Source organism: Thioalkalivibrio sp. ARh3 (genome assembly GCF_000377265.1).
GTDB lineage: Bacteria > Pseudomonadota > Gammaproteobacteria > Ectothiorhodospirales > Ectothiorhodospiraceae > Thioalkalivibrio > Thioalkalivibrio thiocyanoxidans.
Map to the genome: position 1 here is coordinate 1 of NZ_KB897948.1, position 57671 is coordinate 57671.

Annotated in this window: 52 protein-coding genes and 2 pseudogenes (1 of these 54 running past the window's edge); 19 read left to right on the forward strand and 35 right to left on the reverse strand. The window is 66.8% G+C overall.

Translation table 11 applies throughout. The features are described from left to right. Positions 1-170: pseudogene (locus tag C995_RS14375) on the forward strand (IS110 family transposase); the annotation flags it as partial. Positions 171-292: 122 nt separating this feature from the next. Here C995_RS14375 and C995_RS0104815 read toward each other — a convergent pair. The 9 genes from C995_RS0104815 to C995_RS0104855 form a co-directional block, all read right to left on the reverse strand. Continuing rightward, entirely contained in the window at positions 293-907 is a 615-nt protein-coding gene (locus tag C995_RS0104815; RefSeq protein WP_018863859.1) for a response regulator transcription factor, read from the reverse strand. A gap of 5 nt (positions 908-912) precedes the next feature. After that, positions 913-2337: an HlyD family type I secretion periplasmic adaptor subunit gene (locus C995_RS0104820; protein WP_018863860.1), complete on the reverse strand. Its 1425-nt coding sequence runs from the start codon at positions 2335-2337 to the stop codon at positions 913-915. Next, positions 2334-4469: a type I secretion system permease/ATPase gene (locus C995_RS0104825; protein WP_019624185.1), complete on the reverse strand. Its 2136-nt coding sequence runs from the start codon at positions 4467-4469 to the stop codon at positions 2334-2336. Before C995_RS0104825 ends, C995_RS0104820 begins: the two co-directional genes overlap by 4 nt. 239 nt (positions 4470-4708) lie before the next feature. Then, entirely contained in the window at positions 4709-5236 is a 528-nt protein-coding gene (tadA, locus tag C995_RS0104830) for a tRNA adenosine(34) deaminase TadA (RefSeq protein WP_026278950.1), read from the reverse strand. Next, positions 5226-5729, reverse strand: coding sequence for a glutathione peroxidase (locus tag C995_RS0104835; RefSeq protein WP_018863863.1), 504 nt, complete (start codon positions 5727-5729; stop codon positions 5226-5228). The genes tadA and C995_RS0104835 overlap by 11 nt, the downstream gene beginning before the upstream one ends. Further along, positions 5722-6375 (reverse strand): ABC-type transport auxiliary lipoprotein family protein, encoded by a 654-nt coding sequence (locus C995_RS0104840; protein WP_018863864.1) that lies wholly within the window; start codon positions 6373-6375, stop codon positions 5722-5724. Before C995_RS0104840 ends, C995_RS0104835 begins: the two co-directional genes overlap by 8 nt. A 2-nt stretch (positions 6376-6377) precedes the next feature. Beyond that, a complete protein-coding gene (locus C995_RS0104845; protein ID WP_018863865.1) occupies positions 6378-7391 on the reverse strand; it encodes an MlaD family protein in 1014 nt (337 codons plus the stop codon). Then, positions 7388-8167 (reverse strand): ABC transporter ATP-binding protein, encoded by a 780-nt coding sequence (locus C995_RS0104850; RefSeq protein WP_026278951.1) that lies wholly within the window; start codon positions 8165-8167, stop codon positions 7388-7390. Before C995_RS0104850 ends, C995_RS0104845 begins: the two co-directional genes overlap by 4 nt. Positions 8168-8170: 3 nt before the next feature. Beyond that, a complete protein-coding gene (locus C995_RS0104855) occupies positions 8171-9319 on the reverse strand; it encodes an ABC transporter permease (RefSeq protein ID WP_018863867.1) in 1149 nt (382 codons plus the stop codon). A 139-nt stretch (positions 9320-9458) separates the two neighbouring features. On the opposite strand from C995_RS0104855, the gene C995_RS0104860 reads away from it, so the two are divergent. Genes C995_RS0104860 through C995_RS0104870 form a run of 3 tightly spaced genes read left to right on the forward strand, consistent with a single transcriptional unit; the run spans position 9459 to position 13440 of the window. Then, positions 9459-10385 (forward strand): MoxR family ATPase, encoded by a 927-nt coding sequence (locus C995_RS0104860; protein ID WP_018863868.1) that lies wholly within the window; start codon positions 9459-9461, stop codon positions 10383-10385. Next, the gene (locus C995_RS0104865; protein WP_018863869.1) at positions 10367-11401 is read left to right on the forward strand and encodes a DUF58 domain-containing protein; all 1035 of its coding nucleotides are present in this window, start codon (positions 10367-10369) and stop codon (positions 11399-11401) included. The genes C995_RS0104860 and C995_RS0104865 overlap by 19 nt, the downstream gene beginning before the upstream one ends. Then, the gene (locus C995_RS0104870) at positions 11398-13440 is read left to right on the forward strand and encodes a DUF3488 and transglutaminase-like domain-containing protein (protein WP_018863870.1); all 2043 of its coding nucleotides are present in this window, start codon (positions 11398-11400) and stop codon (positions 13438-13440) included. Before C995_RS0104865 ends, C995_RS0104870 begins: the two co-directional genes overlap by 4 nt. Before the next feature lie 95 nt (positions 13441-13535). Here C995_RS0104870 and iscR read toward each other — a convergent pair whose 3' ends face one another. The 17 genes from iscR to leuC all read right to left on the reverse strand — a co-directional run bounded on the left by iscR (position 13536) and on the right by leuC (position 31457). Next, a complete protein-coding gene (gene iscR / locus C995_RS0104875) occupies positions 13536-14015 on the reverse strand; it encodes a Fe-S cluster assembly transcriptional regulator IscR (protein WP_018863871.1) in 480 nt (159 codons plus the stop codon). 313 nt (positions 14016-14328) lie between these two features. Continuing rightward, positions 14329-14922 (reverse strand): L,D-transpeptidase, encoded by a 594-nt coding sequence (locus C995_RS0104880; RefSeq protein ID WP_081618868.1) that lies wholly within the window; start codon positions 14920-14922, stop codon positions 14329-14331. A 10-nt stretch (positions 14923-14932) separates the two neighbouring features. Continuing rightward, positions 14933-16441 carry an amidophosphoribosyltransferase gene (gene purF, locus C995_RS0104885; protein WP_019624175.1) on the reverse strand — a complete coding sequence of 503 codons (1509 nt, stop codon included), beginning with the start codon at positions 16439-16441 and terminating at the stop codon, positions 14933-14935. Between the two features lie 29 nt (positions 16442-16470). Next, positions 16471-17049 (reverse strand): CvpA family protein, encoded by a 579-nt coding sequence (locus C995_RS0104890; RefSeq protein ID WP_018863874.1) that lies wholly within the window; start codon positions 17047-17049, stop codon positions 16471-16473. Between the two features lie 94 nt (positions 17050-17143). Beyond that, complete coding sequence (locus tag C995_RS0104895) at positions 17144-17725, reverse strand: SPOR domain-containing protein (protein WP_018863875.1); 582 nt, start codon at positions 17723-17725, stop codon at positions 17144-17146. 102 nt (positions 17726-17827) lie between these two features. Next, positions 17828-19150, reverse strand: a complete 1323-nt coding sequence (locus C995_RS0104900) for a folylpolyglutamate synthase/dihydrofolate synthase family protein (RefSeq protein ID WP_018863876.1) — start codon at positions 19148-19150, stop codon at positions 17828-17830. Positions 19151-19158: 8 nt separating this feature from the next. Further along, the gene (gene accD, locus C995_RS0104905; protein WP_018863877.1) at positions 19159-20115 is read right to left on the reverse strand and encodes an acetyl-CoA carboxylase, carboxyltransferase subunit beta; all 957 of its coding nucleotides are present in this window, start codon (positions 20113-20115) and stop codon (positions 19159-19161) included. 35 nt (positions 20116-20150) lie between these two features. Further along, positions 20151-20984 carry a tryptophan synthase subunit alpha gene (gene trpA, locus C995_RS0104910; RefSeq protein ID WP_018863878.1) on the reverse strand — a complete coding sequence of 278 codons (834 nt, stop codon included), beginning with the start codon at positions 20982-20984 and terminating at the stop codon, positions 20151-20153. After that, positions 20981-22189 carry a tryptophan synthase subunit beta gene (gene trpB / locus C995_RS0104915; RefSeq protein ID WP_018863879.1) on the reverse strand — a complete coding sequence of 403 codons (1209 nt, stop codon included), beginning with the start codon at positions 22187-22189 and terminating at the stop codon, positions 20981-20983. The genes trpA and trpB (C995_RS0104915) overlap by 4 nt, the downstream gene beginning before the upstream one ends. Further along, positions 22186-22815 carry a phosphoribosylanthranilate isomerase gene (locus tag C995_RS0104920; protein ID WP_018863880.1) on the reverse strand — a complete coding sequence of 210 codons (630 nt, stop codon included), beginning with the start codon at positions 22813-22815 and terminating at the stop codon, positions 22186-22188. The genes trpB (C995_RS0104915) and C995_RS0104920 overlap by 4 nt, the downstream gene beginning before the upstream one ends. A gap of 69 nt (positions 22816-22884) precedes the next feature. Continuing rightward, the gene (truA, locus tag C995_RS0104925; protein WP_026278952.1) at positions 22885-23673 is read right to left on the reverse strand and encodes a tRNA pseudouridine(38-40) synthase TruA; all 789 of its coding nucleotides are present in this window, start codon (positions 23671-23673) and stop codon (positions 22885-22887) included. 76 nt (positions 23674-23749) lie between these two features. Continuing rightward, positions 23750-24463, reverse strand: coding sequence for a hypothetical protein (locus C995_RS0104930; RefSeq protein ID WP_018863882.1), 714 nt, complete (start codon positions 24461-24463; stop codon positions 23750-23752). A 37-nt stretch (positions 24464-24500) separates the two neighbouring features. Next, complete coding sequence (locus C995_RS0104935; RefSeq protein WP_018863883.1) at positions 24501-26885, reverse strand: FimV/HubP family polar landmark protein; 2385 nt, start codon at positions 26883-26885, stop codon at positions 24501-24503. Between the two features lie 180 nt (positions 26886-27065). Next, a complete protein-coding gene (locus C995_RS0104940) occupies positions 27066-28091 on the reverse strand; it encodes an aspartate-semialdehyde dehydrogenase (RefSeq protein ID WP_018863884.1) in 1026 nt (341 codons plus the stop codon). A gap of 99 nt (positions 28092-28190) precedes the next feature. Continuing rightward, on the reverse strand, positions 28191-29264 hold the full coding sequence (gene leuB, locus C995_RS0104945; RefSeq protein ID WP_018863885.1) for a 3-isopropylmalate dehydrogenase: 1074 nt from the start codon (positions 29262-29264) through the stop codon (positions 28191-28193). Positions 29265-29390: 126 nt separating this feature from the next. Then, entirely contained in the window at positions 29391-30041 is a 651-nt protein-coding gene (gene leuD / locus C995_RS0104950; RefSeq protein ID WP_018863886.1) for a 3-isopropylmalate dehydratase small subunit, read from the reverse strand. A 3-nt stretch (positions 30042-30044) separates the two neighbouring features. Then, positions 30045-31457: a 3-isopropylmalate dehydratase large subunit gene (gene leuC, locus C995_RS0104955; RefSeq protein ID WP_018863887.1), complete on the reverse strand. Its 1413-nt coding sequence runs from the start codon at positions 31455-31457 to the stop codon at positions 30045-30047. A 285-nt stretch (positions 31458-31742) separates the two neighbouring features. Here leuC and C995_RS0104960 point away from each other — a divergent pair, with 285 nt between their 5' ends. Next, positions 31743-32615 (forward strand): LysR family transcriptional regulator, encoded by an 873-nt coding sequence (locus C995_RS0104960; protein ID WP_018863888.1) that lies wholly within the window; start codon positions 31743-31745, stop codon positions 32613-32615. Between the two features lie 27 nt (positions 32616-32642). Here C995_RS0104960 and arsJ read toward each other — a convergent pair whose 3' ends face one another. Both arsJ and C995_RS0104970 read right to left on the reverse strand, forming a co-directional pair. Beyond that, complete coding sequence (gene arsJ, locus C995_RS0104965) at positions 32643-33878, reverse strand: organoarsenical effux MFS transporter ArsJ (protein WP_018863889.1); 1236 nt, start codon at positions 33876-33878, stop codon at positions 32643-32645. Positions 33879-34002: 124 nt separating this feature from the next. Next, positions 34003-34479 carry a TspO/MBR family protein gene (locus C995_RS0104970; RefSeq protein WP_018863890.1) on the reverse strand — a complete coding sequence of 159 codons (477 nt, stop codon included), beginning with the start codon at positions 34477-34479 and terminating at the stop codon, positions 34003-34005. A 158-nt stretch (positions 34480-34637) separates the two neighbouring features. Between C995_RS0104970 and C995_RS0104975 the strand changes: the two genes are divergently transcribed. Genes C995_RS0104975 through C995_RS0104985 form a run of 3 tightly spaced genes read left to right on the forward strand, consistent with a single transcriptional unit; the run spans position 34638 to position 40517 of the window. Then, positions 34638-35867, forward strand: a complete 1230-nt coding sequence (locus tag C995_RS0104975; protein WP_018863891.1) for an efflux RND transporter periplasmic adaptor subunit — start codon at positions 34638-34640, stop codon at positions 35865-35867. Next, complete coding sequence (locus tag C995_RS0104980; RefSeq protein WP_018863892.1) at positions 35864-38938, forward strand: efflux RND transporter permease subunit; 3075 nt, start codon at positions 35864-35866, stop codon at positions 38936-38938. The genes C995_RS0104975 and C995_RS0104980 overlap by 4 nt, the downstream gene beginning before the upstream one ends. After that, a complete protein-coding gene (locus tag C995_RS0104985; protein ID WP_018863893.1) occupies positions 38931-40517 on the forward strand; it encodes a TolC family protein in 1587 nt (528 codons plus the stop codon). The genes C995_RS0104980 and C995_RS0104985 overlap by 8 nt, the downstream gene beginning before the upstream one ends. A 27-nt stretch (positions 40518-40544) precedes the next feature. On the opposite strand, the gene C995_RS0104990 is transcribed toward C995_RS0104985, so the two are convergent. Genes C995_RS0104990 through C995_RS0105000 form a run of 3 tightly spaced genes read right to left on the reverse strand, consistent with a single transcriptional unit; the run spans position 40545 to position 42784 of the window. Continuing rightward, positions 40545-41309 carry an ABC transporter permease gene (locus C995_RS0104990; protein ID WP_018863894.1) on the reverse strand — a complete coding sequence of 255 codons (765 nt, stop codon included), beginning with the start codon at positions 41307-41309 and terminating at the stop codon, positions 40545-40547. Beyond that, positions 41306-42268 (reverse strand): daunorubicin resistance protein DrrA family ABC transporter ATP-binding protein, encoded by a 963-nt coding sequence (locus C995_RS0104995; protein WP_019624160.1) that lies wholly within the window; start codon positions 42266-42268, stop codon positions 41306-41308. Before C995_RS0104995 ends, C995_RS0104990 begins: the two co-directional genes overlap by 4 nt. 45 nt (positions 42269-42313) lie before the next feature. After that, positions 42314-42784, reverse strand: coding sequence for an aminoacyl-tRNA deacylase (locus C995_RS0105000; protein ID WP_018139331.1), 471 nt, complete (start codon positions 42782-42784; stop codon positions 42314-42316). A 123-nt stretch (positions 42785-42907) separates the two neighbouring features. Between C995_RS0105000 and C995_RS0105005 the strand changes: the two genes are divergently transcribed. The 6 genes and pseudogenes from C995_RS0105005 to C995_RS14380 all read left to right on the forward strand — a co-directional run. Then, on the forward strand, positions 42908-43906 hold the full coding sequence (locus tag C995_RS0105005) for an LLM class flavin-dependent oxidoreductase (RefSeq protein ID WP_018863896.1): 999 nt from the start codon (positions 42908-42910) through the stop codon (positions 43904-43906). 83 nt (positions 43907-43989) lie between these two features. Beyond that, the gene (trpB, locus tag C995_RS0105010) at positions 43990-45189 is read left to right on the forward strand and encodes a tryptophan synthase subunit beta (protein ID WP_018863897.1); all 1200 of its coding nucleotides are present in this window, start codon (positions 43990-43992) and stop codon (positions 45187-45189) included. Positions 45190-45254: 65 nt separating this feature from the next. Continuing rightward, positions 45255-45521 (forward strand): DksA/TraR family C4-type zinc finger protein, encoded by a 267-nt coding sequence (locus C995_RS0105015; RefSeq protein ID WP_018863898.1) that lies wholly within the window; start codon positions 45255-45257, stop codon positions 45519-45521. Between the two features lie 42 nt (positions 45522-45563). Continuing rightward, positions 45564-46487, forward strand: coding sequence for a histone deacetylase family protein (locus C995_RS0105020; RefSeq protein ID WP_018863899.1), 924 nt, complete (start codon positions 45564-45566; stop codon positions 46485-46487). 33 nt (positions 46488-46520) lie between these two features. Continuing rightward, on the forward strand, positions 46521-47078 hold the full coding sequence (locus C995_RS0105025; protein WP_018863900.1) for a CPBP family intramembrane glutamic endopeptidase: 558 nt from the start codon (positions 46521-46523) through the stop codon (positions 47076-47078). Positions 47079-47171: 93 nt separating this feature from the next. After that, positions 47172-47306: pseudogene (locus tag C995_RS14380) on the forward strand (oxidoreductase); the annotation flags it as partial. Positions 47307-47342: 36 nt separating this feature from the next. Here C995_RS14380 and C995_RS0105030 read toward each other — a convergent pair. The 3 genes from C995_RS0105030 to C995_RS0105040 form a co-directional block, all read right to left on the reverse strand. After that, entirely contained in the window at positions 47343-49715 is a 2373-nt protein-coding gene (locus C995_RS0105030) for an HDOD domain-containing protein (protein ID WP_018863901.1), read from the reverse strand. Positions 49716-49844: 129 nt separating this feature from the next. After that, positions 49845-50870: a DUF2235 domain-containing protein gene (locus C995_RS0105035; RefSeq protein WP_026278954.1), complete on the reverse strand. Its 1026-nt coding sequence runs from the start codon at positions 50868-50870 to the stop codon at positions 49845-49847. Between the two features lie 96 nt (positions 50871-50966). Beyond that, a complete protein-coding gene (locus tag C995_RS0105040) occupies positions 50967-51497 on the reverse strand; it encodes an Hsp20/alpha crystallin family protein (RefSeq protein ID WP_018863903.1) in 531 nt (176 codons plus the stop codon). Positions 51498-51638: 141 nt separating this feature from the next. Here C995_RS0105040 and C995_RS0105045 point away from each other — a divergent pair, with 141 nt between their 5' ends. The 4 genes from C995_RS0105045 (at position 51639) to C995_RS0105060 (ending at position 55709) form a co-directional block, all read left to right on the forward strand. Next, positions 51639-52256 carry a rhomboid family intramembrane serine protease gene (locus C995_RS0105045; protein WP_018863904.1) on the forward strand — a complete coding sequence of 206 codons (618 nt, stop codon included), beginning with the start codon at positions 51639-51641 and terminating at the stop codon, positions 52254-52256. An 81-nt stretch (positions 52257-52337) separates the two neighbouring features. Next, positions 52338-53705: a glycoside hydrolase gene (locus tag C995_RS0105050; RefSeq protein WP_018863905.1), complete on the forward strand. Its 1368-nt coding sequence runs from the start codon at positions 52338-52340 to the stop codon at positions 53703-53705. Beyond that, positions 53705-54628 (forward strand): isoaspartyl peptidase/L-asparaginase family protein, encoded by a 924-nt coding sequence (locus C995_RS0105055; protein WP_018863906.1) that lies wholly within the window; start codon positions 53705-53707, stop codon positions 54626-54628. The genes C995_RS0105050 and C995_RS0105055 overlap by 1 nt, the downstream gene beginning before the upstream one ends. 73 nt (positions 54629-54701) lie before the next feature. After that, positions 54702-55709: an adenosine deaminase gene (locus C995_RS0105060; protein WP_018863907.1), complete on the forward strand. Its 1008-nt coding sequence runs from the start codon at positions 54702-54704 to the stop codon at positions 55707-55709. 26 nt (positions 55710-55735) lie between these two features. Here the strand turns inward: C995_RS0105060 and C995_RS0105065 are convergent, their stop codons facing one another. After that, a complete protein-coding gene (locus C995_RS0105065) occupies positions 55736-57265 on the reverse strand; it encodes an amidase (protein ID WP_018863908.1) in 1530 nt (509 codons plus the stop codon). Between the two features lie 218 nt (positions 57266-57483). On the opposite strand from C995_RS0105065, the gene C995_RS0105070 reads away from it, so the two are divergent. Next, positions 57484-57671 carry the 5' portion of a diguanylate cyclase gene (locus tag C995_RS0105070; RefSeq protein ID WP_018863909.1) on the forward strand. Its footprint extends 1123 nt past the window's final position, so only the first 188 of its 1311 coding nucleotides appear in the window; the start codon lies at positions 57484-57486; its stop codon lies off the right edge, out of view.

Here is a 57671-nt window from a genome sequence, read left to right on the forward strand (position 1 = left end):
CCCGCCACAACCCGGACGTACGGCACCAGTACCACCGTCTCCTGAGGCGGGGCAAGGCCAAGATGGCTGCCATCGGGGCAGCCATGCGCAAGCTCCTGCACATCGCCTTCGGCGTCCTCAAGTCGCAAACCCCGTATCAACCCCGAAATGACACGCCTTGCACCTCATAGGGCAAGACGGTATCTACGCCCCTCATCAAACGAGGGGGGGGTAGCGTCACGTAGGATGCGATGAGCGCAGCGAATCGCATCACCGCCGCTGGAGGGGAGTTACGCGCCTGGGGAGACGCTGATCAGACGGTCGGCTGGGACTCGCGCAAGCGAGTCAGGTGAAGGACCAGCTGCACGCGGTCGTCCACGTTGAGCTTCTTGAAGATCGAGCCCAAGTGCATCTTGACTGTGCGCTCGGTCATGCCGAGCTGGCGCGCGATCTCCTTGTTGTTCGCGCCCGTCGTAACGGAGAGCGCCACTTGGCGCTCGCGCGGGGTGAGATCCTCGAAACCCTCCGGGGGTGTTTCCGGGTCGCGGGGCTGCGCGCTGCGAACCGTACGAATCATGCGGGTCATCAGGTCTGGGCCGACCCACAGCCCGCCACCCGTTACGGTCGCGGCAATCGTGCGCAACTGGGCCACGTTGGCCAGCGTATGGCAGTACCCGTGGGCCCCCGCGTCGAAGGCTCGGATGCCCTCTTCGTCGTACGGGTGGCGCGAGTGCACGACCACCCGATGCACCAGCGTCCTTTGTTTGACGTACTCCTCCCAGTCGGCCAAGTCCGTACCGATCCAGCAGGCCTCGGTCCCCTCCGGCAGCGTTGGCGGAAACGGCGGACTCAGCACCCGGGCATCCGGGAAGGCCTCTGTCCAGCGCGGCGACGGCCGCGACCCACGTTCCATCATGAAGATCTGCATGTCGTTCAGCGCTCCGTAAAAGCCAGATCGCCCGCGCGGAGGATCGGCTTCAGCAGGTACTGAAGGATGGTGCGCCGCCCGGTCATAATGTCCACTTGGGCGACCATCCCGGTCATGATTGGATGCTCCTCGTCGAACCCGGTCTCCTCGGTTCGCACGCGGACCTTGTAGTAGGTGTTGCCGTCGTCGTCAGTGATGGTATCGGGGCTGATATGTTCCACGGTGGCATCCAGGCCTCCGTAGATGGCGAAGTCATAGGCGGTGAACTTCACTTTTGCGCTCAGCCCTGGGCGCAGATAGGCAATGTCGCGCGGGGACACCCGCGCCTCGATCAGCAGCTCGTCCTCCAGCGGGACGACCTCGGCCACCTCGCGCCCGGGCGAAATAACGCCCCCGCGCGTGGTAATGAACATGCGCTGCACGATCCCGGACATCGGCGAGCGCACCTCGGACAACCGGACGCGGTCCTCCAGTCCCTCGGCGCCCTCGGCCAGCTCCTGCAGCCGTCCCAGCGTATCCGCCAGCTCGGAACGCCACTGGTTGCGGAAATTCAGTCGTACCTCGCGGATCTTCTCCTCCGCCTCCTCGATCGCGGCCTCCAGCCGGGCGATCTGGGCCGTGGCCTGTTCGCGATCCCCGCGGGCATTGGAGACCTCACGGCGCAGTCTCAGCACCTCCACTTCGGATACCGCCCCGCTCTGCACCAGCGGCTCGGTCACCTCCAGTTCGCGACTGGCCAAGTCCAGCGCGCGGATGGCCTGGCTGCGGCGCGCCCGAACCTCGTTCAGTTCCTCGCGCCGCTGCCGCAACTGCTCTTCGGCGATCCGGATCCGCGAGCGCATCTCCTCCAGGCTCTCCTCGTAAAGCTCCTGTTCCTGCTCCACGATGGCCGAAGGCCCTTCCTGCAGGTCCGGGGTGATCAGGAACGGCGTCTCGGTCAACAGGGCCATCAAGCGTGCGCGGCGCGCCTTTAACGCAAACTCGCTGGCGCGTACCTCGCCGAGATCGGACAGGAAACGGGTCGGGTCGACGCGCACCAGCACATCGCCCTCTTGCACGATATCCCCCTCGCGCGCCAGGACCTCGGACACGACACCGCCATCCATCGACTGCAGCACCTGCAGGTTCTGCGAAGGAATCACCCGTCCGTCGCCCCGGGCCACCTCGTCGATCTCGGCGACCGAGGCCCAGTAAACCAGCAGGCCCAGCGTGATCAGGATCCCGTAGAGCAGCGCGCGAGCGCGAATCGGACGTTCCTGAATCTGTGTCCAGTCAGCGTCCGAGGCCCAGTCGCGATGATCGCCCCCTCCCCGGGTCAGCCAGGGGCGAAAGATCCGGTCGACCATCGGGGCGCCCACCTTCCCGGCCTGGTCCATGCCGCGGCCGAGCGCCTCGAAACCCTCGCCGTCCTTGCGCGTGCGCTTGCTCATGTCTGCGCCTTGCCTACCCGGCCTTCCCGCAGAGCCTGGATCACCTGCTCCTTCGGTCCGTCAGCCACCACACGGCCCTGGTCGAGCACGATGATCCGGTCGACCAGCTCCAGCAGCGAGGTCCGATGCGTGACGATCACGGTGGTGCGCCCCTGGGTGAACTCCGCCAGCCGGCGCTTCATCCCCTGCTCGGTGGAGTTATCCATGGAGCTGGTCGGCTCGTCCATCAGCAGCATGCTGGGCTCGTGCAGCACCGCTCGCGCCACGCCGACACTCTGCTTCTGCCCGCCCGACAGCCGGCCACCGCGCTCCCCGACCTGCAAATCAACACCTTCCGGATGAGTGTTGATCAGATCCTCGATGCCGGAGATCGCAATCGCCTTGCGGATGGCCTCGTCGCTGGCCAGCGGATCTGCGGCCACCAGGTTCTCGCGCAGGCTCCCGTAAAACAGCGTGACCTCCTGACCCACGTAGCCCAGTGACCGCCGCAGTTCGGCCGGGTCCAGCTGGCGCACGTCGATCCCGTCCACCAGCACCGCCCCGGAGCTGGGCTGATAAAGGCCCATGATCAGTTTGGCCAGCGTGCTTTTGCCCGAGCCCACGCGACCCAGAACGGCGACGTGTTCGCCCGGCTCGATCTTCAGGGAAACCCCCTGCAGCGCCGGCGTGGCGGATTCGGGATACGCGAAGCTGACATTGCGAAATTCGATGGCGCCCTCGAACCGGTCGCGGCTCAGGAAGTGCGAATCGGCCGGGCGCTCCACGGGCAGTGCCATGATGTCGTTCAGCGAGCCGAGCGCGGTCGAGGCCTGGTGATACTGCATCAGCAGCCCGGCCGTCTGACTGATGGGCGCCATCGCCCGTGAGGAGATCAGGTAGGCGGCAATCAGCCCGCCCATGGAGAGTTCCCCCTCCATCAGCAGGAACACGCCGAGCACGATGATCGCGACACCGACCGTGTGCTGTGCCCACATCGCCGTGTGGGTCACGCTCGCGGTCAGCAGGCGATTCTGTGCATTGGTTCGCGCGAGGTGCGTCGTGGCGCGTTCCCAGGTCGCCTGTACCCGCCCCTCCGCGCCCAGGGCCTTGAGCGTCTCGGCGCCTGTCAGGCTCTCGACCAGGGTCGAGTTGCGCTGCGCCGCCACCCGATAGCTCTCTTCCGCGAGTGCGTGCAGCTTGCGGTGGATCGCGGTCGCGTAGAGCAGGAGCAGCAGCGCGCCGATCGCCACGGGAATCGCCAGCGGCCAGGCGATCAACGCGATAATGGCGATGAACATCAGCGCAAACGGCAGATCCACAAAGGCGATGATCGTCGCCGACGATATAAAGCTGCGCACTGACTCGAACGCACCAATGTTGGATGCGAACGAGCCGACCGAGGCCGGACGGTTCTCCATACGGAGCCCGAGTACGCGTTCCATGATGTGCGAGGAGAGCTTGACGTCCGCGCGCATCGCCGCCTTGTCGACGAAGTGGCTGCGCATGGTGCGCAGGATCAGATCCGCGATCAGGACGATGACCACACCCGCCGCAAACATGAACAGCGTCTCGGTCGCGTGATTCGGGACCACGCGGTCGTAAACGTTCAGCACGAAAAGTGGCATCGCCAGCGCGAAGAGGTTGATCATCACCGCCGCGATCAGCACGTCGCGATACAGCGGACGGTTCTCGCGAATGACCCGCCAGAACCAGTGCCCCTTGCTCTCCTTCGAGACACGCGGCGCGCGCGCATCCATGCGGAACTCGGGCCGCACATAGATGGCCCGGCCTGCGTAGCGTTCCTTCAGCCGCTTTAGCGGGACGTCGATGACCGCCTCACCCAACTCGGGGTCGATCACCCTGGCCACGCTCTTGTCGTCGTTCCAGCCGACCAGCACCCACGCCTCGTTCTGGTCCAGCAGCAGCAACGCGGGCAGCAGATCGTCCTTCAGGCCGCGCGCATCGCGGGTGACCGTACGCGTCGTGAGACCGGCGCGCTGTGCCGCCCGCGGTACCAGAGAGGGGCAAAGTTGCCCGTCATCCAGCGGCAGGCCCGCACGTGCGGAGTCCGGGGTCAGGCGCAGCCCGTGCATCCGGGCTATCAGGATCAGTCCGCCGAGCAGCGTGTCGGCGCGACCCTCCGCATCGAACACCGGGACGCGTTCGCGCTCGTCCGTATCACCCGTCGGCCCGCTCTCGGGACCGGAATCCAGGACCGGATCCCCGCGATCATCATTGGAAGAAGGCTGGCTAATCGGTACACCCCGGCGGCTGGACACAGAATCCCGGCGCTCGCGTACAAGCCATCGACTCAAAACGTGAACGCCTTCTCATATTGATCTGATTCTGCGCCCCAACGTGCCGCCGGGCAACGCCCGGGCATCACGCAGATCTAACGCTTTCGACGGAGACGAAAGAAATCCTTCAACAGGGCGGCAGAACGCTCCGCTGCGACACCATCGATGCATTCCGGCCGGTGGTTATGGGCTGGATGATGCAGCAGGTCAATCGCGCCACCCACGGCCCCTGTGCGCGGGTCCGAAGCCGCGAATACCAGCCGCCCCACCCGCGCATGGATTATGGCTCCCGCGCACATCGAACACGGCTCGAGCGTGACATAAAGCGTGGTGCCTGTCAGTCGATAGTTGGAACACCGTTTTCCCGCCGCGCGCAGAACCCTGATCTCGGCATGTGCAGTGGCATCATGCTCGCTGATCGGGGCGTTGTGGGCGGCAGCGAGACAATAGCCCTCCGCATCCACCAGCACCGCGCCCACCGGCACCTCGCCTGCCTCGGCTGCCCGCTCGGCCTGTACGAGTGCGGCATCCATCCAGTACGCGTGCGCACCCGGTTCTGTGGGCACCGGGCCTCGATCGCCCGGTTCCACAGTCCGGGGCTCGCGCTCGAGCTCAGCCGGCATCGTCCGGGCGCGGTACGGCGAGCGCGCGTTCGATCGCGTCGACCAGGTCCTGCGGCTTGCGCCGGGGGGCGAATCGGTCGAGTACCGACCCGTCGCGGCCAACCAGGAACTTGGTGAAGTTCCACTTGATGCCCTGCGTACCCAGCGCACCGGGGGCTTTCTCCTTGAGGTGCTGGTACAGCGGATGCGCCCCCTCGCCGTTGACCTCGATCTTGGCGAACACCGGAAACGCCACCCCGAAGCGCGCGCCACAGGCCCGAATGGTCTCCGCGTCACCGGGTTCCTGCCCCCCAAACTGGTTGCAGGGGAATCCGAGGACGCGAAAACCACGCCCAGCGAACTGCTCATGGAGCGCCTGCAGCCCTTCGTACTGCGGCGTAAAGCCGCACTCGCTGGCCACATTGACGATCAGCAGGACATCTCCGCGATACGTGCCCAGAGGCTGTTCGCTGCCATCCGCCGCCGGTACTGCAAAGTCGAAGACATCAGTCATCACGCATGGCCTCCGCATCTTCCAGAATCGCGTCTTCCAGATCGGCCAGCACCTCGGCCGTGGCACGGGACAGCGCCGCCACCAGCTGGGACGCGGAGCGCCGCTCCAGGGCCTGGTCCGATTCCAGATGCACCAGGCGGCTGCGCTCGCCCTGAGTCAGCTGCGCGCGCAGGCCCATGTGCCCGACCCCGGACGCACCCGGGCCGTTGGACTCAATCCCCGTCACCGCTTCCAGATCCCCATACAGGGCGGTGATCAGTACATGCACGCGCACGGCGGGGCGACCCTGCTCGCGCACCGCGGACGCGTTGTCCACGAGTTCCAGCGCGGCCCCGCTTCGCGTCCAGCGCTCGCGCAGCAGCTGCTCCACCTGTTCCGACGGCTTCAGGAACCATTCGTTGTAGTAGTCCGACTCGTACTGGTGGTTGCCCAGCCGGTACACCAGGCCATTGCCGGCGTAGGCCGGGGCAACCCGCACCGAACCCAGTTCGACCGCCACGGGCTCTTCCGCCGTGCGTGCGGCGGGCTCGTCCGGCAGCTCCAGCAGGTACCAGGCGCGCTCCACCGGCTCGCGCTCCGGCAGCAACGTGCAGCCGCCCAGTAACAGGATTGCCAGAATCAGGGATGGGCCTTTCCACCAGTTCATGCTCATTCCTCGTCCATGCGACTGCGGGGTGGCGGGGCGCCGAACAGCGCGCCCCCCGGGTTGCGCCGTACATCATCCGACAGACTGCGCAGACCCGAGATGGCCCCTTGCAGCTCGTCCAGCGTCTCCAGCAGTTTCGACTCGCTGACATCCATGCCCCGATCGAGCCGTGCGACCATCGAGTCCATGCGCTCGATCAGTCCTTCGACATCGGCCGCCTCGGCCGTACGGCGAAGCTCCCGTATCGCCTGGCGGGTTTCGGTTGGAAGGGCCTGGGTATCGGGATGTTCTACGAGCGCCTCCACGGACTGCATCACCCGATCCGCGGTCCGCATCGTCTGTTCCAGTTCCGAGATGAGCTCGTCTGTCCGCCGGTTGAACCCCTCGGTATCAAGCGCCGAAACGGTGTCATCCACGGTCACCAGCAAGGTGTTCAAATTGTCGACGATCGCCTCTATGTCCAGCCCGTCGATCCGCTTGAGCAGGTTTTCCGCATACTCCATGAACTGCACCGCGATACTCGGGGCCGACGGGATGTAGAGCGAGCGCGGCTGCCAGTCATGCTCCAGCGGCGGGTGTTCCTCGGGGTCGGAGAAGTCGGCCTCCAGATAGTTCATGCCGGTGATGCCCTGTGCCGCGATACGCACACGCAGGCCGGCCTCCACCAGGTTCTTCAGGATCTCCGGTTCGAACTCCTGCTCGCGCGCCCCAGCGGCAAAGCGGTCTGGCCAGAGGCGCGCCTGGACCATGACGTAGCGCTTGCGTTCGCGCGGATCGACGTCCCTCTCGTACTCCACCGAGGTAAAGCCAAGGTGCGTAACCTCGCCGATCGTTACCCCTCGGAACTTCACGGGTGCGCCAACCTCCAGCCCCTGGACGGACGCGTCAATGTAGGTTTCGATGGGGATCGATGCGCGGAAGAGATTGCCCGCAGTCAGGATCATCAGCGCAACCACCAGCGCCACCAGGCCACCGACGATGAACAGCCCCAGGCGGAAATGTTGTCGGGCACTCATGTAGATCTCTCTTCGGAGTCGGCCGGATCGGCCCGCTGGAGGAAACGCTGCACCCACGGGTGATCGGATGTGTCACGCAGAGTCGCCGGGTTCCCTTCGGCAACGATGCCCTTGCTCTCCTTGTCGAGCATAATCACCCGGTCGGCAATCGCAAAAATACTGGCCAGTTCGTGGCTGACAATCACGATCGTCATGTCCAGGCTGCGCGCCAGGCGCAGGATCAGCCGGTCGAGTCCCGCCGAGGTGATCGGGTCGAGCCCGGCCGAGGGCTCGTCCAGAAACAGTACTTCCGGATCCAGCACCATCGCACGTGCGATCGCCGCGCGTTTCTGCATGCCGCCACTGATCTCCGAGGGCATGAACTCCACGAACTCGCCCAGCCCCACCAGCTGCAAGCGCGCCCTGGCGATCTCGTCCATGGCCTCGCGCGGCAGGTCCGTATGGACCTCCAGCGGCAATCTCACGTTCTCGAGCAGCGTCATGGACCCGAACAAGGCCCCCATCTGGTACATCACGCCCACCCGCCGGAGGATCGCCTCCCGCGCCTTGCCCTCGGCAGCCGTGATGTCCGCCCCGGCAATCCAGATGTTGCCCTCGATCGGCGCGTAGAGCCCGATCATGTGTTTGAGCAGTGTACTCTTGCCGCTCCCCGAGCCCCCCAGAATCACGAAGATCTCGCCTCGCCGGACATCAAAGTTGATCTCCCGCATCAGCACCATGTCACCGAACCCCAGGGTGAGGTCCCGTACCTTGATCACCGGCTCCACGCCTGTCACCCGTCACACCCCCATGTGGTAGAAGAGGACGGCAAACAGGCCGTCGAACACCACGATCAGGACGAGCGATGTGACCACGGCGCTGGTGGTCGAGACACCAACGGCGGCCGCACCGCTCGCCGTCTGCAACCCCCGCAGGCACCCTACGCCCGCGATCAGCAGGCCGAAGATCACGGCCTTGAACAACCCTGAAAAGAGATCGGACAGGCTGAGCGCCACCGTCACCTGGTTAAAGAACGCAGTCCAGGGGATCCCGAACCCCTGCATCACCACCGCAGCCCCCAGCAGGCCAATCATGTTCGCGTACAGGGCCAGCAGCGGCGCAACGACAATGCCGGCCAGCACCTTGGGCAGGACGAGGAAACGCACCGGGTCGAGCCCCATGGTCTTGAGGGCGTTGACCTCCTCGTTCACCTTCATCGTGCCGATCTCGGCGGCGAACGCGGCCCCGGAGCGCCCGGCCAGCAGTATTGCCATCATCAACGGCCCCAGCTCGCGGAACAGCGACACGGCCACCAGATTGGCGACAAATATCTCGCCGCCGAACTGGCGCATCGCGATCGCGGACTGGAACGCCAGGATCACGCCCAGGAGGAAGGCAATCAGGGACACGATGGGCAGCGCCTGGAAGCCAGCCGCCTCGGCGACCCGGAAGGTATCGCCCCACCGAACCTGTCGGGGATGCAACAGCGCCGAACCCAGGGCCCGCGTCAGTTCGCCAATGAACCCGAACTGCGAATAGGCCGCCTGCCCAACGCGCGACACGGCCTCGAGCGACTGGGCCAGCAGTCCCCCACGAGTCTCGTGACGCGCCGGCTCTACGGTTTCCAGCTCTCGGTACGGGGTCAGCTGCTCCTCCACCAGGCCCTGGACACCCACCAGCTCCACCTTGCGCCCCGCTCGCTCGATGTCGCGCTCCAGGGCATGGAGTAACGCCGCCCCGGCACCATCGCAATACTCGAGGTCACCGACATCCAGCGTCACCGCAGCCTGCGTACCCTCGGCCAGCTCACGGGCGCGGCGGCGCAGAGGCGACCAGACCCGCTCCACTGCATGCACGTCCAGCCGACCCGTCAGATGCAGGCGGGCATCCGGCGAGGCTGTGGCATCATAGCGAAACGTCTGGCCCGAATCGGCGGCCGGCTTGTCCATACTGTCGCTCGTGGGGCAATTGCGGCCATGGTAGCCGCAAACTCACCCGGCACGCGAAGCGGGGCTTAAATATCTCCCACGCATCACGCTGATCGGTCTGCCTCTTTTTCACCCGACACCATCCACCACGAGGAGCCCAATGCCCGCGGCCAACGAAGCTCTCCACCAGGTCGAAAGCGCACTGAACGACATCCTGCTGGGCAAACCGGATCGGGTCCGGCTGGCGCTGACCTGCCTGCTGGCCAATGGCCACCTGCTGATCGAGGATCAGCCGGGCGTTGGCAAGACAACCCTCGCGCACGCACTGGCCGCGGCAATGAACCTCGACTACCGCCGCGTGCAGTTCACCAGCGATCTCCTGCCCGGCGATGTCCTAGGCGTTTCGGTATTCGCGCAGGGTTCCGGCGAATTCCGCTTTCACCCCGGACCAATCTTTACCCAGGTGCTCCTGGCCGACGAGATCAATCGTGCGCCACCCAAGACCCAGAGCGCCCTGCTCGAGGCGATGGAGGAACGCCAGGCCAGTGTGGAGGGCGCAACCCGCCCGCTGCCCGAACCGTTTTTCGTGATCGCCACGCAGAACCCCGAAGAGCAGGTCGGTACGCATCCCCTGCCGGAATCGCAAATGGACCGCTTTCTGATGCGCATCGAGCTGGGCTATCCCGATGCCCGCGCCGAGCGCGCACTGCTCGAACGCGGTGGCGCCGCGCCAGCACCCGTCGCTCATCCCGCCCCGGACGCGATCGTGACACCCGAAGACCTTCAGGGCTGGCAATCCCGAATCGCCCAGGTCCACGCCGAACCAGTAGTACTGGACTATCTGCAGGACCTGATCCAGACAAGCCGCGACCGGGCACGCTTTGTCCACGGGCTTTCGCCACGCGCCGGCCTCGGCCTGCTGCGCGCCGCGCGCGCGTACGCCTTCCTGGACGGGCGTGACTACGTGACCCCGGACGACCTGGCGGACGTCCTGCCGGCCGTGGCCGGCCATCGGGTCCGAGCCCGCGAGCCGGACACCCCCGCACGCACGGTGGAACGGCTGCTGGAATGCGTGCCGGTTCGTTAGCCCTGCACAAGCGCTTCCGATCGCACGGGCATCGCCTGCGGGAAGGCGTGATCCGCTGGGTCACGCGACGCCACCGCGACGACGGCTCGGAGGTCACGCTCGGTCGCGACCGCATCTACATCCTGCCGACCCGGGCCGGTTACACCCTGCTGGCGATCCTCGGCGTGATGCTGCTGGGGGCGATCAACTACTCCAACAACATGGCGTTCCTGCTGACCTTTCTCCTGGTCGGGATCGGCCATAACGCCATCTGGTATACCCATCGCAACCTGCTCGGGCTCAAGGTTTCGGCGTTGCCCGCAACGCCGACGTTCGCGGGCCAGCCGCTGACGATTTCGCTGCGCCTGGCGGATACGCGGGGCCGCGACCGCGAGGCCCTGCACCTGCGTATCGGCGGATACACGAGCGAACCGGTTGCGGTCCCCGCCCGCGGACAACAAACGGCCAGCCTGACCCTTCCGGCACTCGGCCGCGGAATCTACCACCTGCCCCGCCAGCGGCTGGATACCCGATACCCGCTCGGCATCCTGAGTGCCTGGACCTGGCTTGGCCTGAACACCGAGATCCTTGTGTATCCACAGCCCGTCGACCCGGGCGCCGCCCATGCAGGGCCCGGGGACGAGGCCGACGCCCAGCGGCGTCAGGATGCCTCCACCCCCGATCACATCCGCCCGTACCGGCCCGGGGACCCGCCCGGCCGGATCCTTTGGAAGGCCCTGGCGCGCACCGGGAAGCTGCACATCCGCGAGACGGTCGCGGGAGGCCGTGACACGCTCTGGATCGACTGGTCCGCAATGCCGGCCAGCGACACCGAGACTCGCCTTTCCATGCTCTGCCATCAGATCCTGGCCGCCGAGGCCGAGGGCCGCGCATGGGGGCTGCGCCTGCCCGACCAGACGCTCCCGCCCGGGCAGGGCCCGGCACAAAGGGAACGGGGCCTGCGCGCCCTCGCCGAATTCCGCTTCGAGCCGATCCCCTTGCCAATCAAGGAATCAACCACGGGAACGAAGAAGTGAACCGCGCGGGCCGGACCCACTCACCGGAATTACGGGGCCTGGAACTCGCCCTGCTGGCCCTGCCGGTGGCCGCGCTGCCGCATGCCTGGCACCAGCCACCGTGGGTGACGCTGCTCGTGGCGGCCGCCGTCCTGCTGCGCACCTGGCTCCATCTGCGTGACCGCAATCCCCCTTCCCTTGGCGTGATGGCCCTTCTGGCCGCGTTCGCGGGGGGGCTGACCTTTCTGCAGTACGGGACCCTGTTCGGGCAGGAGGCAGGCACCGCGCTGCTGCTGGTCATGATGGCCCTCAAACTGCTCGAGACCCGCAACCGGCGGGATATCGTGATTGGGCTTTTCCTCGGCTACTTCGTAGTTGTCACCACCTATTTCTTCGATCAGTCGCTGCTGATCGCCGCATGGTCCCTGCTGTCGGCCTGGCTGCTCACCGCCGCTCTGATCCAGGTGCATGCCGGGCGTACCCTCCAGCGGCGGCACCTGGCAAGGCAGTCCGGCTGGATGATCGTCCACGCCCTCCCGTTCATGCTGATCCTGTTCGTCGCCTTCCCGCGCGTACAGGGACCACTGTGGGGCGACCCGCAGCGTGACGAAGTGGCCACCACGGCCCTCTCCGGCGAGCTGAATCCCGGCGACATCGCGGAGCTGCTGCAGGACCAAACCACCGCGATGCGCGTCCAGTTCCACGGCCCCGTGCCTCCATCTCGGGCCCAGTACTGGCGCGCGTTGGTGATGACCGATTTTGACGGCCGCCGCTGGCAGGCCGAGGGCGGAGAGTCCAGTATCGAGCTGCCCGAGCCCGGCGACCCGGACGAGGTAGTGGCCTACACCGCGACGCTGGAGCCCACCCGTGTGCGTTACCTCCCGGTGCTCGACTATCCGGTTTCGCTGCCGGACAACGCCGAGTACCGCGACAATCACCAGGTCGTGCGCGATCGACGCATCGTGAACCGCATCCAGTACGAGGCTGAGGCCGATCTCGCCCACCCCCCGGGCAGTGACGACGCCCTGAGCCGCACCGCCCGTGAACAGGCCCTCGAGCTACCGCCCAGTGCGGCTCCCCGGGCCCGTGCCGAGGTCGCCCTCTGGCGGGCCACGCATGGTGACGATGATCGCGCGATCATCCAGGCCGCCCTTGATCGCTTCGCCGCTGCCCCCTACCGCTATACGCTCCAGCCCCCGACCCTCGAGGGGGATGCCACCGACGAGTTCCTGTTCGAGACTCAGGCCGGGTACTGCGAGCACTATGCCTCCGCGTTCGCCGTGCTGATGCGCTCGGCGGGGATCCCGACCCGCGTCGTCACTGGCTACCAGGGAGGTGAATGGATGCAGCGGGGCGAATACCTGCGCCTGCGCAATGCCGACGCACACGCCTGGAACGAGGTCTGGCTGGATGGCGAGGGCTGGATTCGTGTCGATCCCACTGCGGCGATTGCGCCGGAGCGTATCGAGGCCGGCATCGGCGGCCTGACCGGTGGCGAGGGCGAATCGGTGCCCGATTTCCTGCGCCGCGACGGGCTGGGCTGGATGCAGCAACTCCGGTTCGGCCTGGAAGACTGGCGCGACTTCGCCCGGTTCCGCTGGGAGAGCTGGGTGCTGGCATTCGATCCCGAGCGCCAGCGTGAACTCTTCGCCCGTTTCGGGCTCGACGCAACGGACTGGCGCCACATCGTCACGGCACTGGGTGTCGGCTTTGGCCTGCTGGCGGTCGCGGCCGTGGCCTGGAGCGTTTGGCGCCGTCCTCGCCGCCCCCGCGATGTAGCCGATCGACTGCTAGTGCGCCTCTCCCGCCGTATCGAACGACAGCACGCGGGGCTTGGCCGGCAAGCGCACGAACCCGTCGTCACCTGGACCCGGCGGGTCAAGGCCGCACGGCCCGACCTCGCCCCCATCGTCGACACCTTCGCCGAACGCTACAACCAGGCCCGATTCGCTCCCGTCCGGGACGACGACCGGGCCGAACACCTGACGGCCCTGCGCCGCCTGGCTGCATCCGACCTTCGCAAGCCAGACGCCGACCCGCCCTTGCCGCGGACGAACTAACAAAAAAGGCCCGGCCGGATTCAGTATCCGGTCGGGCCTTCAGGCGTTGCGCAGCGGCACCGGGAGCCCCGGGCCGCTGGGACGTTCGGCCGCTATCAGGCCGCGTCGTTACGGAAGATGAAGTGGTGCCGCGCGCCGCGTCGCTCGTCCTGACGACGGGCGACCTTCTGCACTTCCGGACGGTTGGCAAACTGCGCCAGCGTAATGCCGTCGAGGAAGTCGTACAGCTGCTGACTCAGGTCATCCCACAGCTCGTGCGTCAGGCAGCGTTCGCCCTCCTGGCAGTCCTTGTGGCCCTTGCAGCGGGTCACGTCCACCGACTCGTCAACTGCCGTAATGATGTTGGCAATACTGATCTGGTCGGCACGCTTGGCCAGGCGGTAACCGCCGCCGGGACCCCGCACGCCTTCCACCAGGTCGGCCTTGCGCAGTTTTGCAAACAGTTGTTCCAGATAGGACAACGAGATGCCCTGGCACTGCGAGATGTCGGCCAGGGTCACCGGTCCCACCCGATCATGGATCGCGAGATCCATCATGGCGGTCACCGCGTAGCGGCCCTTGGTTGAGAGTTTCATGTCTTGATTCCTCCGAGAAACCGTGATCGTGCGTGTCGAGGTCGACATCCATTCACAGAATCGAATCCGTTCATCTTTCCTGACAATAAAGGTCAGGAATAATTCCCTTCTTACCTGACAACCTTTGTCAGGAATAATTCCCTGATTATATCAGGCGATTGGGCGGAATTCACGCACGCCAAACGCAGGTTATGGTAGGAACCGCGAAACGTTGACGGAGTTCCCCTGAAAAGGGTTCGAAAATTAGACCGTTCTGAAACTGCGGAGGTGGCGGACCGTATGGGCCGCCCGAGATGACGGGAGTCGACTCGCGCTATACGGGGAGAATACGGCCGGTCTCGTAATCCGGGCCGCTCAGGATGACCACAAGGGTCCCGGTCGGCAAACGCGGGAACAGTTCGATGACCTCGGCGTTACGCATACGCACGCAACCCTCGGAAGCGGGCTGCCCGATCCGCCCCTCTTCATCGGTGCCGTGGATGTAGATGTAACGCTGGTGGGAATCGATATTGCCTCCACGATTCAGGCCGGGCTCCAGGCCCTCCAGCCAGAGGATCCGCGAGGTAATGTTGTCGCGGCGGCTACGCTCCGCCTCCCCGGTGAGGATCTCGGCGATCTCGCCGGTATTCGCCCGCGCGCGGAAGACGGTCCCCGGCGCCACGCCATCGCCAAACCGTTCGGCGATGCGATGCAGCCCCAGCGGCGTCTTGTAGGTGCCATCCTGGTTGCCGATGCCCCGTTCCGAGGTCGAGACATCGAAGACATCGGTCACCTTGCCATCATCCCAGACGTACAGGCGCTGCTGGTCCACACGCACGACCACCACCGGAAAGCCCTCGCCGCTTCCCGCCTGTTTCCGTGCCGCCGCGACGACCGGCTCGATCCACTGCAGACTCGGCAATGTCACTACTCTCTCGTCACTTCTTGTTGGCCAGATCCAGCACCTCGCCCGCCACCGGCGTGTTCACGAGGCCCTCGCCCCGCAGCGAGGCCAGGTGTTCGAGGTAATCAGGGGGCAGTCCGGTCACGTACTCGCCAGTAAACACGGAACAGTCGAAGGTCTCGATGTTCCGGTTGCCCCGCCGCACGGCCTTTTGCAGGTCTTCCAGGTCCTGGTAGATCAGGCGGTCGGCGGCAATTGCCTCGCATACTTCCTGTTCGTCTCTGCCATGGGCGATGAGTTCATGCGCCGCGGGCATGTCAATGCCGTAGACATTCGGGAATCGCACCGGGGGGGCGGCTGACGCAAAGTAGACCTTCCTGGCCCCCGCCTCGCGCGCCATCATCACAATCTCGCGCGAGGTGGTGCCACGCACGATCGAGTCGTCGACCAGCATCACGTTCTTTCCGCGAAACTCCAGCGAGATCGCGTTCAGCTTCTGGCGCACGGATTTTCGCCGCTTGGTCTGGCCCGGCATGATGAACGTACGGCCGATGTAGCGGTTCTTGATGAACCCCTCGCGGTACTTGATGTTCAGCTCGTGCGCCATCTCCAGCGCTACCGTGCGCCCGGTGTCGGGGATCGGCACGATCACGTCGATGTCGTGATCCGGCCAGTCGCGGCGGATCTTCTCGCCCAGCGCAGTGCCCATGCGCATCCGCGCGCGATGCACAAACACGTTGTCGATCACCGAATCGGGGCGGGCAAAATACACGTGCTCGAAGATGCAGGGGTTGAGCTGGGTGTCCTCGGCGCAGACGCGTGTCGAGACCTCCCCCTCGGGCGTAATGAACAACGCCTCGCCGGGCGCCAGGTCGCGTTCCAGATCGAAGCCCTGGGACTCCAGCGCAGCGCTCTCGGAGGCGACCATCCACTCGCGCCCGCCTTCCTCGGCTTCACGCGAGCCATAGACGATCGGGCGGATCCCGTTCGGGTCGCGAAAGGCCAGCAGTCCGCGCCCCGCGATCATCGCGACCACGGCATACGCACCCTTGGCACGTTCGTGTACCCGCTCCACCGCATTGAACACCGAGTCGGCGGTGAGTCCGTTGTCCAGAAAGCGCAGCAATTCCTGCGCGAAGACGTTCAGCAGGATCTCGGAGTCGGAATCCGTGTTGATATGCCGACGATCGGTCGCAAACAGGGCCTGTTTCAGTTCGCGGGCATTGGTCAGGTTGCCGTTATGTCCCAGCGTAATACCGAACGGGGAGTTCACGTAGAACGGCTGGGCCTCGGCAGAACTGGAGCTCCCGGCGGTCGGATAGCGCACATGACCAATGCCCATGTTGCCGATCAGCCCCTGCATGTGCTGGTCGTTGAATACATCCCGCACCAGGCCGTTGTCCTTGCGCAGGTGCAACCGACCCTCGTCGTCGCAGGTCACGATCCCGGCGGCATCCTGCCCACGGTGCTGCAACACCAGCAAGGCATCATAAAGCGGCTGATTCACCGGGCCGCGCCCGACGATTCCGACTACTCCACACATACGGCTCAGGGCTCCATCAAGGCGATCGACTAGAGATCTTCAGCGGGGGGTTCGGGTTGCGGTGCCGGCGAATCATCGGCGGGGTCATCCGGAGGCGGTTCGACGGGATCGTCGGCCAGCAGCTCACCGATCTGCTCCTGCCAGCCCTCCGGCAATTGCGCGATCATCCAGTCGACCAGGCGCTCGAACTCGGGGATCAGGCGGCTGTTCTCCCACCAGCCTTCCTCGGGCATCAAGGTCAGGGAGGCAGCGAATACCAGCACGGCGACCAGTACCACCCCGCGCAGCAGACCAAAGATTACGCCGAGCGAGCGGTCGGTACCGGTCAGGCCACTCCCGCGTACGAGACGGTTGGCCAGCACTCCGAGAATGCCGCCCACAATGAGGACCCCGATGAAGATCAGCGCGAACCCCACACCCAGGCGCAAAGTGGCATCCGACAGCGCCTGCGGCAGGACTTCGGCGACTTCCGCCGCATGTCGAATCCCAAGCCAGATGCCCACGATCCACGTGGCGAGCGAGAACGACTCGCGCACGAAGCCGCGAAACAGACTGATAAGCCCCGATACGACGATCAGGGCAACAATGACCAGGTCGATCCAGTTCACGCGCGGCGGACTTCGGGTGCGAAAAGGCTGCGTAGTGTACCGCAGCGAATCGCGATTCGCAGGCGCTTGCCTGCCTCTCCACAGTCCCGGATGCTCACGGGAAGGTCACCACAATGCCGGTAATGTCGAATTCCTCTTTTAGCTGCTCCCCCAGTTCCTGCGCCTCGTCGCGCTGCGCCACCGGTCCAACCTTGACTCGATAGATGCTGCGCCCTTCAGCCTCCGACTCGTCGATGAACGCCGGCAAGCCGGCCTCGCGCAAGCGCCCCTCCTCCTCGCGCGCATTGTCTCCGTCCCGATAGCTTCCCACCTGGACCGCCCAGCCGGCCTCGATCGCCCTGGACTCCGGAGCGGTTTCCACTGGCTCGGGGGTCGGCCCGTTGTCCATGTCAGCTGCGGTCTCGCGACCCTCCTCGCGGTTCTCCAGCGCATGCAGGTCAGCAATTCGGCTCTCCCCTGCTCCCTCACGCTCGGGTCGCGGAGGCGTTGCCTCGCGTTCGGAAGGAAGCGCGATATCGGGTGCGGCGAAGGTAGGGGCATCGGGGACCGGGTCATCGATACCACTCATGTGTTCGTAGCCCGCGCCATCAAACAGCCACGGGAGAAAGATCACGGCGATCACGATCAGGATCACCGCGCCTGTGAGGCGAAAGCGAATGGGATTATCGGTGGTCATGCCATGTTCGCATTGGGGTCCCGTGCGTCGGGTCTTCCCAGCGACCTTACGCCGCACGCGCCCGCCCGGGCAAGGCGAATGATCCGCTTCAGCCTCGCCATGTCACACGCCTTCCGCTACCGCTGAGCCCGGAAGGGCCTCTAGCAAGGCCTCCGCAGCCAGCTCCGGTGCCTGTTCAAGGACCGCAGCCACCGTGTGAAACGAGCCGAATACGACGCAACGACCCTGTGAACCTGCCAATTCGGCGGCCTGTTTCAAGGCCTGCTGGATATCGCCAGCCGGACGGACCCCGGACTGACCCGCCTGTTCCAGCTCCACGGCCAGATCGGAGGCAGGAAGCGCCCGCGGGAGATCGAGCGGTACGGGGATCCAGATATCGACCAGCCCGTTCAGTTCGCCCCACATCGCGCTGCGATCCTTGTCGGCCATCACCGCCACCAGCGCAACGGTCGGCCCTGTCGACGGATTCGCGCGCAGCCAGCGGGCGAGTTCGGCGACCGCCTGGGCGTTGTGCGCCACATCCAGCAGCCATTCGGGCGGGCCACTCAGGCGCTGCAGACGGCCCGGTGGGCGCACCTTCAGGGCCCGCTCCATCGTGGCTGCACTCAACCCGGGGCCCATGCCAAGCGACTCGACCACCGCCAGCGCGGTGGCGGTATTCGCCAGCGCCGCACCACTCAGCCCGCGCGCCAGCGGGACATTCCACTCGACCTGAGCGCCATTCCAGCGCCACACCAGCCGTTGCTGTTCGACCAGCAGGTCAAAATCGCATCCCAGGCGGACAGTACGGCAACCAAGCGCTCGAGCCTGGTCCAGCACGCTCTGCGGAGGCGACAGCTCCCCGAGCACCACGGGGCGGCCCGCGCGCATGATGCCGGCCTTCTCGCGGCCGATCACCTCGCGCGAATCGCCGAGCCAGGCCTGGTGATCGAGATCCACCGCGGTAATCGCCGCCACATCCGCGTCCCAGATGTTCACGGCATCCAGCCGCCCCCCGAGCCCGACCTCCAGCACCTGAACCTCGACCTGGGCCTCGCGGAAGAGCCAGGCCGCCGCCAGGGCCGCGAACTCGAAATAGGTCAGCGAATCGTCACCCCGGGCCCGGTCGATCGCCTCGAATGCCCGGCACAGGTCCGCGTCCGCCGCCGGCGTGCCGTTCAGGCGAATGCGTTCGTTGTACTGGAGCAAATGGGGAGAGGTGAACAGTCCGACCTTCAGACCCTGCGCCTGCAACAGCGCCGCCGTACGCGTGGTGACCGTGCCCTTGCCGTTGGTGCCGGCGACAATGACGGTACGGGGCGTCCCCGGCCCGCGCAGCCCCAGCCGGTCGGCGACCAGGGCGATCCGCTCCAGGGTGAGGTCCATCCCCACCGGGTGCAATCGCTCCTGGAAGGCCAGCCATTCAGCCAGTGTGGCGTAGCGCACGGACGGAATCAGGTAGAGCGCGGGGCGTCCGCCGATTCGCCGGTGTCCTCCGCCCGAATCACTTCCACCTCCGGCTCTCCTTCCTCGACCGGAGGCGCCTCGGGGGCGGGGGCCGGCCCGTGGGTCAGCATGCCCAGCACGGAGGCCAGACGACGGCGCATCTCGCCGCGTTCGATGATCATGTCGACCGCACCGTGCTCGAGCAGGAACTCGGACCGCTGGAACCCCTCCGGCAGCGTCTCGCGCACGGTCTGCTGGATCACGCGCGGGCCGGCGAAACCAATCAGGGCGTTGGGCTCCGCCACGTTGATGTCGCCCAGCATCGCCAGGCTGGCCGAAACGCCGCCCATGGTCGGGTCGGTCATCACCGAGACGAACGGGATACGCTCCTCGCGCATCCGCGCCAGCACCGCGCTGGTCTTGGACATCTGCAGCAGCGAGAACAACGCCTCCTGCATCCGCGCCCCGCCGGATGCGCTGAAGCACACCAGCGCGATACGCTGCTCCAGCGCACGGTTGGCGCCACGGACAAAACGCTCGCCCACGGCCGAGCCCATGGACCCGCCCATGAAGCGGAAATCAAAGGCGGAGGCGACCAGCGGACGGCCAATCAGCTGGCCCTGCATGACGACCAGCGCATCGCGTTCGCCGGTCGACTTCTGCGCGGCGACCAGACGGTCCTTGTATTTCTTGGAGTCGCGGAACTTCAGGACATCGGAAGATTCGATCTGGGCAGCGATTTCCTCGCGCCCCTCCTCGTCGAGGAAGGTCTCCAGTCGCCGCCGCGCACTCATCCGGCGGTGATGCCCGCATTTCGGGCAGACATCGAGATTGCGTTCCACCTCGGGGCGATACAGCGTGGCGTCGCAGCCCTCGCAGCGCACCCACAGCCCCTCGGGCACGCCCCGCTTGTTGCTGCTGTCGGTGCGGATGCGCGAAGGCATCAGTCTTTCGAACCAGCTCATCCTCAATCCCTCAGTCCTGCGAGCGCCGCATTCTACTACACCGACGCCTCGACGCCGGACGCGCGCACGCGGTCCATTTCCACGCGCATCCCCGCCACGACCTCGGACGCAGCATGGGCAAATCCGGCCGGGTCGCCGTCGAATTCCTCGGCGAGACGCACGATGGCGCTGCCCACCACCACGGCATCGGCCACGCGCGCGACCCGCCCGGCCGTTTCGGCGTCGCGGATACCAAAACCCACACCCAGCGGCAGATCCGTATGACGCCGAATGGCCTCAAGCCGCTCGGCGATCACCGACGTGTCCAGGGTCTGCGAACCGGTCACGCCCTTGAGCGACACGTAGTAGATGAACCCCCGCGCCGCGCGCGCCACATGGGCGATGCGCTCGTCGGAGGTCGTGGGCGCCACCAGGAAGATCGGCGCGATCTGCGCGTTCTCCAGCAGCCCCGCGACTTCGTCGCATTCCTCGGGCGGCAGATCCACCGTCAGCAGGCCGTCCAGTCCCGCCTCGCGGGCCTTTTCGGCGAAGGTCTCGTAGCCCATCCGCTCGACCGGGTTCAGATAGCCCATCAGTACGACCGGCGTCTCGGTGTCGGTCTTGCGGAACTCGGCCACCATGTCCAGCACATCCCGCAGGCTCGTGCCGTAGCGCAGCGCCCGTTCGCAGGCCTTCTGGATCACCGGCCCATCCGCCATCGGATCGGAGAACGGGACCCCCAGCTCGATCAGGTCCGCACCCGCCTTCACCAGCGCATGCATCAGCGGCACGGTGGCGGCCGGCTCCGGGTCACCCGCGGTCACATAGGGCACCAGGGCGGCGCGGTTCTCCGTTCGCAGCCTGGCAAAACGTTGCTCGATACGGGTCATAGCGTGATTCCTTCGCGTTCCGCCACGGTGTTGAGGTCCTTGTCACCCCGACCGGACAGGTTGACCACAATGCTCTGGTCCGGACGCATGGTCGGGGCCAGCTCCAGGACATGCGCGATGGCGTGGGAGGTCTCGAGTGCCGGAATGATGCCCTCGGTACGGGTCAGCCGATGAAAGCCCTCCAGCGCCTGGTCGTCGGTCACGGCGACATAACGCGCACGGCCGGTGTCCTTCAGCCAGGCGTGTTCCGGCCCCACCCCCGGATAGTCGAGCCCGGCGGAGACCGAGTGGGTCCCGACGATCTGCCCGTGTTCGTCTTCCATCAGGTAGGTGCGATTGCCATGCAGCACGCCCGGCTGCCCGGCACAAAGCGGTGCCGAATGCCGGCCCGACTCGATCCCGGCCCCCGCGGCCTCGACGCCGATCATTTCCACGGACTCGTCATCCAGGAACGGATGGAACAGGCCGATGGCATTGGAACCCCCGCCGACGCAGGCCACCAGCGTATCCGGCAGCTTGCCGGTCATCTCCAGGTGCTGCGCCCGCGCCTCGCGGCCAATCACGGCCTGGAAGTCCCGCACCATGGCCGGATACGGATGCGGACCCGCGACGGTACCGATGATGTAGAAGGTGTCGTCGACGTTGGTGACCCAGTCGCGCATGGCCTCGTTCAGGGCATCCTTCAGCGTGCGTGTGCCGGATTTCACCGCCACGACCTCGGCGCCCAGCAGACGCATGCGGAAGACGTTCGGAGTCTGGCGGCGCGTGTCCTCCTCGCCCATGTAGATCACGCACTCCAGTCCCAGGCGAGCGGCCACGGTCGCGGTCGCCACGCCGTGCTGGCCGGCGCCGGTCTCCGCGATGATCCGGGTCTTGCCCAGGCGCTTGGCCAGCAGGGCCTGGCCGATCGTGTTGTTCACCTTGTGCGCGCCGGTGTGGTTCAGGTCTTCACGCTTGAAGTACACCTGAGCCCCGCCCAGTTCCCTGGACAGGCGCTCGGCGTGATACAGCGGATTGGGGCGACCGACGAACTGCTGCAGGTCATGGTCCAGCTCCGCCATGAAATCGGCATCGCCCATGTACTGCTCGTACGCCTTTTGCAGTTCGTCCAGCGCGCCCATCAGCGTCTCGGAGACAAAGCGTCCGCCATAGGGGCCGAAATGTCCGCGGGCATCCGGGAACGCCGCCCAGTCGATCTTGCTCATTCGTTCACCTCGCATTGGCGCACGGCCTTCACGAAGGCCTCCATGCGCCGTGCATCCTTGATCCCCGGGGCCGATTCCACCCCGGAGCTTACGTCGACCCCGTACGGGCGCAGGTGTCCCAGCGCCTCGCGTATCGAATCCTCGTCCAGTCCCCCGGCCAGCAGCCAGGGCCGGTCCAGCCCCTCGGGCACCGCGCCCCAGTCGAACCGGTGGCCGGACCCGCCGCTGCGCCCGGCGCCGTGGCTGTCCAGCAGAAAGCCCTGCGCCTGGGGGTGGGCGTCCATCACCGGCCGCGGATCACCCGCCTCGCTCATCGAAACCGCCTTGAGATAGGGGTACCCGAAACGCGAACATTCCGCTGCCGATTCCTGACCGTGAAACTGCAGGCAGTCCAGGCGCACACGGGCCAGGACCTGCTCGGCGCGCACCGGCTCCGGGTCCACGAACAGCCCGACCGTCGTCACGAACGGGGGCAGCGCCGCCGCGATCTCCGCCGCCTGGCCGGGCTCGACACAACGGCGGCTGGGCGGATGGAACACCAGGCCGATCGCGTCGGCCCCGGCACGCGCCGCGGCCACCGCCTGTTCGGGCGTCGTAATCCCGCAAATCTTTACCCGATAGCGCATCCCGCTCCGGCCTCATTCATCAAGCGACAAAGCCTACCAGAAGCGCAGCCCGCGCCCCCTTTCCCGCAATCAGATCGCCCCATTGCCGGGGATCCCCTCCAGCACCGGCCCCTCGGCACTGGGGAGAGCGAACTCGGGCGGGTAGTCGACGTGCACGAAATAAAGCCCCCCGGCCGGGGCCGTGATGCCCGAGACGCGCCGATCGCGGGCGGCAAGAATTCGCGCGGCCCAGCCCGGCGCCTCGCGCCCGTCCCCGATCGCCAGGAGAACCCCGGCGATGTTGCGCACCATGTGATGCAGGAAGGCATTGGCATGGATATCCAGGATCACGTACGACCCCCGCCGCTGGACTGCAATCGAATGCACTTCCCGGATCGGCGATTTGGCCTGGCATCCGGCAGCCCGCAGGCTGGAAAAGTCGTGCTCGCCCACAAAGGTCTGCGCCGCGTCATGCATCCGCGCAGCATCCAGCGGGCGGCGCCACCAGGCCACCCGGCCCGCCTCCAGTGCGGGACGTACCGGGCGATTCGCGATCACATAGCGATAGCGGCGGCCAAACGCCTTGAAGCGCGCATGGAAGGCGTCATCGACCGGCTCGGCCCAGCGCAGGGCAATCCCGTCCGGCAGGCGACTGTTCACCCCCAGCACCCAGGAATGCCGCTCCCGCACCGCCAAGGTATCAAAGTGCGCCACCTGAGCCGTGGCATGGACCCCCGCATCCGTGCGTCCCGCGCACGTGAGCTCGACCCGCTGATTGGCCACGAAGCTCAACGCTGCTTCCAGCTGCCCCTGGACACTGGGCCCGTCCTTCTGCCGCTGCCACCCCAGCAACCCCCGCCCGTCGTATTCGATGCCCAGCGCCCAGCGCTGACAAACCGCTTCAGGCACCTGGTCTGTGCCCCGCGTTCTGGACGTCTTGCTTGTCATTACCCGTTCACCACCACCAGGCCATCGCGCCGACGGCAACGGCCACCATCCACAACCACACCACCGCTCCCGCACCGCCATGGGGGGGCATACGCCGGCGCCCGGCGGACGCGTCGATCGCTGGTGCCCGAACGTCGCCACTGAGGGCGCGGTCCAGACGCACGATCAACCAGTCACGCGCGCCCTGCAATCGTTCGCGCCACCCGCCACGAAGCATCCCGCGTTCCCGTTCAATGTCGACCCGATCCGACTCGAACAGCGCAAGGGCCAGAAACAGCCGCTGCGCGAACCGCTCGCCCCACGTGCCAAAGCAGCCACCAGGGCCCGCCAGAAACGAAGACAGCGCCCGCACAAGCTCCCCTCGCGAGAAGCGCTCCGTCAGCCAGACCACTAGGACCACCACCAGCGCCAGCGCACCGATGCGCCAGAGCGCCTCGACCAGACTGGACAACGCCGAATCTACTTGTGCGTCGACCGGCCAGACCCCGAAGAACACCAGCAAAGAGAGGTAGAACCATTTCAGGCGCCAGAGCAGGCGCCCGCAGCGCCGCCAGGCAAACGGCCCCACCCAGATCAGCCCGGCGGCCCCCACCAGCACTGCCAGCACCACGACCGGCTTCGCGGTAGCAAGCGAAACCGACACCAGCAAAACGGCCGGGAGCGCCCAGAGGGACGCCGGCCCGGCCGCTTCGCTCTCTATGTCGAACCCCTGCCGCATCATCGCGACAGCATACTGCTTCAGAACACGCGATGGCGGGTCAGGAACCGTCCAGCTGCTGGCGAATCGCCTCCGCCTTCGCCTTCTGCTCGTCAGTGCCGGAGGCCGCGACCTCGTCGATCAACTCGCGCGCGCCTTCCTCGTCACCCATATCCGCATAGGCCTGGGCGAGGCTCAGACGCGTCTCGTTATCCTCGTCCGCCCCGACTGGTGCTGCTTCGTCCGCTTCCATCGGCAACTCTTCCGAACCCGGGGCAGACGTGTCGTCTTCACCCAGATCCAGCCCCGGAATGTCGCTGCCCGCTAGCGTCTCTTCGCCACGATCGTCGAGACCTGGCAGATCGCTGTCGTCGATATCGAATGACAGATCGTTCAAATCGTCGACAGTCTCGTCCGCTTTCGCCGGGTCCTCCGGCTCCGCGGCAGCCTGATCGAACGTCTCGTCGATATCGAAGGCCAGACCGGAATCCGACTCATTCTTCGGCCCGGAGGGCTCGTCGATCTCCTCCGCCCCGACTTCTGCGTCCGGAAGATCCAGACCCGAGAAGTCGATCTCGTTCGGAGTCTCGGTCCTGGCTTCGGACTGCGGCTCGGCTGCCGCACCCAGACCTTCGACACCACCCGGGGAACCCACCGGCCCCGAGCTGTCATCCCCGGCCCCTCCAATACGCGACTCCAGCTCGGCCAGCTGGTTGCGGGTTTCCAGATCATCGGCCGGCAGACGGTCGCGCAGGCCGGATGCAGCCTCGCGTGCACCTTCCTCGTTGCCCAGTGCCACGCGCGCCTCGACCAGCTTCAGTCGATACTGGGTGTTGTCCGGATCCCGTTCGATTGCCTGCGTCAGCGTCTCCTCCGCCTGGTCGTTCATTCCGTAGGCCAGGCATACATCCACTTCGGCCAGCACATCGTCCACCGAGGCCTCGCCACTGGAACTGACGACCACGGGCCCGCTCACCGACTCCTCCGGCTCATCGGTGGCCTGCGTGCCCTGATCATCATCCTTGCTCGCTGCGCCCCCGGTCGCCACCCCGGCTGCGGCGCCACCGGCGGCTGCCGCCGTGCCGGCACCGGCCACCCCTGAGCGAGCCGCGGCGACTTCACGCGTCTCGTACCCGCTCCGATCAGCGCCCGCGGCGCGCACACCGCTGTTGTCCGCGCGCGGTGGCATCCCGGGGCCACGCTCCTCCACCACGACCTCGCGGCGGCCGCCACGCGCGAACGCCAGCAGGACCAGCAACAGCAGGATCGCCAGCGCAATCGCCATCATCATCAGCAGCGGATCGTTCATGATCCGCTCGTGCAACGGAGCGTTGCGCTCGGCGTCCGCCCGGTCGAGCCGAGCCATCAGTTCATTGCGTTCCGCACGCAGCTGGCTCAGCTGCTCCTCCAGCTCGGCCATGTTCTCGCTCGAAACCTCCGCGAGACGGCCGCGCTCGCCCAGCTCCTCGCGAAGCTCGGAGATCTCGTCGCGCATCCCCTCCATCTCGGCCCGCTGGGACAGCATGGCCTCCTGGAGCAGATCGGGGGACTCGGCGGCAGCCGCCGCGCCCTCATCTGTCTCAGGCAGGAGTTCGGTCACGATCTCCAGCCGGTCGTCGGCCACTGCCGCCTCGTCGTCCTCGTCCGTCGCGGCCAATTCGTCGTCCTCGGGAACGGCTTCATCGTCTTCCGCGACAACCTCGTCTTCTTCCGGGACCGGTTCGACTTCCGGCTCGGCCTCGGCGGTTTCGTCCGGTTCCGGCTCTTCGCGAGCAGCGGTCACCGTGCCGTCACGCCAGGCCTGCGTCTGCCGCTGGACCTCTTCGCGCGCCTCCGATGCACTGCGCTGTTCGAGTTCGGAACGCGACGGGACCGTCAGTTCGGCACCAGCGCGCAGGCTGTTGATGTTCTGATCGGCAAAGGCGTCCGGGTTGGCCTCGAGGAAGGCGATCATGGCCTGATCGGCCATGCCGGCAAGACCCGCACGCTCGACAATGCGATAGAGCGTATCGCCGCTACGCACGGTATAGGACTCGCCCTCGCGCGGCATAGGCGCGTCGCGACGCGCCGGGGCGTCGCGTTCGGTGTCACGCGGGACAGGCGCGGCAGCCTCCGCAGGCATGGTGTCGGGCGGGTCCAGCAACAGGGACACTTCGCGCATCGAACGACCGCCGTCCCAGCGCGCCTCGAGAAGGATGCCTACATACGGTTCGCGCACCGGCTGCCGGGTCGTCAGCACGACCCGGCGATCGGCACCCTCGCCCTGCACCTGGATGTTCAGGTCACTCGGCACACCGCCACGGCTCATGCCGGCGCGACGGTATTCACTTTCCGAAGCCTGCCGCACCTGCAGCGAGTCACTGGCCGCGGCACCCCCCCGCAGCGGAATCTCCGCACGCAGGGCCTGATTCAGATGAGATTGCAGGCTGACCTCACCGAAGCTCACCGAGTTCGATGACGCCGGTGCAACCAGCAACAAAAGCAGTAGCCCGAATAGTAACTTGCGCACGCATCCCCCCTGAATGTGCCGCGCGGCCCGTCATCGCCTGGGGCCCTATGACAGCCCCCGCGCCCCCTGGCCACGGTTTGCCGGGTATGAATTTTCCCGGACTTTTACCGGATTAAATCACAGGTAATCCCGGATCAAAACCTCGGCAATCTGGATCGTGTTCAACGCGGCCCCTTTACGCACGTTGTCGGAGACCACCCAGAGATCCAGCCCGCGGGGATGAGAGATGTCCTCACGGATCCGCCCGACGAACACCGCGTCCTTGCCGGAGCCCTCGGTGACGGCGGTCGGGTAGCCCCCGTCCTCGTGCTTGTCCAGCACCGTGATGCCCGGCGCCGCGGAGAGGATCTCGCGCGCTTTCTCGGCGCTGATCTTCTCGCGGGTCTCGATGTGCAGCGCCTCGGAGTGGCCGTAGAACACCGGGATGCGCACGGCGGTCGGGTTCACCAGTATGGACTCGTCGCCCATGATCTTGCGGGTCTCCCAGACCATCTTCATCTCTTCCTTGGTGTAGCCGTTTTCCTGGAAGACGTCGATGTGCGGCAGCGCGTTGAACGCGATCTGCTTGGGATACACATTGCACTCGACCGGGCGGCCGTTCAGCAGCGCGGCCGTCTGGTGGGCCAGTTCCTCGATCGCATCCTTGCCGGTCCCGGAGACGGCCTGGTACGTCGCGACGTTGATGCGCTCGATACCGACCGCGTCGTGCAGCGGCTTCAACGCCACCAGCATCTGGATGGTGGAGCAGTTCGGGTTCGCGATGATCCCGTGGCGGGTGTAGTCCCCCACCGCGTCCGGGTTGACCTCCGGCACCACCAGCGGGATTTCCGGGTCGTAGCGAAACTGCGAGGTATTGTCGATCACCACGCAGCCGGCCGCGGCCGCCTTCGGCGCGTACTCCGCAGACACCGAGGCCCCCGGCGAGAACAGTCCGATCTGCACAGTGGAGAAATCGAAGGTGGCCAGGTCCTCGACCTCCAGCTCGCGATTGCCAAAGGCGACCGTCTTGCCCGCCGAGCGTGCACTGGCCAGCGCATGCACCTTGCCCAGCGGCAGGTCGCGCTCCGCCAGGATGGAGAGCAGGGTCTCGCCGACGGCGCCGGTTGCACCCACCACGGCCACGTCAAACTTGCGGTCACTCATCGTTCATTCCCGGTTTAAGTTCTAGCTTCACGCTATTGTTTATTCGTGATATTCGTAGGATGCGTTGAGCGCAGCGAAACGCATCATTTGCTACAACGCCTAGCTCTCCAGCGCGGCCACCAGGGAATCGCCCATGCCCTGGGTGCCCACCAGCGTCATGCCTTCACCGAAGATGTCCGGCGTGCGCAGGCCCTGATCCAGCACCCGCCCCACGGCCTGCTCGATGCGCTCGGCCAGGTCATTGCGGTTCAGGCTGTGGCGCAGCAGCATCGCGACCGACAGCACGGTCGCCATCGGATTGGCCTTGCCCTGCCCGGCGATATCCGGCGCGGAGCCGTGGATCGGCTCGTACAGACCGACCCCCTCGCTGTTCAGCGAGGCCGAGGGCAGCATGCCGATGGAGCCCGTCAGCATGGCCGCGGCGTCGGACAGGATGTCGCCGAACATGTTGCCGGTGACCATCACGTCGAACTGCTTGGGATCACGCACCAGCTGCATCGCCGCGTTGTCCACATACATGTGAGACAGCTCGACCTCCGGGAATTCCTTCCCGACGCGCTCGACCACCTCGCGCCACAGCTCCGAGACCTCCAGCACGTTGGCCTTGTCCACCGAGCACAGGCGCTTGCCGCGCTTCATCGCGGCCTCGAAGCCGACCCGCGCGATGCGTTCGATCTCCGATTCGCTGTAGGCGGCGGTATTGAAGCCATAGCGCTCGCCATTGCGCTCCTCGATCCCGCGCGGCTGGCCGAAGTAGATCCCGCCGGTCAGCTCGCGCACGATCAGGATATCCAGCCCGCTGACGATCTCCGGCTTCAGTGTGGAGGCCGAGGCCAGCTGCGGATACAGGATCGCCGGGCGCAGGTTTGCGAACAGCCCCAGGTCCGAACGGATGCCCAGCAGTCCGCGCTCCGGGCGCAGGTCACGCTCCAGCGACTCGTACTGCGGGCCGCCGACCGCGCCGAGCAGGATTGCGTCGGCGCGGCGGGCCGCCTCGCGGGTGGCCTCCGGATACGGGTGTCCGGCCGCATCGTGCGCCGCGCCCCCGATCAGCCCCTGCTCGATCTCCAGATCCAGCCCGCCGATCTCGCCCACACGCTCCAGCACCTTCAGCGCCTCGGCCACGATCTCGGGCCCGATCCCGTCGCCAGGCAATACCAGAATTCGGCTCACAAACCTCTCCTAACCATCAGATCAATCGGATTTCTTTTCTACCTGTAGGAGGCCAGCCCTCTGGCCGATTGGGCCTATCGTGGCGCCCGATCGCCGAGAGGGCTCGGCTCCTACAAGGGGCACCATTCAGCCCTGCGAGTGCTCCGCCATCCACGGCCATTCGCGGCGCTGACGCTCTTCGTAGGCGCGAATGTCATCGGCGTACTGCAGCGTCAGGGCGATATCATCCAGGCCGTTCAGCAGGCGGTGGCGCCGGTCCTCGTCGAGCGTGAAACGGAACACGGTACCGTCCGGTGCCGCTACGGTCATCTCTTCCAGGTTCACCTCGACCTGCGCGCCCGGGTCCGCCTCTACCTGATGGAACAGCGCCTGCACCTCATCCTCGTCCAGCACCACCGGCAGCAGCCCGTTCTTGCAGCTGTTGGAGAAAAAGATGTCCGCGAACGACGGCGCGATCACCGCACGAAAACCGAAGTCGGTCAGTGCCCATACCGCGTGCTCGCGCGAGGACCCGCAGCCGAAGTTCTTGCGCGCCAGCAGGATGCTCGCCTGGTCGAACGGCGCCTGGTTGAGCACGAAATCCGGATTGATCCGGCGCTGCGAGCTGTCCATGCCGGGTTCGCCCGGATCCAGGTAGCGCCAGTCGTCGAAGGCGTTGGGCCCGAAGCCCGTGCGCTTGACCGACTTCAGGTACTGCTTCGGGATAATCGCGTCGGTATCGACATTGGAGCGGTCCAGCGGCGCGACAATCCCCTTGTGTACGGTAAAGGCCTGCATCGCTTACGCCTCCTTCAGTGCCGACGGTTCGACAAAGTGCCCGGCCACGGCGGCCGCGGCGGCCAGCGCCGGACTGACCAGATGGGTACGCCCGCCCTGTCCCTGACGGCCCTCGAAGTTGCGGTTCGAGGTCGAGGCGCAGCGCTCGCCCGGCTCCAGCCGGTCCGCGTTCATCGCCAGGCACATGGAACACCCCGGCTCGCGCCACTCGAAGCCGGCATCCAGAAAGATCCGGTCCAGCCCTTCCTGCTCCGCCTGCTGCTTCACCAGCCCGGAGCCCGGCACCACCATCGCCAGCTTGATGTTGTCGGCCTTCTTGCGGCCCTTGACCACCTCGGCGGCCGCACGCAGGTCCTCGATCCGCGAGTTCGTGCAGGAGCCGATGAACACCTTGTCTGGCCGGATCTCGGTCATCGGCGTGTTCGGCTGCAGATCCATGTACTCCAGCGCCCGCTTCATGCCCTCGGCGCGCACCGGATCGGACTCGGCCGCCGGGTCCGGCACGCGGCCGTCGATCGGCGCCACCATCTCCGGCGAGGTGCCCCAGCTCACCTGCGGGGCGATCTCGGCGGCATCCATCTCCACCACCGCGTCGAACTCGGCGTCGGGGTCGGAGACCAGCGTGCGCCAGTATTCTGCGGCCTGTTCGAACAACTCGCCGCTCGGCGCCTGCGGCTTGCCGCGCACGTACTCGATGGTCTTCTCGTCCACCGCGACCATGCCCGCGCGGGCCCCGGCCTCGATGGACATGTTGCAGATGCTCATGCGGCCCTCGATCGACAGGCTGCGGATCGCCGAGCCGGCGAACTCGATCGCATAGCCGGTGCCGCCAGCGGTACCGATGCGGCCGATGATCGCCAGCACCACATCCTTGGCGGTCACGCCCGGGCGCAGCTCGCCCTCCACGCGGATCTGCATGGCCTTGGTCTTTTTCTGCCACAGGCACTGCGTGGCCAGCACGTGTTCGACCTCGGAGGTGCCGATGCCGAAGGCCAGCGCGCCCAGCGCGCCGTGGGTGGAGGTATGCGAGTCGCCGCAGACGACCGTCATGCCCGGCAGGGTGGCCCCCTGCTCGGGGCCGATCACATGCACGATGCCCTGGCGCACATCCGCCATCGGGAAGAACTTCAGCCCCAGGCTCGTGACGTTGGTCTCCAGCGTCTCCACCTGGGTGCGCGAGACCGGATCCTCGATCCCGCGGTCTCGATTGGCGGTGGGCACATTGTGGTCCGGCACCGCCAGCACGGAATCCCCGCGCCAGGGCTTGCGCCCGGCCAGACGCAGACCCTCGAAGGCCTGCGGGCTGGTCACCTCGTGCACCAGGTGGCGGTCGATGTAGAGCAGCGTCGAGCCATCCGGCTCCTCGCGCACCACATGCGCCTCCCACAGCTTGTCGTACAGTGTCTTGCCTGCCATCACCTGCTCCCGCGGCCACTCCGCGATATTCCAGCCATGTTTTCGATACGCCACCGCGGGCGCTAAAGCCCCTGTAGGAGGCCAGCCCTCTGGCCGATTCGACGTCGGGGCCAATCGGCCAGAGGGCTGGCCTCCTACAGACGAGCGGTACCACCGCATTGCCAGTCTGCGGCCGCCCTTATATTCTTTCAAATCCGATTTATTATCTTTACCATTCCCTCTGGTTATGGGTTGACGATTCGGCACCGCATCAGTCAGCCGGTCATTATCCCACGGAGGCGGCGGATGCGCCCGGAACAGCTCAGCATCGAGTCCCTGCAGGCCTTCGTGGCGGTGGTCGATACCGGCGCCTTCTCCGCCGCGGCCGAGCGGCTGCACCTGACCCAGCCGGCGATCAGCAAGCGCATCCAGTCGCTGGAGGCCACCTTGCAACGCCCCCTGTTCGAACGTCAGGGGCGCCGCGTGCGGCCCACAGAGGTCGCCGAACGCCTGCTGCCCGAGGCACGCGAGATCCTGGCCCGCCTGCACGCGATCGAGCAGCAGGTGGCGGACCTCGACCAGGTCGTTCGCGGACGCATCCGCCTGGCCACCTCGCACCACATCGCCCTGCACCGCCTGCCCGCGCCGCTGGCCGCTCTGCGCATCCGTTACCCCGAGCTGGAGCTGGAACTCGCGTTCATGGATTCCGAGGCCGGCATCGAAGCGGTCATGCACGGTGACGCCGATCTGGCCCTGGCCACACTGCCCGGCGACCTGCCAAAGGACGCCGAGGCGCACACCGTCTGGACCGACGAACTGGTCCCGATGATCGCCCGTGGCCGCGCCCAGGATGCCCCGCTGGAAACACTGCAACGGCTGCACGACTGGCCGGCGATCCTGCCACCGGTGGACTCCACCACCCGTCGCCAGATCGATCAGGCCCTGGCCGCACAGGGCCTGCACCCCACCGCGGCGCAGGAGAGCCCGTACCTGGAGGTCATCCGCATGATGATCGCCGCCGGCCTCGGGATCGGCTTCCTCCCCCGCACCATGGCCACCGACGAACTGGCCATCCTCGAATGGCCCGCCCCACCCATCACCCGCCAGCTCGGCTGGGTGCGCCACGCGGACCGCTACCGTTCCCGCACCCTCGAGGCAGTCATCGACGGATTACAGTGATTTGAAGACTGAAAGTGAACCCTCTTCTCAAGCCCGGGCGGGCTCCCGAGGGAGCAGGGAGGAGATCATCCAGGTGGCGAAGATGAACAGTGTGGATGCGATCAGCGTGCCCTCCAGGCCCCAGAACATGAAGATGGCACCGGAGGCGATGGTGCCGACGAGACGCCCACCGGCGTTGGCCATGTAATAGAAGCCGACCTTCATCGCGACCCGATCGCTCTCCGCATAGTCGAGGATCAGGAACGAATGCACGGCGGAGTTGATCGCAAATACCACCCCGAACACGCCCAGTCCGACCATCAGCACCCAGCCCGGGTCCAGTCCCGTCTCCAGGCCGATCACGATCCCGATGGGCAGCAGCATCAGGATGAAGGCCCACAGGCGTGCGGTCAGACCGGTCGGGTGCAGCCCGCCGCGCCCCAGCAGCCGCGGCACCGAGGCCTGCACGATGCCGTAGCCGATCACCCACAGCGCCAGAAACGCCCCCACCTGCATGTGGTTCCAGTCCAGCGTCGCGCTCAGGAACACCGGCAGGGCCACCACGAACCAGACATCGCGCGCGCCGAACAGGAAGAACCGCGCGGCCGAGAGCACGTTGATCGCGGCGGAATTGGAAAACATCTGGGTGAATTTCGGCTTGCCGCCCATCTTCCCCAGCCCGCGTGGCAGGCCGACGATGGAGAACAGCATCACCACGGCCAGCATCCCGGCCAGGATCACCAGCGCCATCTGGAACCCGACCGAGTACAGCAGCGCCCCGCCGACGAAGAAGCCGACCCCCTTCAGCGCATTCTTCGAGCCGGTGAGTACCGCCACCCAGCGAAACAGCCGCCCCTCCCCGTCGCCGGCGACCAGCTTCACCCCGGACTTCGCACTCATCTTGTTCAGGTCCTTGGCGATGCCCGAAACGGCCTGCGCGAACATCACGTAGGCCACGCCCAGCCAGGCCTCCGGCACCGTGAGCATCAACAGGGCCGCGACCTGTAGCAGGGTCCCGGCGATCATGGTCGTGTTCACCCCCAGCCGTGCCGCCAGCCAGCCGCCGGTCAGGTTGGTGATCACCCCGAACAGCTCGTAGAACAGGAACAGGAACGCGATTTCTAGCGGGCTGTAGCCCAGCTGGTGGAAGAACAGCACGACCAGCATTCGGATCGCGCCGTCGGTGACGGTAAACGCCCAGTAGTTCGCGGTGATGCGCGCATACGCGCTCAGTCCCAGCGTGGGCGGGCTGCCCGGGTCTGGCTGTCCGGATACGCTGCTCATCCTGCTCTCGGACACATCGTTACCATTTGCCGATAGGGGTGGTGCCCTCGCGGCCGAACCACACCCCCATGGCGCGGTCCCGCGAAAGCGCGCGTCAGGATACCGGGTCCATGTGACGCTCGCGTTAATTGAGGACAACGATCGCCGCGTTCAGGTAGATCGCAAAGCCCACCCACAGCAGGTACGGCAGCAACAGCGCGCTCGCGATCCGGTCGTGACGCCAGAAGGCGATCAGAGTCGCCAGGATCAGCGGCCAGAGAATCAGGATCTCGATCAATGCCAGATCGGGCCTTTGCATACCGAAGAACAGCACGGACCAGCCCAGATTCAGCACCAGCTGGGCGAGGAACAGTCCTATCGCGACCGGCGCCCCCGCGAAGCCGACGCGACGCCATACCCGCCAGACGGCCACGGCCATCAGCGCAAACAGTATCGTCCAGACCGGACCGAATACGGCGTCGGGTGGATTAAGTGCCGGACGCTCCAGCGTCTGGTACCAGTCCTGCACCGACAGGCTGGTGGCATACCCGCCCGCGGAGGCCACCAGGAACACCAGGGCCACCCAGCCCACCAGCCCGACCCCATCCCTTGTATTGATCATCGGTCCTCCTCTCACGCCTCGCGCACCGCTGCTTGTTGACACCTGCCCGAGTATTTTGAACCGAAATAGGCAAAATGAACGAGGTTCATGCGGGATTCAGCGGCTTGGGGCACACTCGCAGCATATCGTGATCCCGCTCACCAATTCTGAGCCCCCGCATGCCCAAAGCCTCCACCGTAATCACGCTGATCCTGTTTCTCCTGGCGGGCGGCGTACTGGCCTGGCTCGTCTGGGGCACCGATGACGATCAGGCCACCTCCACGCGAGCTGGCGGCGGCGAAACGCGGCCCGTGGCCGTCGCCGTGGCTACCGTTCAGCCGCAGGACCTGGTGGAACGTCGCCGCTTCACCGGCAGTATCGAGGGTGCCGATCGCATCGTGATTACACCGCGCGTCGGGGGCCGCGTGGCCGAGGTCTTCGTGAACCTGGGCGACCGAGTGGAACCGGGTGACCCCCTGCTACAGCTGGATACCGAGGAATTCGAGCAGGACGTCACGCAGGCCGAGGCCGAGCTGGAAGTGGCCGAAGCCAGCCTGGCGGAGGCCGTCGCCAGCCGTAACGCCGCCCAGCGCGACCTGCAGCGCACCCGCGAATTGCGCGACCAGGGGATCGCCTCGCGCTCGGAGCTGGAGGCCGCCGAGACCGAACTCGCCTTGGCACAGACCCGCGTGGCGCTTGCCGAGTCCCAGATTCGACAACGCCGCTCTGCCCTGCGCACCCGCGAGATCCAGCTGGGCTACACGCGTATCGACGCCGACCCGGGCAGCACCACCCGCTGGGTGGCCGAACGCCTGGTTGACCCCGGCTCGGTGATCAGCGCCAACGAACCCGCGCTGGCACTCGTCACACTGCAGCCGGTCCGCGCGATTCTGGCAGTCACCGAAGCGGACTATTCGCGGATCTCGCGCGGCCAGGAAGTGACCGTGCGCACCTCCTCGTACCCCGACGAGTTATTCGAAGGCACCATCACACGGATCTCCCCGGAGTTTCGCCCGGGTTCGCGCCAGGCACGAATCGAGGTCGAAGTACCGAACGACGATGAACGCCTGCGGCCCGGGATGTTTGTCGAAACCGCGATCACTCTCGGCCAGCGCTCGGACACGCTGGCGATACCGCGGGACGCCATCATCCAGCGCGAGGCGGGTCCCACCCTGTTCAGCGTAGACCGTAGCGGCGAACGGCCAGAGGCTCGCCGCCACATGGCCGTTACCGGCGTGCGTGACGGCAACTGGATCGAGCTGCTGGAACCCGAGTTGCCCGAGGGCAGCGAGGTGGTGGTGCTGGGGCAACACCTGCTCGCCGATGGCACCCCGCTGCGCCTGACCGATCCGCTCAGCGTTCCCGGCGCGGACTTCGCCCCGGACCTGTCGGAGACCGAAGAGCCGTGAATCCGGCTCGACTTACCGTCCACCGCCCCGTGCTGACCAGCATGGTGGCCCTGATCGTGGTGATCCTGGGCCTGACCGCGCTGACCCGCCTCCCGGTCGACCTCCTGCCCGACATCACCTATCCGGTGGTCACGGTGATGACCTCCTACCCCAACGCCGGGGCCGAGGAGGTCGAGCAACTGGTGACCCGCCCGGTGGAACAGGCAGCGGCCGCGATCACCGGGGCCCAGGAGATCCGGTCCACTTCGGCCGAAGGCAACAGCAATGTACGCGTCAACTTTGCATGGGGCACGGATATCCGCCAGGCCGTTGATGACCTGCGCGATCGTCTGGCGCGTATTGAAGGTCAGCTGCCGGATGGGGCGGATCGGCCCCTGGTGCGCCAGTTCGACACCCAGGACTCGCCCATCATGCGCCTGGGCGTCGGGTCGCAGCTCGATGCCATTCACCTGCGCACCCTGATCGACAACCGCATTGCGCCGCGCCTGGAGCGCATCCCCGGCGTAGCCGCGGTGGACACGTTTGGCGGGCTGGAAAGAGAAGTGCGCGTGGAGGTCGATCCAGACCGGATACAGGCGATCGACCTGGGGCTGGATGACCTGCGCAACCGCATCCGCGATGCCAACGTGATCACCCCCGGCGGCCCGATCATGGACGGTCGCCGTGAGTACCGCCTGCGCACGCCGGCCGAGTTCCGCTCGGTGGGCGAGATACGCGATACCGTGGTCCAGCGCAGCGAGGATGGCGTGACCTACCTGCACCAGGTCGCCGAGGTCCGTGATACGCACCAGCGCGTCACCCGCCGTTTCCGGGTCAACCAGGAAGAAGGCGTCCAGCTGGCCGTGCGCAAACTGGCGGACGCCAATACGGTCGAGGTCTCCGAGGCGGTGCATGCCGAACTGGTCCGGCTCAACCGCGATTTCCCACAGATCGACATCCGTGCCGTGACCGACGAGGCCGGATTCATCCGCAGCTCCATCACCAATGTCGGGCAGGCGATCCTGTACGGGAGCGCGCTGGCCGTTCTGGTACTGCTCGTCTTTCTGCGCAACATCCGCTACACGCTGGTGGCGGCCACCGCGATCCCGCTCGCGGTCATATCGACGTTCGGGCTGGTCTACTTCGGCGGACAGTCGCTCAACCTGATGACCATGGGCGGCATCGCACTGGGCGTGGGCCTGATGGTCGACAACGCGATCGTGGTGATCGAGAGCATCGCCCGAAGGCGGGAGGAGCACGCGGAGCAAGGAGCTATCGGGGCCGCCATCAGCGGTACCGGCCGCGTGGCGCCCGCGATCATCGCCAGCACGTTGACCACCGTGGCCATCTTCCTGCCGCTGTTCTTCGCCCAGGAACTGGCCGGGCAGCTCTTCAAGCCGCTCGCCGCCGTCGTGGCCTTTGCCCTCGCCGCCTCGCTGATCGTGGCCCTGACGGTGGTGCCGATGCTGATGGCGCGCGCCCCGATGCCCAGGGGCGACACCAGTGCCCTCGCCCGCATGGAGCTGCGTTACCAAGGCCTGCTGCGCGGCACACTGGCCCATCCCTGGATGGTGATCGGCATGAGTGCCTTGCTGATGGTCATCGCACTCGCCGGCCTGCGCGGCGTTGGTACCGAATTCCTGCCCGCCACCGACGAGGGCGAGCTGCGCGTCCATGTCTCCATGGAGCCCGGGACGCCGCTGGACGAACTGTACTCCACGATGGCCGGCCTGGAAGAGGTCATCCGCGACGAGGTGCCGGAGCTCCAGAACCTGGTGTCCAGCTCCGGCGCCTCCGCCTTCCGTGCGTCGTCGCCCGCCTCCGGCAACATGCGCGTGATGGTCGGCTCGCGCGACAGTCGCAGCCGTTCTTCCGAGGAGATTGCCGTTGCCCTGCGCGAGGCCCTGGGCAGCCCGCCCGGAACCGAGATCCGGGTGCGCGCCTCCAGCAGCATCTTCTTCCGCGGGTTCGGGCGCGGCGATGACGAGGAGCGCCTGTCGGTCGAGGTACGCGGTTTCGAGCTGTCGACCATGAATGCGGTGCTGGAGCGCTTCGAGGAGGCGCTGGCCGATGTCCCCGGCATTACCGACACGCGGGTGGGGGCCGATGGCGGCCAGCCCGAATTCGCCACCCGCATCCATCGTGACCGCGCCGCCGACCTCGGCGTAGATGTGCGCACCATTGCCCAGACGCTGGAGACTGCGCTGGGGGGCTCCAGTGCCGGACAGCTGCGCGCGGGGGGCGACGAGACCCGCATATGGGTGCAGCTTCGCGACGCGGACCAGAGCTCGCTGGACGACCTGCTCAACCTGACCGTGCGTAGCGAGGACGGCGAACGCGTCGCCTTGCGCAGCCTGATTTCATTCGACACCGAGATCGGGCCCGACAGCATCGAACGACGTGAACAGGCCCGCGTACGGACGCTGTTCATCAATCTGGGGGACCGTTCGCTGGGCGAAGTCGCGGCCTCGGTCCGCGAGGCCCTGGCAGACATCCCGCTGCCCGAGGAGATCGACTACTCCGTCACGGGCGATATCGAAGAACAGGAAGCCGCATTCTCGGAACTGCTGCTGGGTACGATGCTGGCCACCCTGCTGGTGTACATGGTCATGGCCAGCCTGTACGAATCCCTGCGCGACCCCCTGATTGTGATGTTCTCGATCCCGCTGGCGATCATCGGGGTCACCGGCGCGCTGATCGTCACCGACACCACGCTCAACGTGCAGTCGCTGATCGGCGTGCTGCTGCTGGTCGGCATTGTGGTGAACAATGCGATCCTGCTGGTGGACCGCATGGCCCGACGACACCGTGACGACGGCATGGACCTGCGCGAGGCAGTCGTGGCTGCAGCCGGCGAGCGCCTGCGCCCCATCCTGATGACCACGCTCACCACGATACTGGCCCTCTCGCCCCTGGCCATCGGCATGGGCGACGGCGGTGAGGCCCAAGCGCCGATGGCACGGGTAGTGATCGGCGGGCTGCTGTCGTCTACCCTGATCACCCTGGTGCTGATCCCGACGCTCTACCTGCTGTTCCACCGTCGCGGCGAGCGGCCACAGCCCGTCTACCGAGTCGGAACCGAAGATGCCTAGCCTGTACCGAGTCGCGCTGCCACTGCTGGCTTCGCTGGCCCTGGCCATTCCCGCCACGGCAGACGAAGACGAGCCGACAGGCAACGGGTTGCGCCTTTCACTGCCGGCCGAGCAGCTGATGGCGATCGATCCGTTCGCCCGCGAGCCGGTCGGTGAGGAGACGCTCTCGCTGGAAGAAGCCGTGGCGCGGGCACTGGAAGGCAACCGTGGCCTGCGCGCCGAACGCCTGCAGACCGCGATCGCGGGTACCTTCGAGGCACAGGAGCGCGCCGTGTTCGACCCCGAGCTGTTCGCCGAGGTCGAGGTCAGCCGGGACCAGAGCGTGCGCCTGCTGGAAGAGGCCGAAGAAGATACCGACGAGGTCACCTCGACCCAGCGCTTCGGCGAGGCGGGCGTTCGTCAGTCGCTCCCGACGGGTACCGACCTGAGCCTGTCCGTACGCAGCCAGCGCGCCAGCAGTTCGCGGGTCGACCAGACTCAGTTTTCCTCGCGCGCCGGCCTGACGCTGACTCAGGCCCTTCTGCGCGGGGGCCGGATCGAGTCCAATCTCGTGCGCCTGCAGCAGGCCGGGCTGGACGTCGAGGCCACCGAGTACGAGGTGCGCGCCTTCGTCGAGCAGCTGATCACCGACGTCGAGACGGCCTACTGGGACCTGGTGCTCGCCGGCGAGCAGATCGAAATCTTCGAGGAGGCCCTGGCGGTCGCCAGCCAGCAACTGGACGAGACGCAACGCCGCATCGATGCCGGTGATCGGCCGGAGACCGAGGCCGTATCCGCACGCGCCGAGGTCGCTCTGCGTCGCCAGGGGCTGATCGATGCCCGCAGCGAGCGCGCCCGCGCCCAGGACACCCTGGCGCGCCTGCTCCAGGGCGACGGGGGCCTGTGGGACACGCGGCTGCTGACCAGCTCCGAACCGGCGCTGGACCGGTACGAGATCGAGCCGCTCGATACCTACGTGGCGCTGGCGCGCGATCACCGCGCGGACTTGAACGAGACCCGCCTGCGAGTTCAGCGCGACGAGCTGGAGGTCATCCGCACCCGCAACGGACTCCTCCCCCGGCTGGACTTCTTCGTCACGCTGGGGCAATCGGGCTATGCGGACAGCTTCGGGCGTACCTTCCGCGACACCCAGGGCGACGGCTACGACCTCGCCGCGGGGCTGCGCTTCGAGATGCCGATCGGCAACCGTGCCGCCGAGGCGGAGCACACGCGCGCCCGCCTTACACGGCAGCAGATCGCCGAGACCCTGGCCAATCTGGAACAGCTGGCGATCGAAGACGTGCGCTCGGTCTGGTTCGACGCCGCCCGCGTGCGCGAGCAGATCCGCGCGCAGGAAGAGACCATCGAGCTGCAGGAGGAACTCCTGCGAGTCGAACAGACCCGATTCCGGGTCGGAGCCGGCACAGCACTGGCCGTGGCGCAGGCCCAGCGCGACCTGCTGGAAAGCCGCCTGCGCCTGACCGAGACGGTTGTGCGGTTTCGCCAGCTGAGCACCGAACTGCTGAACGCGAGCGGGACGCTACTGCTGCACCGCGGGATCGACGCACCGGGCTCTGAACGCGTGGACCTGCGCATGTAATTTCGGAGGGGCGCCTCTCCCGGGCCTCTATCCCCGCGCCAGACGCCGATTCAGGGCCCAGACGGACAGCGGTGCAAAGATCACCGCAATCGCGGCAGCCCAGACGAGGGTCCACAAGGCGGGCTCCAGCGCATTGCCCCCGCCCAACAGGGCGCGCGAGGCGTCCGCGAGCAACGAGACGGGGTTGGCCTGCACGAAGGGCTGCAGCACGGCGGGCATGGTATCCAGCGGTACAAAGGCGGTGGAGACGAACGTCACCGGGAACAACGCCGTAAAACCGAACAGCTGCACATGTTCGGGGTCGCGTGACAGAACACCGACCAGCACCATAATCCAGGACGCAGCCGACGCGAAGACCAGCACCAGCGCCACCATCGCCAGCACCTCCCAGACCGAGGTCTCGATCCGGAAGCCCAGCAACACCCCCACGATCAGCAACAGCGCGATACAAAGGGCCTGTTTCAGCAGATCGGCCAGGATGCGCCCGGCCAGTGGCGCCCAGCGCGGAATGGGCAGGGCGCGAAAGCGATCGAACACGCCGCGCGTGAGATCCGTATTCAGGCCGTGCCCGACGTAGACGGTGACGAACAGCATGTTCATCGCGATCACACCGGGCAGAACGAATGGCAGATAGGCTTCGGTCGAGCCCGCCACCGCGCCGCCGAACACGTACAGGAACAGCACCAGAAACAGGATCGGCTGGATGGAATAATCCCCCAGCTCCCAGGGATTGCGACGCACCTGCACGAGACTGCGCCAAGCCAGCGCCAGCGTCTGGTCCAGTGCTTTCATGCGTCCTCCTCTGACATCTCGGACGTGGCCTCGGCCGCATGCCCGGTCAGCGCCAGAAAGACATCGTCCAGGCTCGCGGTGCGCAAACCGAGTTCGACCACCTCGATTTCCGCCTGATCCAGGGCCCGCAGCACCTTCGGCACCACGGCACTGCTCGTCACGGCGACGCTCAGCGTGCTGTCCCGCGCCTGCGGGCCCTCCCCGACGATACGCGCGATCGCCTCCGCCGCATCATCGAGCCGGGCCGAGTCCGCCACTACCACGAACAGCGAGCGGCCACCCACGCGTTCCTTCAATTCCGCCGAGGTCCCCTCGGCAATGATCCGCCCGCGATCCAGCACCACGATCCGATCTGCCAGGGCGTCGGCTTCATCCAGATACTGGGTGGTCAGCAGCACGGTGGTGCCCTGCTCCCGCAGTTCTCCCACAAGGCGCCACAGGTCGCGGCGCGCCCGCGGGTCCAGTCCCGTGGTCGGCTCGTCGAGAAAGAGAATGGCAGGGTTCCCGACCAGACTGGCCGCCAGGTCCAGCCGCCGCCGCATGCCACCGGAATAGGTCTGTGCCGGACGGTTCGCCGCGTCCTGGAGATGAAACTGCCCCAGCAACTCGTCCGCGCGCCGACGCGCGTCGCGACGCCCCAGACCCAGCAACCGCGCGATCAGCAACAGGTTCTCGCGCCCGGTCAGCTTCTCGTCGACCGAGGCATACTGCCCGGTCAGCCCGACGATCTCGCGCACCCGCGCCGCCTCGTGCACGACATCGAAGCCGCCCACCTCGGCCCTGCCCGCATCCGGGGTGATCAGGGTGGCCAGCATGCGCACGATGGTGGTCTTGCCGGCACCGTTCGGCCCCAGAAGGCCGAGGATGCTCCCCCTCGGGACTTCCAGATCGACACCATCCACCGCGCGGGTGCCGTTATAGCTGCGCACCAGCCCCTGCAAACGAATCGCGATTTCCATCAGCGCAGCATTCACCGCACACGCCGATGGTGCAACCGACAGCGGCTACAAATGCCGACTGAACAACCCGTGCCGGGCCGCACCCAGGAGGTCCCGCCAGGCAAGGGCCGGCAGCTTCACCAGGGTCTCGTGATCGCCACCCTCGAGATATACATCCCCCTCGGTGGGGGCATGTTCGTCCAGCATCGCCTCCAGGCCGTAGGGCTCGGCCAGGGCCGGGATCGCGCCCAGTGCACAATCCGGGAAGAGTTCAGCCACCTCCCTTTCGGTGGCCAGCCCGACATGCTCCCCGATCAGGTGGTGGAGCTGCCCGAAGTGCAGGCGCCGCGACGACGGCAGGATCGCCAGCATGTAATGGCCGGCATCCTCCACCAGCACGGCCTTCGCCAGCCGATCACCGGGCACGTGCGCGGCCTCTGCCGTTCGGGTGGCACTGCTGGAATACGGGTGCCGAACCAGTTCATAAGCGACACCCTGTGCCGCCAGATAGTCACTCAGGGTTCTCGCGATGCCCATGCTGCGGCCCTCTTTCCGTCCCTACCCCGGACTATAGACCCACTCTGCCCGCACGGTGCCTCGATTCCCCGCTACCCCGTCACCCGACAATCGGCACAACGCTCCCTGTCCTACAATGCCCCGATGACGGACTTCTCCATACTCGATCTCGCACCGATCACTGCGGGGTCGGACGCAGGGCAGGCCCTGCACAACACCCTCGACCTGGCCCGGCGGGCGGACGAACGGGGATTCACGCGGTACTGGCTCGCCGAGCACCACAACATGCCGGGGATCGCCAGTGCGGCGACTGCTGTGGTCATCGGCCAGGTAGCGGCCGCCACGGCGCGCATCCGCGTGGGCGCTGGCGGCATCATGCTGCCCAACCACGCGCCGCTGATCGTCGCCGAGCAGTTCGGGACACTGGATGCCCTGTTTCCCGGTCGGATCGACCTCGGGCTTGGCCGTGCACCGGGGACAGACCCGGCCACGGCCCGCGCCCTGCGCCGCAGCGCGGAGAGCGACCCCAACCAGTTCCCACGCGATGTGGTGGAGCTGCAGGGCTACCTGGCGGACCCCGCTCCGGACCAGGCCATTCGGGCGATACCCGGCGCCGGTTCGCATGTTCCGGTCTGGATCCTCGGATCGAGCCTGTTCGGGGCCCGGCTTGCGGCGCACCTGGGGCTGCCCTACGCCTTTGCCTCGCATTTCGCCCCGGGTCAGCTGCATGACGCGATCGCGATCTACCGCCGCGAATTCCGGCCCTCCCCGGACCTGGATAAGCCCTGGGTGATGGCCGGCTACAACGTCTATGTGGCCGACACCGATACCGATGCGCAGACACTGGCCAGTTCCATGGAGCAGGCCTTCATCAGCCTGCGCCGCGGCCGACCCGAACCGATCCACCCCCCGATCCCGCACTACCGGGAACAGCTCGACCGGGCTGAACGGGCGATTGTCGAACAGACCATGGCCTGCTCCGCGATCGGGGCACCCGACACGGTCGAGCGGGAGATGCGCCGCTTCCTCGAAGTCACGCAGGTCGACGAACTGATCCTGACCACCACGACCTTCGATCATGACGCCCGCTGTCGCTCCCTGGAACTCACCGCACAGGTCTGCGACCGCCTGTCATCAACCTGAGGCCCGCGTTTTCAGGAACGGGCTTGGCAAAGGACGCCCGGCACAGGATCATTCGGCCTTTCGAACATGCACGAGGGCGGGCGATGTCGTACCTGAAGGATTTTCCGAACCAGGAAGGCTATTTCGGCGAGTTCGGGGGTGCGTTCCTGCCACCCGAACTGGAACCCCATTTTGCCGAGATCAACCGCGCCTACCTGGCGCTCGCCCGCTCCGCCGATTTCCTGAACGAGCTGCGCTACATCCGCAAGCACTACCAGGGCCGCCCCACCCCGGTGTACTACGCGCACAACCTGAGCCGCGAGGCCGGCGCGCATATCTATCTCAAGCGCGAAGACCTGAACCACTCCGGGGCGCACAAGCTGAACCACTGCATGGGCGAGGCCCTGCTGGCCAAGCACATGGGCAAGCGCAAGCTGATCGCGGAGACCGGCGCCGGCCAGCACGGGGTCGCGCTGGCCACGGCGGCCGCGTACTTCGGCATGGAATGCGAGATCCACATGGGCGAGATCGACATCGCCAAGGAAGCGCCCAACGTCACCCGCATGAAACTGATGGGCGCACAGGTCGTGCCGGTCTCCTTTGGCGGGCGTTCGCTCAAGGAGGCCGTGGACTCCGCCTTCCAGTCCTATCTGTCGCAGGCCGACGAGGCGCTGTTCGCGATTGGCTCTGTGGTGGGGCCGCACCCGTTCCCGCTGATGGTGCGCAACTTCCAGTCCGTAGTCGGCATCGAGGCGCGCGAGCAGTTCATGGAGATGACCGGTGGCGAGCTGCCCGATCACGTCGTCGCCTGCGTCGGCGGAGGCTCCAACGCGATGGGTATGTTTGCCGGCTTCATCGAGGACGCCGGCGTCCAGCTGAACGGGGTCGAGCCGCTCGGACGCGGCACCAAGCTGGGCCAGCACTCCGCCACGATGACCTACGGCAAGCCCGGCATGATCCACGGCTTCAAGTGCATGCTGCTGGCCGACGAGGAAGGCAACCCGGCCCCGGTCCACTCCATCGCCTCGGGGCTGGACTACCCCGGCGTCGGCCCGGAACACTCCTACCTGAAGACCATCGAACGCGTGGCCTACCATGCGATCAGCGACGACGAGACCCTGGAGGCCTTCTACCAGCTGTCACGCGCCGAGGGCATCATTCCGGCGCTGGAGAGCGCCCACGCCGTCGCCTGGGCGATGAAACACGGCCGCGAGCATCCCGGCGTCACGATCCTCGCCAACCTGTCCGGCCGGGGCGACAAGGACATCGACTACGTCGCCCGCGAATTCGGCCACGGTGGCTAACAACCCGGGAACTCCCTGCCGGGCCATGGGTATCTAATCCCTGCGGGTTTCAGTGGAGCGGAGTCATGGCAGGCGGCTGGTCCAAAGACGGCGCGGAACAGGAACAGATCGACGACACTGTCGAGGATGCGCTGGCGCGGGTGCGCAGCCAGCTCCCGCAAGGCGACAGTCTGGAAGAGTGCGAGGAATGCGGGGCCGCGATCCCCGAGGCCCGCCGCCGTGCCCTGCCCGGCGTACGCCTGTGCGTCCCCTGCCAGGAAGCACATGACGAGTCGGACGCAGCCTTCAGCCCCTACAACCGGCGCGCCTCCAAGGACAGCCAGTTACGCTGACGCCCGCCGCATGTCGTGGCCAGCAAGCAGAGGTCGAAGCCCATGGCGCGAACCCTGTACATCACCCACCCCTCCGGCCGACTTCACGATCCGGGATCCGGACACCCGGAGTGCCCGCAGCGCCTGGCCGCCATCGATGCCGCGCTGCAAAACCTTGCGCGACTGGAACGTCTCGAGGATCCAGCGGCAGCGACGGACGAGGACCTGACGCGTGCCCACACCCGCGCACACGTGGACGCGATTCATGCCGCACAACCGGGGCCCGGCGTTCGCGTCGCAGTGGACCCCGACACCCGTATCAATGAGCACTCGGTCTTCGCGGCACATCATGCGGCCGGCGCGGCAATCGAGGGCGTTCGGCGGGTACTGGACGGCAAGGCTGACCATGCCTTCTGTGCGGTTCGTCCCCCGGGCCACCACGCGGAACGGGACCGGGCGATGGGCTTTTGCCTGTTCAACAACGTGGCCATCGCGGCGCGCTGGGCACTGGAGGGGCACGGCCTGAGCCGTGTCGCAATCGCGGACTTCGACGTTCACCACGGCAACGGGACCGAGGATATCTTTCGCGATGACCCCCGGGTGCTGTTCTGCTCCAGCTTCCAGCATCCGTTCTACCCGGACCGCCCGCTGTCCCGCCGCGAGCACCTGGTTCATACGCCGCTCGCGGCGGGTACAGACGGCCCCGCCTTTCGCGCGGCGATCGAGCGCGACTGGCTGCCCGCCCTGGAACGATTCCGGCCGGAGTTGATCCTGATATCAGCCGGGTTCGACGCCCACCGGGACGACCCGCTCGCCGGTCTCAATCTGGTCGAGAGCGACTTCGAGTGGATCACGCGCCAGCTGCTGGACATTGCCGAGCGGCACACGGCCGGACGCCTGGTCTCGGTGCTGGAGGGCGGATACGATCTCGCCGCGCTGTCGCGCAGCGTGCGCAGCCATGTCCAGACACTGATGGGCATCCGATAACAGGGTTTCCCATCGCTACGGTACCCTGCGCCCATGAACCTGCGCAGCCATCCCCTTTTGCTCGGCCTGATGTTCCAGGCCGCCCTGATTCCCCTGGCATTCCTGCTGGCCGCAATCGCCGGGATTCCGCTGGGCGAGCACCTGTATTGGGACCCCGATCATGCATTGATCGGCGTACTCGCGGTCCTGCCAATGCTGGCGATGCTGGGGCTGGTCGCGCATTTCGGCGGGTCCGCCTACGACACCCTTTCGGGCCAGGTGCGCGATTTCATCGCGCGGTTGTTCGGAAACGCCTGGCCGGGGGCCATCCTGCTGATCTCTCTACTGGCCGGGCTCGGCGAGGAACTCCTGATACGCGGTGTCCTGCAGACCTGGCTGGACACCCACCTCCCGGCGTTCCTGGCCATCCTGATCGCCGGGGTAATCTTCGGCCTGGCCCATGCGATCACGCGGCTCTATTTCGTTTTTGCCACAGCCATCGGGCTCTATCTGGGACTCGTCTATTACCTGACAGGCAACCTGCTGGTGGTCATCATCACCCACGCGCTGTATGACTGGCTCGTGATCCACTGGTACCGGCGCAGACTCTGACGCCCGCTTGCGAAGCACACGAGGCATTTCCAGACTCGATGGATGGTCACCCTTCGGGGCACCGTCGTGAGCTGACTCCACCGGGGCGATTTTCTGCTGCTGGCGCTGCTCGTCCCGCGCTGGACCGGTGGACACCTGGCGCCCATCATCGGGGAACGCGACGAGGTCATCCGCTGGCTGACGCAGGTCTCCGGGGTACTCGCCCTCACCTGCATGCTGCTTGCCGGCGAGGAGCAGCCCTGAACCCGGCTCTTCGGGTCGGCTTCAGGAACGCGCCTCGCAGATCGCGAGGGCGAGCTGGTTCCTTACCGATTTCAGCGCGCGCAGGACCAGCGGATCCAGCTCCGTGCGGCCCGGCGGCAACTCCAGGTACAGCAGTCCTACACACCGCTCACGCACACCCAGAGGCAATAACAGAAAGCTGCGCGCATCCAGTGCATCACGGAACTCGCCTGGAATGTAGCGGCTGATCGCCGGGTCCGAGCTGTCGCTGATCACCATGTCCTTGCGCTGTGTCATGGCCAGCGAGAGCACGTTGCCCGAGCCGGTCAGCGACAGGCGCAGACGCCCGGACAGGTATTCCGCCTCGTGCCCGAACGCCGTATGGGCCACCAGCGTGCGCCGTTCCCGATCCGCCAGCATCAGCATCGCGCGGCGCAGTCCGAGCACCTGGTAGATGTTTTCCAGCGTGGCCTGCACCAGCGGGTTCAGCTCGGATCCCTCGACCATTGCGTCGAGCATTTCCGTCAGCGACTCCATCAGCGCCGCCGCCTGCTCGGCCGGCGAGGTCGACTCGGGCTCCGGGCCGTCGGGCGCCGGGCCACCATTGGCGTCCAGCAGGGCCTCCTCGTCGGGGGCATCGCCGCCCTGCGCGTTATCGCCGACCCCCAGATTCCGGCGCAGGTGCCGCAGATGTTCCTGCCCCTCGCGCGGCAGCTTGACCACGCTCAGAAACTGTTCGAGGCGCTCGCGCCCCTCCTGGATCGCTCGGCGCATACCCGTGGCCCCGACATCCAGCGAGGCCTTGTACCTGCGCCGCAGTTCCGCCAGGGCGAGATCCTGCTCCGCCGGGTCCTGGTGGATGATGCGACCCGCCATCTCGCTGGCCAGGGTCACGACCCGGTGGAGGCGCTGGTCCGGGTCCCGTACCGCGGGCAGCGTGCCCTCGGGCGCCCGTTCGACCGCCTGCACGATCTCGCGCGGGAAGTTCCAGTCCTCCAGTACGGCACGCGCCAGTGCCTCGTACGAGATACCAAGGACCTGGCGCGCCGCGCTGCCCTCGGAGACCCCCTGCGTCTGCCGGATCTGGATCTCGTCCGCCTCCTCGGGGAGGTAGTAGAGCGCCAGCATCCGCCCGATGTCGTGGAACAACGCGCAGACAAACGCCTGTTCGCTTTCGATTCCACCGAGCTGCCGGGCCAGCGTGCGCGCCAGCATCGCGCTGAACAGCGTCTGGACCATGGCCTGCATCAGACGAGCGGACTGGCTCCCGCCCTTGAGGTTTTCCAGCAGGACGAGGCCGAGCGCCGCCGTGCGCACCTGCTCGAAACCCAGCAGGACGACCGCCCGGGACACCGTGCGGATGTTGCCTCCGAAGTTGCTGTAGAAAGGGGAATTGGCCAGCCGCAGAAGCTTCTGTGTCGTCGCGTAGTCCTTCAGCACGGCATTCGACAGCTCGGCGACCGAGCGCTGCTCGCTGTCATCCGAACACTGGGTAATCTCGCGAATATGCGCCGAGACTCCCGGAAAATCGGGCTTGCGCCGGATCCGGCGCAGAATGAAATCGCCGGGCTCCCCCTCCTCGTTCTCGCGACCCTCGGTTACGGCAAGAAATGCCTCGCGCAGTGCCTGGGCCGTTGCGTAGCGCTCGTGCGGATCGGGCCGCTGCGCCCTCAGGGCGATGGCATCCAGGCGTTCGTCGCCCTCGCCCGTGTGCTTCGACGGCGGCTCGGGGACACCGGCTTCCATCGCATTCAGTACATCCTGGTCGGTGTCCCCGGGAAAGGCCCGACGCCCCGCGAGCAGTTCGTAGAACAGCGCACCCAGCGAATACACGTCGGCTGCCAGTGAAGGCGGTCCGCCACGCAGCTGCTCCGGGGCCAGGTAATGGCGCGTCTGGGTCTGATGCCCCGCGGCCTGCTCGCTCCCCTGCGGCAACGCAAGCCCGAGACCGGTCACGCGCGCATGACCATCCGCGCCGACTGTGATGTTCGCAGGCTGCAGCGACCCATGCACAATCCCCTGCTCGTGCGCGGCGGCCAGGGCATCGACCATCTCGCGCATCAGCGCCAGGGCGCGATCCAGCGGCAGCCGCCCCCTGGCAAGCAGGGCATCCAGCGTTTCGCCCTCGATGTACTCGAACACGAGGTAGAGGCCCTCGTCCCAGGGCCCCGCTTCGAAGATCGCCGCGCTGTGGGGATGCCGGAAGCGGCTCACCGCGCGGGCCGCGCGCATCAGGTCGTCACGCACCTCGGCATCACCCAGGGCCTGGTGCGTCAGCGTACGCACCATCACGCGCCGGTCCAGCACGCCGTCATGCGCGACATACAGCCCGTCGCGCGCACTCTCCCCCAGTGTCTCCAGGACACGAAACCGATCGATCCAGCGTTCCTGGCTCGCGTCACGCGACCTCGCCATGCCCCCTCCCCAAAGTCCTCGCCACTGTTTCGCCCCCTAGCCCGGCGCCCCGCCCAACCGGCGGTTACCGGTCCATCGATCGTCCCCGTGCCGGTATATCCATGATGACACGAGCCGGGGCCAGTGGGGTCACAGGTCGCGGGATCGCCTGGCGAGATAGGCCTTGACGTTGGGAGGCCGGTAGTCGCGAGACTGCTGGTAACGTTCTTCGACCGAGGGGTGCAGCCGGGTCGAAGAATCCGCAGGTTCGAGGTCCCGGACGAGTGTGCGGCGCAGGCGATAGATGTGGCGCCGCGACTGATGGATCGCGGCGCGAGGGTCGGGTCGCAGGCTGGCCGGGAGGTGCGGCTCGAACTCCAGCCCTGCGGCGGATGCCTGCTCCAGCATCCAGTGGAGGGCAATATCGGCGACCTGCAGTCCCTTGTCATCAGGCGGATAGCCGCCCCCGACATCCGCGTGCACCCCGGCGAACCACTGCTGGTCCAGATCCAGCCCTGCGCGTGGCTCCCACAGGGTGGGTTCGAAATCCGCACGGCGCTCGTCGATGGCCAGCGCATGCCGGGCAACCCGGACGTTCGGGCCCAGCTTGGTGTCGTAGAACTCGTCGGTGCGATCGAACAGCCCGAGCACCGAAAACGGGATGCCCAGCGCCCCGACGGTATCCCAGGCACCCACGAAACGGATCTGCCGCGAGGGGTGGCTGTGGGCCTCGCGAAAGGCGCGCGAGTGCTTGCCGTCGGGCTTGTACGCCGCCCCCGTGCGCTTGTACAGGCGAAAGGCCTGCTCGATCAGGCGTGCATCCGGGCGCCGGAGGATCCCGCAGTTGTTGATCAGACCGCACAGGCTGCGCACGGTGTACGCACCCCGGCTGAACCCGAACAAGAAGAGCTCCGTCCCCAAGGCATAGTTCTGCACGATGTAGCGGTAGGCATCGGTGATGTTCTTGTGGATGCCCCGGCCGGTCACGCCGCCACTGACCCGGGCATGGTAGGACCCCACGCCCCAGTCATAGAACACCTGCTGGGTGTCGCCGGCGGCGTCCACGGGCGCCACCGCCCGCGCCAGCCGCAATACGTTCGTCGGGACGTCGGACTCGACGTCCTCCTCCGGACGGTTCCAGGTCCCGTCCGCGCAGATCACGATACGGCGCGTCATCATCGGCCTCCCTGCCGCCTACGCTTTCTTCAGCCTAGACTGGCCGGGCCGATGCGCATGTGCCGATCGGCTCTCCATTGGCTAAATCTCCTTGGCCTAACGGCCAATCTCGATGCGCCGCACCCCGGGGCGCTCGCCATCCTTGCGACGGGGGACATGGACATCCAGCACCCCGTTCTTGAAGCGGGCGGATATGCCATCCGTGTCGGCATCACCGGGAAGGCTCAGGACTCGGCGAAACTGCCCGTAACTGCGCTCGATCCGGTGGTAGCCCTCCTCGTCTTCCTCGTGTTCCTGGCGTTTCTCGCCCGAGATGATCAGGTCGTCCCCATCGATGGAGAGGTCGATCTCGTCCTCCGAGATCCCGGGCACCTCCACCGATATCCGATAGGCCTTGCGTCCCTCGGCGATATCCACGCTGGGCTTCAGCCACAGGGGCCCGGTACGCCCCGCGAGGGCACCCCCCGGGGCACGACCGAAGAACTGCTCAAACATCCGGTCCATCTCCTGGTGCATCCGCAGCAGCGGGTCGCCCGGGGCATCATCGCGCCGCGCGGGCAGGACCTCGGGCTGTTCCTGTTCCTCGCGCTTGAACCAGTTCCACGGCTTGAGCTTTTGCAGGTCCATGCAGTCACCTCCTCGTATCCTGTGTCATGAGCACTTGCATTCAGGGCTCCTACCCCGATAGGTAGGAAGTCGAACGAGCTTTTCAAGATCCGGGGCCGAAGCTTTCAGAAAAACCGGCCCCTCGGGAGCGGCCGATCATCAATGGAACAGGACTTCTACATCACACTGTTCATCATCGCGGGTACCGTGGCGACCTCGGTCTGGGCCTGGCAGCGCCCGCGCGTACTGGAGCGGATGATCTACTGGCCACCGGCAGTGGCCCGCGGTGAATACTGGCGGCTGATCACCCACGGGTTTATCCACGCCGACGGCACCCATCTCGCGTTCAACATGATCACGCTGTTCTTCTTCGGCATGGCCATGGAGCGCGTGCTGGTCCCGGAGATTGGCGTACTCGGCTTTGTGGCGTTCTACCTGGCCGGCATCGTGCTGGCGATCCTGCCCACCCACGTGCGCCACCGGGACAACCGTTTCTACCGCAGCCTGGGCGCCTCGGGGGCGGTCTCGGCCGTTTTGTTCGCCTATATCCTGCTGCAACCCTGGGCGATGCTGTTCGTGTTCTTCATCCCGATGCCGGCGATCGTGTTCGCGGCGGCCTACGTGGCCTATTCGTTCTGGGCGCAGCGCCAGGCGCGCGACAACGTGAATCACAGCGCCCACCTCTGGGGCGGTGCCTGGGGCGTGGGCTTCATGCTCCTCCTGGAGCCGGCCCTGTTCGGCCGTTTCCTGCAGGAGCTCCTGTCACCGCTTGGAGCATAGACGTGAATCCTTCCGGGCACCCGGTGGTCCCATAAAGCGCAGTTGCACGAAACGGGCCCGGATTTCGCCACAGGAGGTCGCATGCCTCGAACCACATACGCACACGCCTGGCCGGCCATTGGCCTCGTCGCCGGGTTTGCTCTCGTTTTTGGGTCCAAAACCGCCCTGGCGGACGACGACGCCCAGAGCCGGGTTGCCTGGCAGGATCCCGTCGAGGTCGCCCGCGGCGAGGCCTATCGAGGCCCCTGGCGCATGAATGCCTCCGACTTTCGCTATGTGGACGACGCCTCGGTGGCGATCAACGACCACGGCGAGGTGGTCGTCGTATGGGTTGACCAGGTGGAGCAGGCGATCCTGCTGCAACGCTACGACCGCGACGGTCAGGCCGTCCTGGATGAACCCACCCGGATCGGCGGGGAACCGGACACCTTCTCCTGGCTGCCGCGCGTGGCGATCGAGCCGGCACCAGACGACGAGGACGACTTCACCGTTCACCTGCTCTGGCAGGAGATCCTGTTTACCGGCGGCGATCACGGCGGGGAGATCCTCTACGCCCGCTCCCGGGACGGCGGCCGATCGTTCGAGGATCACCAGAACCTGTCGAATTCGCGCGATGGGGCCGGCAAGGGACGCATCACCGCCCATCGCTGGGACAACGGCAGCCTGGACCTCCTGCTGGCCGGAGAGGGTCAGGTCGTCGCGGCCTGGACCGAATACCAGGGTCCGCTGCGCGTCACCTACTCGTCCGACAACGGCGAAAGCTTCGCGGAACCCGAAACGATCAACGAGGGGGCCGACAAACCGGCCCGCGCACCGAGTCTGGCCCGGGCCCCCTCGGGGCGCGTCCTGCTTGCCTGGTCGGAGGGCGACAGTCCGTATGCCGACATCCGCATCGCGAGCTCCGATGAACTGGGCGAAGGCTTTTCCACTCCCGCCACGGCGCTTGAAACGCCCGGTCACGCCGATGCCCCTTCGCTGGTAGTGGATGACGAAGGCACCGCGCATCTTGCGTTCGGGGCCATCCCGGCGAACGACCTGGAGGACTACCGCCAGCCCTACCACCGTCGACTGCACCTCACCCAAGCGGATGCCGACGCCCTGGAGTTCAGCCCGGCGAACGAACTCGACGCGGACGCCTGGCCGGGCGGCTTCCCCACGCTGGCGCGCTCCGACGAACGGCTCTATCTCGTCTGGCAGCGCTATCCACACCCGACCGATCGCCCGTACGGCCTCGCGTTTACCCACGCCCCACTGGACAACCTGAAGTTCGCGCCCGTCGAGCCCGTCCCGGGCACCGTCGACCGGCCCTACAGCGGCGGGCTGCAGGGGCAGCTGAAGCGGCGGATGGCGGTCAACGCGGCGGGCGAGATCGCGATCGCCCAGAGCCGGTTCATCCCCGGCAGCCACAGCGACATCCTGTTGATCCGCGGACAGGTGCAGGACCGCTGATGGCCTCGAAGTCCTTCTCGCTGATGATCCATGGCGGTGCCGGGCGCATCCGCGAGGCCCAGGACCCACTGGTTGCCGAGCAGTACCACGCCGCGATGCTGCGGGTACTGGAGGCCGGCCGCGAGCGCCTGGCCCGCGGCGAGCGGGCACTCGATACCGTTGAATACTGCGCGGCACAGCTTGAGGACGACCCCCTGTTCAACGCCGGCACCGGGGCCGCGCTGACGCGCGAGGGCACGGTCGAGCTGGACGCCGCGATCATGGACGGTGCAACCCTCGATGTGGGTGCCGTAGGTGCGGTTCGCGGCGTCGCCAACCCCATCCGCCTGGCCCGTGCGATCCTGGAGGACGGTGCGCACGTGTTCCTGGTCGCGGAGGGGGCCGTGAGCTTTGCCCGGGAGGCCGGCCTGTCCCTGATCGACGAGAGCCAGCTGATCACGGCGCAGCGACGGGAGCAACTGGAACGAACGCTGCGGCGCGACGTGGTCACGCTGGACCATGACGAGCCCGCCCCGGGGACCATCGGCGCGGTTGCCCGCGATCAGCGCGGCCACCTGGCGGCGGCAACCTCCACCGGCGGCATGAATGGCCAGCGCCGCGGTCGCATCGGGGACTCACCCATCGCGGGGGCGGGCGTCTACGCCGACGATCCAACGGCCGCCATCTCCGCCACCGGCCTCGGCGAGCATTTCCTGCGCAGTGTCTTCGCCAAGGACCTGGCCGACCGTATCGCGCTGCTGGGTCTAGGCGCCGCTGAAGCCCTCAACGCGAGCCTGCGGCGGCTGCGCGAGCGACTGGATGGCTACGGCGGTGCGATCGTGATCGACCGCGAGGGCCGCTGTGCGGCCGGCACCACCACCCCGCGAATGATCCATGGCTGGATCGAGCACGGCGGTACCAGCGACACGCGTATCGAGCCATGATCGGAGGTCCCACCGAGCACCCGTCGGGCCAAGCCGTTACCATGCCTCGCCCCGCACGGACTAGGGAAACACCATGCAAGACGCCATCGCCCGCCTCCCCAAAGTCGAGCTGCACCTGCACATCGAGGGCGCCCTGGAACCGGAACTCCTGTTGCGGCTGGCCGAGCGCAACGGCGTGGAGCTGCCCTATGGCTCGATCGACGAGGTGCGCGCGGCCTACCAGTTCGAGGACCTGCAGTCGTTTCTGGATATCTACTACGCGGGGGCCTGCGTCCTGCTGACCGAGCAGGACTTCTATGACCTGACCTGGGCCTATCTGCAGCGCTGCCAGGAGGATCACGTGCGCCACACGGAGATCTTCGTCGATCCCCAGACGCATACCGAACGCGGTGTGGCGTTCGCGACGGTGATCAACGGCATCACGCGCGCCCTGGACGACGGCGAACGCGATCTGGGCATCTCCTGCCGCCTGATCCTGTGCTTTCTGCGCCACCTGAGCGCCGATGCCGCGATGGAGACCTTCGACGCGGCCCTGCCCTACCGTGACCGCATTGCGGCGTTCGGTCTGGACTCGGCCGAACAGGGCAACCCGCCAGAGAAGTTCCGGGCGGTGTTCGATCGCGTGCGCGAGGCCGGCTTCCGCGTCGTCGCCCACGCCGGCGAGGAGGGCCCGCCCGAATACATCCGCCAGGCCCTGGACCTGCTGCAGGTCGACCGCATCGATCATGGCGTGCAGGCCGAGCAGGACCCCGCCCTGCTGCAACGGCTTGCGAAGGAACAGATCCCGCTGACCGTCTGCCCGCTGTCGAACATCAAGCTCCGCGTGTTCGACCGGCTCGAGGACCACAACCTCAAGCGCCTGCTCGATGCCGGCCTGCGGGTCACCATCAATTCCGACGATCCCGCCTACTTCGGGGGCTACATCGGCGAGAACTTCCGCGCGACCACGGATGCGCTGGGTCTGTCCCTCGACGAGCTGGAGCAGCTCGCCCGCAACGCGGTCGAAGCCGCCTTCCTGGACGATCCGGCCCGCCAGCGCCTGCATGACGAAATCACGGACTGGCGGCACCGCCTAGCCTGACCGGAATCAGATGCAGGGACGATGCTTCAGCCCTGGCCCGTCCCCGGCAGGGGTGGCGGCACCCGGTCAAACCAGGGCTGCGCGGCCTCCAGCTGAGTCGCCAGCGAGAGGAGCCGCCCCTCCTCGCCCCAGGGCGCCATGAACTGCACACCCACGGGGAGTCCATCCCGATCCCAGTGCAACGGCACCGACATCGCGGGGATGCCGGCCAGATTGGCCGCCATGGTAAACGGCGTGCGCTCCAGGTTCTCGAAGGTCATCCGCTCCAGAAAGCGGCTGTTCAGCATCCAGCGGCCCACCGGCAGGTACAGGGCGAGACGCTGCAGGGCGCGAACCAGGGGAACCGGCTCCAGCTCGCCGATCCGCGGCGGCGGCATGGCCACGGTCGGTAGCAGCAGGAGGTCGTAGCGCTCGAACAGCGCCGCCAGCTCGAGACGGACGCGGTGCCAGCCCTGCCGCGCGCGGGCGTATTCCCCCGCATTCAAAGCCCGGCCCAGGCGCGCCAGCGTGCGCGTATCCAGCTCGAATTCGCCCCGGCGCGCACCCCGTTCGCGCGCCCGCGCCACAAACGCTGCGGCCTGCCCGTAGAACAGCGCCAGTACGGCCCGCGCCACCCCGCGGCCGTCCACCGGCCAGTCCGTTACCCGCTCGACGACGTGCCCCTGGGCTTCCAGTAACCCGCCGGCTCGCTCAACGGCCTCGACACAACCGCGATCGACCCGCCCGCCCACGGGCGAATCAACGTTCCAGCCGACCCGCAGGCAGCCCGGCTCACGCCGGGCGAGCGCCTCGAAGCTTGCCGGAGGCGCCTCCACCCGAAAGGGCGCGGCGGCGCTGTGTCCGGAGGACAGGACATCGAGCATCCGGGCACTGTCGCGCACGCTGCGCGAAAGCACCCCCTCGCTCACCGCACCCTCCCAGGCCTCACCGGCCAGTGGCGTGGTCGGCACCCGCCCGCGGGAAGGCTTCAATCCGAACAGGCCGCAGTACGAGGCCGGTATGCGAATCGATCCGGCCCCGTCGTTTGCACCGGCCATGGGCACAACCCCGGCCGCTACGGCCGCCGCCGCCCCACCACTGGAACCGCCAGGCGACCGCTCAATGTCCCAGGGATTCCGTGTTGCCCCCCAGAGCACGGACTCCGTAATCCCCTTGAGCCCGAATTCCGGCGTCGTGGTCTTGCCCAGGATCACCAGGCCCGCTTCCTCGGCGCGCCTCACACTGTCCGCCGTGGCCGATGCGACCACATCGCGGCAGGCCCGACTGCCCGAGGTACTCCGCAACCCCTGCACGTCCTGCAGCAGATCCTTGATCAGGAAGGGGACGCCCGCAAACGGGCCTTCAATACCCTTCTCGATCCGTTTGCGGGCACGCTCGCGGGCGTCGATGCAAACCGCATTGAGCACGGGATTGACGGTATCCAGGCGCTCCAGCGCACAGTGGAGCAGAGACTCGGGCGTTACCTCCCCGTCCCGTACCGCTGCCGCACTGGCACAGGCATCCCATTGGCGATACGCGCGCGCATCCAGTGCCTGTTCCGGTTTTTCCCCTTTCATCCGGGAACTGTACCGTGGCTCGCCGCATGCGGTCAGGACACCAGGCTCCGTTTTCGGGCCGCCACCGCGGGGCTGCTGCGTCAAAGTTGTTGCAAAGGCGCACAGCACGCACTATACGAAGCGGCAGCACGGAGGCTGCAGTTTCAGGATGGACTCGGGAGCAAGGACATGCGCAGCCACAGGGGGCCACCGCCAGATCACCAACAGGGGCCGGGATCATGAGGATCCTGGTGGTGGATCGCTCGCGCGTGTTCCGGGCCCTGTGGAGCCGCATGGTGGGCGCCGCCGGGCACGAAGCCAGCATGGCCGGCACCGGCGCCGAGGGCCTCGCGCGCCTTGAGATCTTCCGCGCGGAGCTGGCCTGCGTTGCGCTGAACCTGCCCGACATGGATGGCCTGGCATTCTG

What these genes read in the sequence shown, in the direction of transcription:
- C995_RS0104815 (WP_018863859.1), bottom strand. Translation starts at nt 907, where the DNA reads ATGCAGATCTTCATGATGGAACGTGGGTCGCGGCCGTCGCCGCGCTGG.
- C995_RS0104820 (WP_018863860.1), bottom strand. Translation starts at nt 2,337, where the DNA reads ATGAGCAAGCGCACGCGCAAGGACGGCGAGGGTTTCGAGGCGCTCGGC.
- tadA (WP_026278950.1), bottom strand. Translation starts at nt 5,236, where the DNA reads ATGCCGGCTGAGCTCGAGCGCGAGCCCCGGACTGTGGAACCGGGCGAT.
- C995_RS0104835 (WP_018863863.1), bottom strand. Translation starts at nt 5,729, where the DNA reads ATGACTGATGTCTTCGACTTTGCAGTACCGGCGGCGGATGGCAGCGAA.
- C995_RS0104840 (WP_018863864.1), bottom strand. Translation starts at nt 6,375, where the DNA reads ATGAACTGGTGGAAAGGCCCATCCCTGATTCTGGCAATCCTGTTACTG.
- C995_RS0104845 (WP_018863865.1), bottom strand. Translation starts at nt 7,391, where the DNA reads ATGAGTGCCCGACAACATTTCCGCCTGGGGCTGTTCATCGTCGGTGGC.
- C995_RS0104855 (WP_018863867.1), bottom strand. Translation starts at nt 9,319, where the DNA reads ATGGACAAGCCGGCCGCCGATTCGGGCCAGACGTTTCGCTATGATGCC.
- C995_RS0104860 (WP_018863868.1), top strand. Translation starts at nt 9,459, where the DNA reads ATGCCCGCGGCCAACGAAGCTCTCCACCAGGTCGAAAGCGCACTGAAC.
- C995_RS0104865 (WP_018863869.1), top strand. Translation starts at nt 10,367, where the DNA reads ATGCGTGCCGGTTCGTTAGCCCTGCACAAGCGCTTCCGATCGCACGGG.
- iscR (WP_018863871.1), bottom strand. Translation starts at nt 14,015, where the DNA reads ATGAAACTCTCAACCAAGGGCCGCTACGCGGTGACCGCCATGATGGAT.
- purF (WP_019624175.1), bottom strand. Translation starts at nt 16,441, where the DNA reads ATGTGTGGAGTAGTCGGAATCGTCGGGCGCGGCCCGGTGAATCAGCCG.
- C995_RS0104895 (WP_018863875.1), bottom strand. Translation starts at nt 17,725, where the DNA reads ATGACCACCGATAATCCCATTCGCTTTCGCCTCACAGGCGCGGTGATC.
- accD (WP_018863877.1), bottom strand. Translation starts at nt 20,115, where the DNA reads ATGAGCTGGTTCGAAAGACTGATGCCTTCGCGCATCCGCACCGACAGC.
- trpA (WP_018863878.1), bottom strand. Translation starts at nt 20,984, where the DNA reads ATGACCCGTATCGAGCAACGTTTTGCCAGGCTGCGAACGGAGAACCGC.
- trpB (WP_018863879.1), bottom strand. Translation starts at nt 22,189, where the DNA reads ATGAGCAAGATCGACTGGGCGGCGTTCCCGGATGCCCGCGGACATTTC.
- C995_RS0104920 (WP_018863880.1), bottom strand. Translation starts at nt 22,815, where the DNA reads ATGCGCTATCGGGTAAAGATTTGCGGGATTACGACGCCCGAACAGGCG.
- C995_RS0104930 (WP_018863882.1), bottom strand. Translation starts at nt 24,463, where the DNA reads ATGATGCGGCAGGGGTTCGACATAGAGAGCGAAGCGGCCGGGCCGGCG.
- C995_RS0104940 (WP_018863884.1), bottom strand. Translation starts at nt 28,091, where the DNA reads ATGAGTGACCGCAAGTTTGACGTGGCCGTGGTGGGTGCAACCGGCGCC.
- leuD (WP_018863886.1), bottom strand. Translation starts at nt 30,041, where the DNA reads ATGCAGGCCTTTACCGTACACAAGGGGATTGTCGCGCCGCTGGACCGC.
- leuC (WP_018863887.1), bottom strand. Translation starts at nt 31,457, where the DNA reads ATGGCAGGCAAGACACTGTACGACAAGCTGTGGGAGGCGCATGTGGTG.
- C995_RS0104960 (WP_018863888.1), top strand. Translation starts at nt 31,743, where the DNA reads ATGCGCCCGGAACAGCTCAGCATCGAGTCCCTGCAGGCCTTCGTGGCG.
- arsJ (WP_018863889.1), bottom strand. Translation starts at nt 33,878, where the DNA reads ATGAGCAGCGTATCCGGACAGCCAGACCCGGGCAGCCCGCCCACGCTG.
- C995_RS0104970 (WP_018863890.1), bottom strand. Translation starts at nt 34,479, where the DNA reads ATGATCAATACAAGGGATGGGGTCGGGCTGGTGGGCTGGGTGGCCCTG.
- C995_RS0104975 (WP_018863891.1), top strand. Translation starts at nt 34,638, where the DNA reads ATGCCCAAAGCCTCCACCGTAATCACGCTGATCCTGTTTCTCCTGGCG.
- C995_RS0104985 (WP_018863893.1), top strand. Translation starts at nt 38,931, where the DNA reads ATGCCTAGCCTGTACCGAGTCGCGCTGCCACTGCTGGCTTCGCTGGCC.
- C995_RS0104990 (WP_018863894.1), bottom strand. Translation starts at nt 41,309, where the DNA reads ATGAAAGCACTGGACCAGACGCTGGCGCTGGCTTGGCGCAGTCTCGTG.
- C995_RS0104995 (WP_019624160.1), bottom strand. Translation starts at nt 42,268, where the DNA reads ATGGAAATCGCGATTCGTTTGCAGGGGCTGGTGCGCAGCTATAACGGC.
- C995_RS0105000 (WP_018139331.1), bottom strand. Translation starts at nt 42,784, where the DNA reads ATGGGCATCGCGAGAACCCTGAGTGACTATCTGGCGGCACAGGGTGTC.
- C995_RS0105005 (WP_018863896.1), top strand. Translation starts at nt 42,908, where the DNA reads ATGACGGACTTCTCCATACTCGATCTCGCACCGATCACTGCGGGGTCG.
- trpB (WP_018863897.1), top strand. Translation starts at nt 43,990, where the DNA reads ATGTCGTACCTGAAGGATTTTCCGAACCAGGAAGGCTATTTCGGCGAG.
- C995_RS0105015 (WP_018863898.1), top strand. Translation starts at nt 45,255, where the DNA reads ATGGCAGGCGGCTGGTCCAAAGACGGCGCGGAACAGGAACAGATCGAC.
- C995_RS0105020 (WP_018863899.1), top strand. Translation starts at nt 45,564, where the DNA reads ATGGCGCGAACCCTGTACATCACCCACCCCTCCGGCCGACTTCACGAT.
- C995_RS0105025 (WP_018863900.1), top strand. Translation starts at nt 46,521, where the DNA reads ATGAACCTGCGCAGCCATCCCCTTTTGCTCGGCCTGATGTTCCAGGCC.
- C995_RS0105030 (WP_018863901.1), bottom strand. Translation starts at nt 49,715, where the DNA reads ATGGCGAGGTCGCGTGACGCGAGCCAGGAACGCTGGATCGATCGGTTT.
- C995_RS0105035 (WP_026278954.1), bottom strand. Translation starts at nt 50,870, where the DNA reads ATGACGCGCCGTATCGTGATCTGCGCGGACGGGACCTGGAACCGTCCG.
- C995_RS0105040 (WP_018863903.1), bottom strand. Translation starts at nt 51,497, where the DNA reads ATGGACCTGCAAAAGCTCAAGCCGTGGAACTGGTTCAAGCGCGAGGAA.
- C995_RS0105045 (WP_018863904.1), top strand. Translation starts at nt 51,639, where the DNA reads ATGGAACAGGACTTCTACATCACACTGTTCATCATCGCGGGTACCGTG.
- C995_RS0105050 (WP_018863905.1), top strand. Translation starts at nt 52,338, where the DNA reads ATGCCTCGAACCACATACGCACACGCCTGGCCGGCCATTGGCCTCGTC.
- C995_RS0105055 (WP_018863906.1), top strand. Translation starts at nt 53,705, where the DNA reads ATGGCCTCGAAGTCCTTCTCGCTGATGATCCATGGCGGTGCCGGGCGC.
- C995_RS0105060 (WP_018863907.1), top strand. Translation starts at nt 54,702, where the DNA reads ATGCAAGACGCCATCGCCCGCCTCCCCAAAGTCGAGCTGCACCTGCAC.
- C995_RS0105065 (WP_018863908.1), bottom strand. Translation starts at nt 57,265, where the DNA reads ATGAAAGGGGAAAAACCGGAACAGGCACTGGATGCGCGCGCGTATCGC.